Origin of the sequence: Terribacillus jepli, assembly GCF_047228925.1 — a bacterium.
GTDB lineage: Bacteria > Bacillota > Bacilli > Bacillales > Amphibacillaceae > Terribacillus.
This window is the reverse complement of the sequence record NZ_JBFEGH010000007.1, coordinates 57,672-115,069: the sequence shown is the minus strand read 5'-3', so window position 1 is coordinate 115,069 and position 57,398 is coordinate 57,672. Positions and strand designations below refer to the sequence as shown.

General features: G+C 43.2%; 62 protein-coding genes and 1 other annotated feature (2 of these 63 cut by a window edge). Of the genes, 41 read left to right on the top strand and 21 right to left on the bottom strand.

Features of this window, described 5'->3' with window-relative positions:
* The 3 genes from dnaI to thrS form a co-directional block, all read left to right on the top strand.
* Positions 1-179, top strand: partial view of a primosomal protein DnaI gene (gene dnaI / locus AB1K91_RS09895; protein ID WP_413089649.1) — the 3' end only. 757 nt of this gene lie to the left of the window's left edge; 179 of the gene's 936 nt are visible here — the last part of the coding sequence; its start codon lies beyond the left edge, outside the window; the stop codon is at positions 177-179.
* 109 nt (positions 180-288) lie between these two features.
* Positions 289-1,104, top strand: a complete 816-nt coding sequence (gene ytxC, locus AB1K91_RS09890; protein WP_413089751.1) for a sporulation protein YtxC — start codon at positions 289-291, stop codon at positions 1,102-1,104.
* Positions 1,105-1,426: 322 nt separating this feature from the next.
* Positions 1,427-3,373 carry a threonine--tRNA ligase gene (gene thrS, locus AB1K91_RS09885; protein WP_413089648.1) on the top strand — a complete coding sequence of 649 codons (1,947 nt, stop codon included), beginning with the start codon at positions 1,427-1,429 and terminating at the stop codon, positions 3,371-3,373.
* A 363-nt stretch (positions 3,374-3,736) separates the two neighbouring features.
* Here thrS and AB1K91_RS09880 read toward each other — a convergent pair whose 3' ends face one another.
* Entirely contained in the window at positions 3,737-4,228 is a 492-nt protein-coding gene (locus tag AB1K91_RS09880; RefSeq protein ID WP_413089647.1) for a DUF1648 domain-containing protein, read from the bottom strand.
* Between the two features lie 190 nt (positions 4,229-4,418).
* Positions 4,419-4,541: a sequence feature (ribosomal protein L20 leader region), on the top strand.
* Between the two features lie 97 nt (positions 4,542-4,638).
* Between AB1K91_RS09880 and infC the strand changes: the two genes are divergently transcribed.
* The 5 genes from infC (at position 4,639) to AB1K91_RS09855 (ending at position 6,728) form a co-directional block, all read left to right on the top strand.
* On the top strand, positions 4,639-5,145 hold the full coding sequence (gene infC / locus AB1K91_RS09875; RefSeq protein ID WP_413089749.1) for a translation initiation factor IF-3: 507 nt from the start codon (positions 4,639-4,641) through the stop codon (positions 5,143-5,145).
* Between the two features lie 26 nt (positions 5,146-5,171).
* Positions 5,172-5,366: a 50S ribosomal protein L35 gene (gene rpmI, locus AB1K91_RS09870; protein ID WP_093728217.1), complete on the top strand. Its 195-nt coding sequence runs from the start codon at positions 5,172-5,174 to the stop codon at positions 5,364-5,366.
* A 39-nt stretch (positions 5,367-5,405) separates the two neighbouring features.
* Positions 5,406-5,762: a 50S ribosomal protein L20 gene (rplT, locus tag AB1K91_RS09865; RefSeq protein WP_093728218.1), complete on the top strand. Its 357-nt coding sequence runs from the start codon at positions 5,406-5,408 to the stop codon at positions 5,760-5,762.
* Between the two features lie 53 nt (positions 5,763-5,815).
* Positions 5,816-6,076, top strand: a complete 261-nt coding sequence (locus tag AB1K91_RS09860) for a DUF1294 domain-containing protein (protein ID WP_413089646.1) — start codon at positions 5,816-5,818, stop codon at positions 6,074-6,076.
* A 79-nt stretch (positions 6,077-6,155) separates the two neighbouring features.
* Complete coding sequence (locus tag AB1K91_RS09855) at positions 6,156-6,728, top strand: TVP38/TMEM64 family protein (RefSeq protein WP_413089644.1); 573 nt, start codon at positions 6,156-6,158, stop codon at positions 6,726-6,728.
* A gap of 32 nt (positions 6,729-6,760) precedes the next feature.
* On the opposite strand, the gene AB1K91_RS09850 is transcribed toward AB1K91_RS09855, so the two are convergent.
* On the bottom strand, positions 6,761-7,135 hold the full coding sequence (locus AB1K91_RS09850) for a hypothetical protein (protein ID WP_413089643.1): 375 nt from the start codon (positions 7,133-7,135) through the stop codon (positions 6,761-6,763).
* Between the two features lie 113 nt (positions 7,136-7,248).
* On the opposite strand from AB1K91_RS09850, the gene AB1K91_RS09845 reads away from it, so the two are divergent.
* Together AB1K91_RS09845 and AB1K91_RS09840 are read left to right on the top strand one after the other, a co-directional pair.
* Positions 7,249-7,737, top strand: coding sequence for a dUTP diphosphatase (locus AB1K91_RS09845; protein ID WP_413089642.1), 489 nt, complete (start codon positions 7,249-7,251; stop codon positions 7,735-7,737).
* Between the two features lie 19 nt (positions 7,738-7,756).
* Positions 7,757-8,836, top strand: coding sequence for a M42 family metallopeptidase (locus tag AB1K91_RS09840; RefSeq protein ID WP_413089641.1), 1,080 nt, complete (start codon positions 7,757-7,759; stop codon positions 8,834-8,836).
* 32 nt (positions 8,837-8,868) lie between these two features.
* Here the strand turns inward: AB1K91_RS09840 and AB1K91_RS09835 are convergent, their stop codons facing one another.
* Together AB1K91_RS09835 and sspI are read right to left on the bottom strand one after the other, a co-directional pair.
* On the bottom strand, positions 8,869-9,486 hold the full coding sequence (locus tag AB1K91_RS09835; RefSeq protein WP_413089640.1) for a lytic transglycosylase domain-containing protein: 618 nt from the start codon (positions 9,484-9,486) through the stop codon (positions 8,869-8,871).
* 79 nt (positions 9,487-9,565) lie between these two features.
* Entirely contained in the window at positions 9,566-9,778 is a 213-nt protein-coding gene (gene sspI, locus AB1K91_RS09830; protein ID WP_413089639.1) for a small acid-soluble spore protein SspI, read from the bottom strand.
* A gap of 95 nt (positions 9,779-9,873) precedes the next feature.
* On the opposite strand from sspI, the gene AB1K91_RS09825 reads away from it, so the two are divergent.
* The 4 genes from AB1K91_RS09825 to AB1K91_RS09810 all read left to right on the top strand — a co-directional run bounded on the left by AB1K91_RS09825 (position 9,874) and on the right by AB1K91_RS09810 (position 14,942).
* A complete protein-coding gene (locus tag AB1K91_RS09825; RefSeq protein WP_413089638.1) occupies positions 9,874-10,614 on the top strand; it encodes a TrmH family RNA methyltransferase in 741 nt (246 codons plus the stop codon).
* Between the two features lie 339 nt (positions 10,615-10,953).
* Positions 10,954-11,988: a phenylalanine--tRNA ligase subunit alpha gene (pheS, locus tag AB1K91_RS09820; protein ID WP_413089637.1), complete on the top strand. Its 1,035-nt coding sequence runs from the start codon at positions 10,954-10,956 to the stop codon at positions 11,986-11,988.
* A 14-nt stretch (positions 11,989-12,002) separates the two neighbouring features.
* Positions 12,003-14,429, top strand: coding sequence for a phenylalanine--tRNA ligase subunit beta (pheT, locus tag AB1K91_RS09815; protein ID WP_413089636.1), 2,427 nt, complete (start codon positions 12,003-12,005; stop codon positions 14,427-14,429).
* Positions 14,430-14,492: 63 nt separating this feature from the next.
* Positions 14,493-14,942, top strand: a complete 450-nt coding sequence (locus AB1K91_RS09810) for an NUDIX hydrolase (RefSeq protein ID WP_413089634.1) — start codon at positions 14,493-14,495, stop codon at positions 14,940-14,942.
* Here the strand turns inward: AB1K91_RS09810 and AB1K91_RS09805 are convergent.
* On the bottom strand, positions 14,926-15,279 hold the full coding sequence (locus AB1K91_RS09805) for a YunG family protein (RefSeq protein ID WP_413089633.1): 354 nt from the start codon (positions 15,277-15,279) through the stop codon (positions 14,926-14,928). The two genes, AB1K91_RS09810 and AB1K91_RS09805, sit on opposite strands and share 17 nt — an antisense overlap.
* Positions 15,280-15,370: 91 nt before the next feature.
* Between AB1K91_RS09805 and AB1K91_RS09800 the strand changes: the two genes are divergently transcribed.
* Entirely contained in the window at positions 15,371-15,859 is a 489-nt protein-coding gene (locus AB1K91_RS09800; protein ID WP_413089632.1) for a GNAT family N-acetyltransferase, read from the top strand.
* Positions 15,860-15,909: 50 nt separating this feature from the next.
* Positions 15,910-16,212: an HNH nuclease-like protein HlpB gene (gene hlpB, locus AB1K91_RS09795; protein ID WP_413089631.1), complete on the top strand. Its 303-nt coding sequence runs from the start codon at positions 15,910-15,912 to the stop codon at positions 16,210-16,212.
* Here the strand turns inward: hlpB and rnhC are convergent.
* Positions 16,209-17,150 (bottom strand): ribonuclease HIII, encoded by a 942-nt coding sequence (gene rnhC / locus AB1K91_RS09790; RefSeq protein WP_413089630.1) that lies wholly within the window; start codon positions 17,148-17,150, stop codon positions 16,209-16,211. The two genes, hlpB and rnhC, sit on opposite strands and share 4 nt — an antisense overlap.
* A 117-nt stretch (positions 17,151-17,267) precedes the next feature.
* Between rnhC and zapA the strand changes: the two genes are divergently transcribed.
* The 7 genes from zapA to uvrC all read left to right on the top strand — a co-directional run bounded on the left by zapA (position 17,268) and on the right by uvrC (position 24,976).
* Positions 17,268-17,543 (top strand): cell division protein ZapA, encoded by a 276-nt coding sequence (gene zapA, locus AB1K91_RS09785; RefSeq protein ID WP_093728230.1) that lies wholly within the window; start codon positions 17,268-17,270, stop codon positions 17,541-17,543.
* A complete protein-coding gene (locus tag AB1K91_RS09780; protein ID WP_413089629.1) occupies positions 17,536-18,102 on the top strand; it encodes a CvpA family protein in 567 nt (188 codons plus the stop codon). The genes zapA and AB1K91_RS09780 overlap by 8 nt, the downstream gene beginning before the upstream one ends.
* 64 nt (positions 18,103-18,166) lie before the next feature.
* Entirely contained in the window at positions 18,167-19,882 is a 1,716-nt protein-coding gene (gene polX / locus AB1K91_RS09775; RefSeq protein ID WP_413089628.1) for a DNA polymerase/3'-5' exonuclease PolX, read from the top strand.
* A 24-nt stretch (positions 19,883-19,906) separates the two neighbouring features.
* A complete protein-coding gene (locus AB1K91_RS09770; RefSeq protein ID WP_413089626.1) occupies positions 19,907-22,249 on the top strand; it encodes an endonuclease MutS2 in 2,343 nt (780 codons plus the stop codon).
* Between the two features lie 20 nt (positions 22,250-22,269).
* Positions 22,270-22,674 (top strand): DUF350 domain-containing protein, encoded by a 405-nt coding sequence (locus tag AB1K91_RS09765; protein ID WP_413089625.1) that lies wholly within the window; start codon positions 22,270-22,272, stop codon positions 22,672-22,674.
* Between the two features lie 99 nt (positions 22,675-22,773).
* The gene (gene trxA, locus AB1K91_RS09760; protein WP_038562082.1) at positions 22,774-23,088 is read left to right on the top strand and encodes a thioredoxin; all 315 of its coding nucleotides are present in this window, start codon (positions 22,774-22,776) and stop codon (positions 23,086-23,088) included.
* Positions 23,089-23,167: 79 nt separating this feature from the next.
* Complete coding sequence (uvrC, locus tag AB1K91_RS09755) at positions 23,168-24,976, top strand: excinuclease ABC subunit UvrC (protein WP_413089622.1); 1,809 nt, start codon at positions 23,168-23,170, stop codon at positions 24,974-24,976.
* A 185-nt stretch (positions 24,977-25,161) separates the two neighbouring features.
* On the opposite strand, the gene AB1K91_RS09750 is transcribed toward uvrC, so the two are convergent.
* Positions 25,162-25,605 (bottom strand): YslB family protein, encoded by a 444-nt coding sequence (locus tag AB1K91_RS09750; RefSeq protein WP_093728237.1) that lies wholly within the window; start codon positions 25,603-25,605, stop codon positions 25,162-25,164.
* A gap of 318 nt (positions 25,606-25,923) precedes the next feature.
* Between AB1K91_RS09750 and AB1K91_RS09745 the strand changes: the two genes are divergently transcribed.
* From AB1K91_RS09745 to AB1K91_RS09730, 4 genes are all read left to right on the top strand, one after another.
* Positions 25,924-26,544 carry a succinate dehydrogenase cytochrome b558 subunit gene (locus tag AB1K91_RS09745; protein WP_413089620.1) on the top strand — a complete coding sequence of 207 codons (621 nt, stop codon included), beginning with the start codon at positions 25,924-25,926 and terminating at the stop codon, positions 26,542-26,544.
* Between the two features lie 32 nt (positions 26,545-26,576).
* A complete protein-coding gene (sdhA, locus tag AB1K91_RS09740; protein WP_413089618.1) occupies positions 26,577-28,346 on the top strand; it encodes a succinate dehydrogenase flavoprotein subunit in 1,770 nt (589 codons plus the stop codon).
* Entirely contained in the window at positions 28,346-29,122 is a 777-nt protein-coding gene (gene sdhB, locus AB1K91_RS09735) for a succinate dehydrogenase iron-sulfur subunit (protein WP_413089617.1), read from the top strand. Before sdhA ends, sdhB begins: the two co-directional genes overlap by 1 nt.
* Positions 29,123-29,243: 121 nt before the next feature.
* Entirely contained in the window at positions 29,244-29,495 is a 252-nt protein-coding gene (locus AB1K91_RS09730; protein ID WP_413089616.1) for a hypothetical protein, read from the top strand.
* A gap of 105 nt (positions 29,496-29,600) precedes the next feature.
* On the opposite strand, the gene AB1K91_RS09725 is transcribed toward AB1K91_RS09730, so the two are convergent.
* Positions 29,601-30,134, bottom strand: coding sequence for a TetR/AcrR family transcriptional regulator (locus tag AB1K91_RS09725; RefSeq protein WP_413089614.1), 534 nt, complete (start codon positions 30,132-30,134; stop codon positions 29,601-29,603).
* Positions 30,127-30,834 (bottom strand): MBL fold metallo-hydrolase, encoded by a 708-nt coding sequence (locus tag AB1K91_RS09720; protein WP_413089613.1) that lies wholly within the window; start codon positions 30,832-30,834, stop codon positions 30,127-30,129. Before AB1K91_RS09720 ends, AB1K91_RS09725 begins: the two co-directional genes overlap by 8 nt.
* Positions 30,835-30,987: 153 nt before the next feature.
* Between AB1K91_RS09720 and AB1K91_RS09715 the strand changes: the two genes are divergently transcribed.
* Entirely contained in the window at positions 30,988-31,689 is a 702-nt protein-coding gene (locus tag AB1K91_RS09715) for a Type 1 glutamine amidotransferase-like domain-containing protein (RefSeq protein WP_413089611.1), read from the top strand.
* Between the two features lie 276 nt (positions 31,690-31,965).
* On the opposite strand, the gene AB1K91_RS09710 is transcribed toward AB1K91_RS09715, so the two are convergent.
* The 8 genes from AB1K91_RS09710 to AB1K91_RS09675 all read right to left on the bottom strand — a co-directional run bounded on the left by AB1K91_RS09710 (position 31,966) and on the right by AB1K91_RS09675 (position 38,692).
* The gene (locus tag AB1K91_RS09710; protein WP_413089610.1) at positions 31,966-32,418 is read right to left on the bottom strand and encodes a DinB family protein; all 453 of its coding nucleotides are present in this window, start codon (positions 32,416-32,418) and stop codon (positions 31,966-31,968) included.
* Positions 32,419-32,822: 404 nt separating this feature from the next.
* A complete protein-coding gene (locus AB1K91_RS09705; RefSeq protein ID WP_413089609.1) occupies positions 32,823-33,569 on the bottom strand; it encodes a thermonuclease family protein in 747 nt (248 codons plus the stop codon).
* A 108-nt stretch (positions 33,570-33,677) separates the two neighbouring features.
* Complete coding sequence (locus AB1K91_RS09700; protein ID WP_413089608.1) at positions 33,678-35,156, bottom strand: aldehyde dehydrogenase family protein; 1,479 nt, start codon at positions 35,154-35,156, stop codon at positions 33,678-33,680.
* A gap of 179 nt (positions 35,157-35,335) precedes the next feature.
* Complete coding sequence (locus AB1K91_RS09695) at positions 35,336-36,199, bottom strand: STAS domain-containing protein (RefSeq protein ID WP_413089607.1); 864 nt, start codon at positions 36,197-36,199, stop codon at positions 35,336-35,338.
* Between the two features lie 324 nt (positions 36,200-36,523).
* Positions 36,524-37,132 carry an ABC-2 transporter permease gene (locus AB1K91_RS09690; RefSeq protein ID WP_413089606.1) on the bottom strand — a complete coding sequence of 203 codons (609 nt, stop codon included), beginning with the start codon at positions 37,130-37,132 and terminating at the stop codon, positions 36,524-36,526.
* Positions 37,125-37,991, bottom strand: a complete 867-nt coding sequence (locus AB1K91_RS09685; RefSeq protein WP_413089605.1) for an ABC transporter ATP-binding protein — start codon at positions 37,989-37,991, stop codon at positions 37,125-37,127. The genes AB1K91_RS09690 and AB1K91_RS09685 overlap by 8 nt, the downstream gene beginning before the upstream one ends.
* Positions 37,992-37,998: 7 nt before the next feature.
* Complete coding sequence (locus AB1K91_RS09680; RefSeq protein WP_413089604.1) at positions 37,999-38,370, bottom strand: GntR family transcriptional regulator; 372 nt, start codon at positions 38,368-38,370, stop codon at positions 37,999-38,001.
* A 16-nt stretch (positions 38,371-38,386) separates the two neighbouring features.
* Positions 38,387-38,692, bottom strand: a complete 306-nt coding sequence (locus AB1K91_RS09675; RefSeq protein WP_413089603.1) for a YfzA family protein — start codon at positions 38,690-38,692, stop codon at positions 38,387-38,389.
* Between the two features lie 354 nt (positions 38,693-39,046).
* Between AB1K91_RS09675 and AB1K91_RS09670 the strand changes: the two genes are divergently transcribed.
* Genes AB1K91_RS09670 through AB1K91_RS09655 form a run of 4 tightly spaced genes read left to right on the top strand, consistent with a single transcriptional unit; the run spans position 39,047 to position 41,792 of the window.
* Positions 39,047-39,949 carry a PhzF family phenazine biosynthesis protein gene (locus tag AB1K91_RS09670; RefSeq protein ID WP_413089747.1) on the top strand — a complete coding sequence of 301 codons (903 nt, stop codon included), beginning with the start codon at positions 39,047-39,049 and terminating at the stop codon, positions 39,947-39,949.
* 50 nt (positions 39,950-39,999) lie between these two features.
* A complete protein-coding gene (locus AB1K91_RS09665; RefSeq protein WP_413089602.1) occupies positions 40,000-40,365 on the top strand; it encodes an arylamine N-acetyltransferase in 366 nt (121 codons plus the stop codon).
* 20 nt (positions 40,366-40,385) lie between these two features.
* Positions 40,386-40,847 carry a hypothetical protein gene (locus tag AB1K91_RS09660; RefSeq protein WP_413089601.1) on the top strand — a complete coding sequence of 154 codons (462 nt, stop codon included), beginning with the start codon at positions 40,386-40,388 and terminating at the stop codon, positions 40,845-40,847.
* A gap of 42 nt (positions 40,848-40,889) precedes the next feature.
* Positions 40,890-41,792: an aminoglycoside phosphotransferase family protein gene (locus AB1K91_RS09655; RefSeq protein ID WP_413089600.1), complete on the top strand. Its 903-nt coding sequence runs from the start codon at positions 40,890-40,892 to the stop codon at positions 41,790-41,792.
* Positions 41,793-41,948: 156 nt separating this feature from the next.
* Here AB1K91_RS09655 and AB1K91_RS09650 read toward each other — a convergent pair whose 3' ends face one another.
* On the bottom strand, positions 41,949-42,929 hold the full coding sequence (locus AB1K91_RS09650; protein ID WP_413089599.1) for a LacI family DNA-binding transcriptional regulator: 981 nt from the start codon (positions 42,927-42,929) through the stop codon (positions 41,949-41,951).
* A gap of 601 nt (positions 42,930-43,530) precedes the next feature.
* Between AB1K91_RS09650 and AB1K91_RS09645 the strand changes: the two genes are divergently transcribed.
* The 6 genes from AB1K91_RS09645 to AB1K91_RS09620 all read left to right on the top strand — a co-directional run bounded on the left by AB1K91_RS09645 (position 43,531) and on the right by AB1K91_RS09620 (position 52,773).
* The gene (locus AB1K91_RS09645; protein WP_413089598.1) at positions 43,531-46,656 is read left to right on the top strand and encodes a GH32 C-terminal domain-containing protein; all 3,126 of its coding nucleotides are present in this window, start codon (positions 43,531-43,533) and stop codon (positions 46,654-46,656) included.
* A gap of 176 nt (positions 46,657-46,832) precedes the next feature.
* Positions 46,833-47,450, top strand: coding sequence for a YesL family protein (locus AB1K91_RS09640; RefSeq protein WP_413089597.1), 618 nt, complete (start codon positions 46,833-46,835; stop codon positions 47,448-47,450).
* Between the two features lie 458 nt (positions 47,451-47,908).
* Positions 47,909-48,793: an ABC transporter permease gene (locus AB1K91_RS09635; protein WP_413089745.1), complete on the top strand. Its 885-nt coding sequence runs from the start codon at positions 47,909-47,911 to the stop codon at positions 48,791-48,793.
* A 16-nt stretch (positions 48,794-48,809) separates the two neighbouring features.
* Entirely contained in the window at positions 48,810-49,697 is an 888-nt protein-coding gene (locus tag AB1K91_RS09630) for a carbohydrate ABC transporter permease (RefSeq protein ID WP_413089596.1), read from the top strand.
* 19 nt (positions 49,698-49,716) lie between these two features.
* Positions 49,717-51,321 (top strand): extracellular solute-binding protein, encoded by a 1,605-nt coding sequence (locus AB1K91_RS09625; RefSeq protein WP_413089595.1) that lies wholly within the window; start codon positions 49,717-49,719, stop codon positions 51,319-51,321.
* Complete coding sequence (locus tag AB1K91_RS09620; RefSeq protein WP_413089594.1) at positions 51,322-52,773, top strand: glycoside hydrolase family 32 protein; 1,452 nt, start codon at positions 51,322-51,324, stop codon at positions 52,771-52,773.
* Between the two features lie 477 nt (positions 52,774-53,250).
* Here the strand turns inward: AB1K91_RS09620 and AB1K91_RS09615 are convergent, their stop codons facing one another.
* Positions 53,251-54,501, bottom strand: coding sequence for an oligosaccharide MFS transporter (locus tag AB1K91_RS09615; RefSeq protein ID WP_413089593.1), 1,251 nt, complete (start codon positions 54,499-54,501; stop codon positions 53,251-53,253).
* Between the two features lie 559 nt (positions 54,502-55,060).
* Here AB1K91_RS09615 and AB1K91_RS09610 point away from each other — a divergent pair.
* Positions 55,061-55,192 carry a hypothetical protein gene (locus tag AB1K91_RS09610; RefSeq protein WP_413089592.1) on the top strand — a complete coding sequence of 44 codons (132 nt, stop codon included), beginning with the start codon at positions 55,061-55,063 and terminating at the stop codon, positions 55,190-55,192.
* 57 nt (positions 55,193-55,249) lie between these two features.
* Here the strand turns inward: AB1K91_RS09610 and AB1K91_RS09605 are convergent, their stop codons facing one another.
* Both AB1K91_RS09605 and AB1K91_RS09600 read right to left on the bottom strand, forming a co-directional pair.
* On the bottom strand, positions 55,250-55,783 hold the full coding sequence (locus tag AB1K91_RS09605; RefSeq protein WP_413089591.1) for a hypothetical protein: 534 nt from the start codon (positions 55,781-55,783) through the stop codon (positions 55,250-55,252).
* A 29-nt stretch (positions 55,784-55,812) separates the two neighbouring features.
* Positions 55,813-56,160 carry a DUF4064 domain-containing protein gene (locus AB1K91_RS09600; protein ID WP_093727627.1) on the bottom strand — a complete coding sequence of 116 codons (348 nt, stop codon included), beginning with the start codon at positions 56,158-56,160 and terminating at the stop codon, positions 55,813-55,815.
* Positions 56,161-56,856: 696 nt separating this feature from the next.
* Here AB1K91_RS09600 and AB1K91_RS09595 point away from each other — a divergent pair.
* Positions 56,857-57,081 (top strand): helix-turn-helix domain-containing protein, encoded by a 225-nt coding sequence (locus AB1K91_RS09595; RefSeq protein ID WP_038562019.1) that lies wholly within the window; start codon positions 56,857-56,859, stop codon positions 57,079-57,081.
* A gap of 289 nt (positions 57,082-57,370) precedes the next feature.
* Positions 57,371-57,398: the beginning of an SDR family NAD(P)-dependent oxidoreductase gene (locus tag AB1K91_RS09590; protein ID WP_413089590.1), read on the top strand. It continues 725 nt past the right edge of the window; only the first 28 of its 753 coding nucleotides appear in the window; the start codon lies at positions 57,371-57,373; the stop codon falls past the right edge of the window.

The following is a 57,398-nucleotide window of genomic DNA, read 5'->3' as shown; positions in this document are numbered from 1 at the left end:
TGATGGAGCGGCTGCCGGTCTTCTTCACATCCAATTATTCCATAGCGCAGCTGGAGCAGCAGATTGCCACGACCAATCGCGGTGATGTGGAACGTGTGAAAGCTGGCAGAATCATGGAAAGGATCAAACGAGTCGCAACCGAGGTGCCTTTATTCGGAAAAAATAGAAGAAACGATTGATTTTTTAGACAAGCCAAAACTGGCTTGTCTTTTTTTAGGCTCATATTTCCATTCTGCGCCCATATAATGTAACAGTTGATAGTGGCGAGGGTGGTTGATATTGCGTAAAGTGTTTATCAAATCAAAAAAAGAGATGGATACATTCTGTTCATGCCTGGCTATGCTGGATGGGACAAAACAAGTGTATGTGGATGAAGATGCCCGGTGGGGGTATGTGGCGACAGTTCATGATGGCTATCACAGGCGGATTGCGATGGCCTTGGTGGAAACATTCCTGCATCATCGAGAGACGGAATGGATCAAGCAAATTGCCAAGGATGTCTATTATTATAAGGATGAAGAAGCGATAAAACGTATAGCTGAATTGACACATACGATAATCGTGGGAGATATGTACGAAGAAGAGGCAAAAGAGCCAAGCATGTCCCGTCAGCAGATTACCCAGGCTTTTCAGGAAATCGCTGCCAAGCATATCAGGGTGTTTTTTGATGCAGTCATTCAATTTCGCAGCAATGGATACAGAGAGGCGTTGATCGAAATAGTCGGTGATGCGATAGAAGAGTACAAGCGGGAAGAAGAATATCAGATGTATGTGGAATCGCTGCGGGAGTATATCGGGAAAAAGCCAATTAATTCCTCCTTCGTTATACATGTCATACAAGGTCGTGATTTTACCTTTTATAAGGACGATGGTACTCATTTTTCCGATGAGGAAATCGCTGCGTTCGCAGAGGAAGAGCCGTTATTCCTTGCTGGGATCGGCAAACAAGAAAAAAACATAACACCGCTGATTGCCATGTCTCCGCAGAAGATCTATTTATATGGCGATCATCCTTCTGAACCAAAAACACTCACAATCATTAATATTTTTCAGGAAAGAGCCGCGTATCTTCCCTTGCATCAATTTCCTTTCTCCTTGTTTTAGCATGTCCTTGCATTTTCCCGCTTTAGCGCTTATACTTACTTTATATCAAGAAGCGACAATAAAGGACATGACAGCAATACCGTTTGCGCTCATAGAGAGGGAAGCCTGGGCTGAAAGCTTCCTGCACAAGCTTTGCTGTTACCGCCTTTTACAGCTCTGCCGGGGGACGAAAGGAAACCGGCGGCGTCTGATCTGCGTTACAGATCCTTGAGCCGGTGAACATTGCCGGGAATTAGGGTGGAACCACGAGACGAACGCTCGTCCCTTTGCACACGTATACTGTGCAAAGGGACGGGCTTTTTATATTTAGGAGGAAAGAACAATGGCAGAAGTATTAGAATTCATTTTCCCAGATGGAGCAAAAAAAGAGTTTCCTGCTGGCACAACTGGTGAAGATATCGCAGGCTCGATTTCATCAGGTTTGAAAAAGCAGGCAATCGCAGTCAATGTCGACGGCATTGCATTCGATTTGCGCACTCCATTGCCAAACGGCGGTGCAATCGAAATCATCACTCTCAAACAGGAACAAGGCGTGGAAATCATGCGTCACTCTGCTGCACATTTGCTTGCGCAAGCAGTGAAACGCATTTACGGAAACGTACAATTCGGTGTAGGGCCGGTAATCGAAAATGGCTTCTATTATGATATGGATCTGGAAGTTTCCATCACTCCGGAAGACCTTCCGAAAATCGAAAAAGAAATGCAGCGAATCGTTGATGCAAACCTTCCGATCGTCCGCAAGGTTGTCAGTCGTGAAGAAGCAAAAGCAATGTTCCGTGAAATCGGTGATGAATTGAAACTGGAATTAATCGATGCCATTCCAGAAGATCAAGATGTAACAATCTATGAGCAAGGCGAATTCTTCGACCTATGCCGCGGAATCCATGTTCCATCCACAGGCAAAATCAAAGTGTTCAAGCTGCTTAGCATTTCCGGCGCCTACTGGAGAGGCGACAGCAATAACAAAATGCTGCAGCGTATTTACGGTACTGCTTTTGAGAAGAAAAACGAGCTGGATCATCATTTGAAAATGCTGGAGGAAGCAAAAGAACGCGACCATCGCAAATTAGGTAAAGAACTTGAATTGTTCACTGTCAATCAAAAAGTCGGACAAGGTTTGCCGCTTTGGCTGCCAAAAGGTGCGACAATCCGCCGCACAATCGAGCGCTACATCGTCGATTTGGAAGAGAAACTTGGCTATGATCACGTCTATACACCAGTACTGGGCAGTGTAGATCTTTATAAAACAAGCGGACACTGGGATCATTACAAAGATGATATGTTCCCGCCAATGGAAATGGACAATGAAGACCTAGTGCTTCGTCCGATGAACTGCCCGCATCATATGATGGTGTACAAAAATGAACTGCACAGCTACCGCAGCCTGCCGATCCGTATTGCAGAACTTGGAACCATGCATCGTCATGAAATGTCCGGAGCCCTTGCCGGCTTGCAGCGCGTTCGTGCAATGACATTGAATGATGCACATATCTTCGCACGCCCGGATCAATTGAAAGATGAGTTCATCCGTGTCGTCAACCTTGTACAAGCTGTGTACAAAGACTTCGGTATCGAGGATTATCACTTCCGTCTTTCTTACCGCGATCCAGAAGATAAAGAAAAGTATGTAGACAATGATGCAATGTGGGATAAAGCACAAGCCATGCTGAAAGAAACAATGGAAGATCTAGAGCTTGATTATGTAGAAGCAGAAGGCGAAGCGGCATTCTATGGTCCGAAGCTGGACGTACAGGTGAAGACTGCCCTTGGTAAAGATGAGACATTGTCCACTGTGCAATTGGACTTCCACTTGCCGGAACGTTTCGACCTTACTTACATCGGTGAAGATGGTAAAGAACATCGTCCAGTCGTTATCCACCGCGGTGTCGTATCGACAATGGAACGTTTCGTTGCCTTCTTGATCGAAGAATACAAAGGTGCCTTCCCGACATGGCTTGCACCAGTACAGGCGAAAATCATCCCGGTTTCTCCTGAAGCGCATTTGGCATATGCACGTCAAGTGGAGGATGCCCTCCGTATGGAAGGAATCCGTGTGCAAGTGGATGAGCGTGAAGAAAAGATCGGCTACAAGATCCGCGAAGCACAAGTACAGAAGATTCCATTCCAAATCGTTGTCGGCGACCAGGAAGTAAGCGACCAAGCGGTAAACATCCGCCGTTACGGAGAAAAGCAGTCTGAAACAAAAGATCTCAAGGCTTTCGTTGCAGAAATTAAAGACGAAGTAGCTAATCGCGTATTACGTAAATAATAATAAAAATCCTTTCATCACTATTGTTGTGGTGAAAGGATTTTTTGTGTTTGATAAGGTGAATTGTAAGCTGAATATTTAACGGGGCTAAAGAGTTTCAGGCTTTATGGTTATTATTATAGGGATGCTATTATATTTGTTCAATGGTATTTGGATGAGGGTAAAAAGGATTGCTGCTTCTGCTTTTTTATTTTCTTTTTACTTGGAGTTTATCGGTTTGTACGAGCGATTAAATCAAATCAGAAGGGTAGTAGATTTGCATGCGCTTTTTTATGAATTAGGAATGAAACAATTTTAATAGTAAAGCAGTTATGATGGCAAAATGTGCTTTACCTTTCTAGTCAGCAGTTTGCTTCTATCTGATCACTTTATTTTACGCTGCTTCATCATACCTTCGACAATAGGATAAAAAACTGCAAGTAATATAATTATCATTGTCCACCCACTACCATCGTTAATCCAGCCTAAAGCTATCATACTGAATTCCACTTCAATGAAACAAAAGACCAGTACACAAATATTCTTCACCTTATTCAGCATCATCCGGCTTTGCTGATAAAATGCAGCCGCGTTTTCGTCATTCAGTCGTTTCGGGTAATTGTGGATATGAGGATATTTCCCCAATAGGTGTAAAAGGGTGAACATAATGATACTTAGAGCGGGGAGGAGAAGCAGGCTTTCTTTTGCCGCCCAGTCATCGACGTGTCCGGTCAGTCCCATGTGGAGAGGCACTTGTTCAGGCAGCTGCCGCCAGATTGTAATCAAGTAAAGGACTGTAAAAATATATCCGCCGATTCCGATGGCATCCCAGACTTTTTCGCCGCGGGTAATCGGTATGTTGAGCTGTTTTTGCATGTATTAATCACCTCTTTGTTTACTTACGAAGCAGTAGGGGAATAAGTTCCACGTATATTATTTTAAAACGGGAGGTTGTCAGCATCTGAAGAATGTGTTACATTAGTTGAGCAGGATTAATGGGCTTCAATATGATTGACAGCATACATCAGCTATGATAAGATTGTAAAAGTGAAATAAATATGTGATCTGAGACAAGCAGAAGTACCCACTTCTCACCTGATTGACGCCGCTTGGCAGTTGGCAGGTTTTGATAAACAGTGTTTTAGGACAAGTGTGGGTGCCGTATGCGTACCGGCATTTTTTTTATGCTTTTTTACAACTGTGTTTAACTGATAAGCGGCGGATATCTTGTCCCCGATCATAAGTTTCCCAAAATATCCTGGAGGTGGATGATTATTAGCAAAGAAATGAATGTCAATGAGAAAATTCGTGCACGTGAGGTTCGACTCATTGATTCAAACGGTGACCAGCTTGGCGTTAAATCCCGTCAGGAAGCATTAGAAATCGCTCAGACGAGAAATCTTGATTTGGTGCTTGTGGCTGCAAACGCAAAACCACCAGTGTGCCGGATTATGGACTATGGTAAATACCGCTTCGAACAACAGAAGAAAGAAAAAGAAGCGCGTAAGAACCAGAAAGTAATCAACGTGAAAGAAGTTCGCTTGAGCCCTGGTATCGAGGATCACGACTTCAATACAAAACTTCGCAATGCGCGTAAGTTTCTTGAAAAAGGCGATAAAGTAAAGGCTTCCGTTCGTTTCCGCGGACGTGCCATTACGCATAAAGAATTAGGCCAACAAGTTCTCGAGAAGCTGGCGGAAGAGTGCAAGGACGTCGCAACGGTCGAAATGAAAGCAAAAATGGAAGGCCGCAGCATGTTCATGATGCTAGCACCGACAGTAGAGAAGCAGTAAGCCGAAGGATATAAGGAGGAAATACGATGCCAAAAATGAAAACCCACAGCGGGTCTGCTAAACGTTTCAAAAAAACAGGTTCTGGAAAAGTAAGCCGTAACCACGGTTACACTAGCCACTTGGCTGCCAATAAATCCACTAAACAGAAACGCAAGCTTCGCAAAGATGCACTTGTTTCTGCTGGTGATCTTAAACGTATCAAACAAATGCTACCTAAATAATAAATTTCAAGACTTATTTGTCCTATAGGAGGGAATACTATGCCACGTGTAAAAGGTGGAACAGTAACGCGTCAGCGTCGTAAACGCGTTCTTAAGTTAGCTAAAGGTTATTACGGTGCGAAACATGCACTATTCAAAACTGCAAAACAACAAGTAATCAAATCCGGTCAGTATGCATACCGTGACCGCAGACAGAAAAAACGTGACTTCCGTAAACTATGGATCGCACGTATCAACGCTGCTGCACGTATGAACGATCTTTCTTACAGCCGTTTGATGCACGGTCTTAAACTTGCTGGTATCGAAGTGAACCGCAAAATGCTTTCTGAGCTTGCAATCTCTGATGAAAAAGCATTCGCACAACTTGCTTCCAAAGCAAAAGACGCATTGAAATAAGTTAAAAAGCCGCTATCCATGGATAGCGGCTTTTTATATAGAGAGGGATCTTTATGTGGCCATCAATTAGTCTGTATCTGCTGATTGTCAATATCCTGCTGTTCAGCTGGATGGGAATCGATAAACGAAGAGCAAGGATGCATGCTTGGCGTATCAGTGAACGAAGGCTCTGGATCACCGCTGTCATCGGCGGTGCACTTGGTGGCTGGGCCGGAATGCATATATTCCGACATAAAACGAAGCATACCGCGTTCGTTATCGGCTTTCCATGTCTTGTCGCCATGCATGTCCTCCTGATTCTCTACTTCTTGTAAAGATAAATGCCATGTGCTTGTCATAAAGGCTCGTCTCCTGTCATATATATTAGGGACATCTTAGAGGGAGTGAGCAGCTATGGATCAGGTTGGTTCGGTAATGTTGACGGTCGTCGCAACGGGCGGATTGTTTGCCCCGCTTTTGTTCATCTTCCTGTATCTGCTGCGACCTGCTTTATTTCTGCCCGTCGTTTTCTTGTGTATTTCGGGAGGTATACTGTTCGGTGCTGTAGCCGGTACTATTCTGTCTATCATTGGTATTACCGCATCCAGTCTGCTGTTTTATGCCATCGCTCAGCGGTTTCCGAGGTCGGCAAACCGGATTCTGATGCTGAAACAGAAGCTGATCGGCAAGCATACGAGTTTTACAACTTCTCAGGTCGCCTTGATGCGGCTGGTTCCTTTCATTCACTTCCACATCTTGAGCGTATGCTTGATGGAGACAAACCGCAACTGGAGGTCTTATGGGAAAGCTTCTTTTTTATCAAGCATCCCGCTTGCTGCGGCTTATTCTTTTGCGGGGACTTGGCTGCGATACCTGCCGCCAGCGGCAATCGGGGGAGTCATGATCATCCTTCTGATCTGTATTTATCTGATGCGCAAGAAGGAATTCACGATCAAATGGGAAGAGTTTTTCAAGGAAAGTGCATAAAACACTGGTGCTTGCACAAGCTCCAGTGTTTTTTAAATTTCTGTCAGGACGAGCTCTTTTATCGGTTGCTTCCATTCAATGGACGCATAAGGAAAATGGCTCAGGATACATTCTTCCATTATATATAGATCGTTTCGGGAAAAGCCGGATAGCTGATCTGGATGGACTGCGTTCATCACAACCTTGGTCACTTCGATGCTATCTTCCCTGGAATGCAAATATTTCTTTCCGATCATCCGATAGCCGCGGTAACTGAGCGTAAAATGATGATCGTATTGTTCACGGTATTCTACTTCTTCGGCATCCAGGCAGGACGGATCATTGACTGGGTCCTTCCTTGCTTTCATGATGGTGTAAAACAGAAGAATTGCCGCACCTGCAAGCAACAGGAGAAAAATAATCTTCATAGCGAGCAGGCCTCCTTTACTTTTTGTATAGATACGATTACGCTAAAGAAGAAGTTTCATCCGTTTTACTATACCCTCACTACATAAGAATAACGCAAGAAGGAGTCTTGACTATGGATTACGAATATCTTTTCAGAAAACAGCGCGAGCTGGATGCCTACATCGAAGATAAGCTGGAATCAGCGGATCGCGGGGATATATTCCGCAAAAAAATACTAGCCCTTCAGGTTGAAATCGGAGAATTGGCCAATGAAACCCGCTGTTTCAAATTTTGGAGCAAAAAAGGTCCAAGTGAGCTAAGTGTCATTTTGGAGGAATATGTGGATGGGCTGCATTTCATCCTGTCACTCGGACTGGATAAAGGTCTTGTTTATACGTCTGCACCACTATCTGATGAAAGAGTCGATCAGACAGATGCATTCCTGGATCTGTATCAAACAATTGGCGCTTTTTACGCCGAACCAGTACAAAAAACATACGAAGCGCTTTTCCAAAGCTTCCTCCTGCTTGGTCAGCTCCTCGGCTTTAGTGAAGCTTCGATATTAGAGGCTTATAAGAAGAAAAATGAAGTGAATCATACAAGACAGGATCAAGGCTATTGAACAAGAGGAGGTCGGTACAATGAATGATAAATTGAAGATGCTGAAAAGCTTGACAGATGCACCAGGAGTTCCGGGCGATGAAGCAGGTATCCGCAAGGTGATGCGGGCATACATCTCTCCATTTTCCGATGAGGTAACGACGGATAATCTGGGCAGTTTGATTGCGACACAAAAAGGCAGCAGAGCAGATGGGCCGAAAGTGATGGTTGCCGGTCATCTTGATGAGATCGGCTTCATGGTTACGCGTATCGATAACAATGGTTTTTTGTACTTCCAGACGCTTGGCGGATGGTGGAGTCAGGTGATGCTTGCACAGCGTGTGACCGTCCATACGAAAAATGGTGAGCTGGTCGGCATTATCGGTTCCAAGCCGCCACACTTATTGCCGCTTGAAAAACGGAAAAAACCTGCTTCTGTTGAGGAGATGTTCATCGATATCGGAGCCAGCAGCAAGGAAGAAGCAGAAGCGTTCGGTGTTCGCCCTGGGGATTCGGTTGTGCCTTATTTCGAATTCACGAAGATGAAGAACGAGAAATTGCTTTTGGCAAAAGCTTGGGATAATCGCATTGGTTGTGCAGTGGCGATTGATATCCTGAAGAACCTGCATAACAAGGACAAGGAGGCGACGGTTTACGGTGTCGCTACCGTCCAGGAGGAAGTCAGACGACGCGGCGCTACAACGTCAGCCAATAAGATTGGTCCAGATATTGCATTTGCTGTTGATACAGGCATTGCCGGGGATACTCCTGGCATCAGTGACAGGGAAGCGACCGGCAAGCTTGGCGGCGGACCGCAGATCGTATTGTACGATGCTGCCCATATTGCCCATAAGGGTTTGCGTGATTTGGTCATCCAGACAGCAGAAGAACTGGAAATCCCATATCAATACGACACCATCAAAGGCGGAGCGACAGATGCAGGCAGCATCCATCTGACAGGTGTTGGAGTCCCGAGTATAACGATCGGTATCCCGACTCGCTATATTCACACTCATGCGGCTATGCTGCATGAAGATGATTATGATAACACCGTGAAACTATTGACCGCTGTCATCCGCAAACTGGATAAAGATACAGTCGAAGAAATCACTTATAACTAAGGAAAAAACCAGCTTCCGAATGGAAGCTGGTTTTATGCTAGGTAACTGCCCATGATTTTGCTGACATATTTCGTCGTTTCGGTAAATGGCGGGATGCCATTATATTTATCGACGTTGCCTGGTCCTGCATTATATGCAGCCAAAGCAAGGCTTGTATTGCCATCATAGCGGTCAAGCATCTGTTTCAGGTATTTTGTACCCGCCATCACGTTCTGTTCCGGATCGAAGCTGTTCGTCACACCGAGTCCAGCTGCTGTGGCGGGCATCAGCTGCATCAAGCCCTGTGCACCTGCACCGCTTTTAGCCAGTGGATTGAAATTCGATTCCGCTTGGATGACAGAGCGGATGAGCTTTTCATCGACTCCGTATCTTTCGGCTGCCTCGGATATGATTGCATCAATCTTCTTATTGCCGGAACTCTCGGCAGCATTCTCCGTAACGGATGGCGCAGCTGGTACGCTTTGTGTTTGCGTCATTGTGCTCATTGTTACATAGGGGTTCAATCGAACCGGAGAACTAGTATTCATCGACTGCATGAGCAGGTCGCTGAAGGATTGGCTTGAATTTACGGATGATGATAGGGCTGCTCTTTGTTGGTAGGTAGCGAGCATTGTTGGACTAAGTGTGGAAAGCAGATAAGACGTATCCAAAAAACATATCTCCTGTCACATATTGTTAATCCAATTGTAGCTCAAACGTACCTGGGAGACAAGACCTATTTCATGCATTTTACGCCTGGGCTTGGACACCCTTGGCTAGTGCATCGACCATTTCCTGCTTTTCCTGGTCACTGGCGTTTTTCCAAATCAGCTCGAATAGTACGCCTAGACCGGGAAGAAGAACTTCTCTTCCGTCAATGGAATCCGCAATCGTAGCTTCCAGCTGTTCTTCATTATTGTCCTTGATATTGGCATAGATGGCACTGCGAATATTTATATCCATGCATGAGCACCTCCTCCACTTTTTTATAGTTTGACCGCTGCTTGTAAAACTATGTATGATAGAGGATATGTCAAGATAGAGGAAGTGAACGTGCGTTGATCACATCAACTCAAAATGCCCAGGTAAAACAATGGCAGAAATTAAAACGAAAAAAAGAACGGACAAAAACGAATACCTTCATCATAGAAGGCTTCCATCTTGTAGAGGAAGCAATCAAATCTGGCTGGACGATCGACCAGTTCATTTTGCGGGAAGAGACGGAGCTGCCGGAATGGGCGCAGGATCTGGAACCGATCCGCGTATCGGACCATGTTTTCAAATCCATCACGGAGACAGAGACACCGCAAGGAATTGCAGCTGTCCTACAGATGCAGGATAAGAAATTAAAACGGCATAATCGTATTTTGCTGCTTGATGCAGTTCAGGATCCTGGTAATTTAGGGACGATCATCCGCACTGCGGATGCAGCAGGTTATGATGCTGTCTATGTAGGGGAAGGCTCCGCTGATCGGTATAATGACAAGGTGATCCGTGCCACACAAGGGTCGATCTTCCATTTGCCTGTATTGACTGCCGATTTGGCCTTATTATTACCTGAGCTCCAAGAAAACGGCTATACAGTGTGGGCTGCTGCTTTGGAAGGAGCAGTCGATTACCGCGATTTGACAGCTCCGGACAAAACAGCCTTGCTTGTCGGGAATGAAGGTGCTGGCATCGACAAACGATTGATTGCCCAAAGCGATATGGCAGTGAAGATTCCGATTTTCGGGAAGGCGGAATCCCTGAATGTGAGTATTGCGACTGGCATCCTGCTGTATCATACGGTTAATAGGTAAAAGAAGGTTGCAAGATGTCCCGGGATTTTCTATAATGAAACAAGATTCATATTGAGATGCGTGGAAAGAGTCAGTAATCCCTGCGGATCGCAAGCAACAGGAAGGCATGCCACAGACTGAGAGCATGCCGCTAGCGGCAGCGGATGAACCTTCACTCTGGAGCAGGCACCGGGACCTTGTCTTATGGCAAGTAAAGGTGTTTCCGGATTGCTAGATCCGTTATCAAGCTTCAAGTTGGGTATACATGTATACCAACAAGGGTGGTACCGCGAATGAAAGCTCGTCCCTTTTTAGAGGGAGGGGCTTTTTTTATGCTCAAAAATCATAGGAGGCAAAAGCATGAGAGAAAAACTCGAAGCATTGCAGGCAGAAGCCATCGAAAAAGTACAGCAAGCAGATAATCTGCAGAGTTTGCAGGATGTGCGTGTCGCGTACTTAGGAAAGAAAGGTCCGATCACTGAAGTACTTCGCGGAATGGGGAAACTTTCTCCGGAAGAACGTCCGGTAATCGGTGAATTGGCAAATAAAGTCCGTGAAGCAATTGCAACAGCATTGGATAACAAGAAGAATCTATTGGAAGAAGCAGCACTGAATGAACAGCTGCAAAAAGAGGCAATCGACGTGACTTTGCCAGGGCGGCCTGTCAAAACTGGCGGACCGCATCTATTGACCAGCATCATTGAAGAAGTAGAAGATCTTTTCCTTGGCATGGGATTTGAAATCAAGGAAGGACCGGAAGTGGAAACGGATTACTTCAACTTTGAAGCGTTGAACTTGCCGCAGGATCATCCGGCGCGTGATATGCAGGATAGCTTCTATATTACCGATCACTTGCTCCTGCGCACACAGACTTCCCCTGTACAAGCTCGTACGATGCGTGAATACGATGGCAACAAAGCAATCAAAATGATTTGCCCAGGCATCGTGTACCGCCGTGATACAGACGATGCGACACATTCCCATCAGTTCACGCAAATCGAAGGTCTGCTGGTCGATAAGCATGTCCGCATGAGTGACCTGAAAGGTGTCTTGCTGGAATTCTCCCGCAAACTGTTTGGATCTGACCGGGAAATCCGCCTGCGTCCAAGCTTCTTCCCGTTCACCGAGCCATCAGTTGAGGTCGACGTGACATGTAAGGTTTGTGACGGAAAAGGATGTAATGTATGTAAGCATACTGGCTGGATCGAAATCCTTGGTGCCGGCATGGTGCATTCCAACGTCCTTCGTATGAGCGGCTATGATCCGAAAGAATACTCCGGCTTTGCATTCGGTATGGGTGTTGAGCGTATCGCGATGCTAAAGTACGGTGTCGATGATATCCGTCACTTCTATACGAATGATGTACGATTCCTATCGCAATACCATAAGGCATAACGGGAGGTAAAAATATGTATGTATCTTTGAATTGGTTAAAGCAATATGTAGACATAGATAATATTTCACCGGAGGATCTGGCTGAAAAAATCACGCGCTCCGGTATCGAAGTGGAAAGTATCGAGCGCGTGGCACCGGAAAGCACGAATGTGGTTGTCGGGTATGTGGAGAGCTGTGAACAGCATCCGAATGCAGACAAATTGAATCTTTGCCAAATCAATGTTGGCACAGGAACTTATCAAATCATTTGCGGTGCGCCGAATATCGCCCAAGGGCAAAAGATCGCAGCCGCACTGCCCGGAGCACGTCTTCCAGGCGGCGTAAAAATCAAGAAAGCAAAACTGCGCGGAGTGGAATCGCACGGTATGGTTTGCTCACTGCAGGAGCTTGGCATCGATGAAAAATTCGTACCGAAGGAATTCGCAGAAGGAATCTTCGTCTTCCCAGAGGAGACGGAAGTGGGTACACCAGTAGCAGAATTGCTGAACTTGGATGATGTCATCTTGGAACTTGGTTTGACACCGAATCGCGCGGATGCAATGAGCATGCTAGGTGTTGCCTATGAAGTGGCAGCTATCCTTGACAAGGAAGTCAAACAGCCCGAAGAAAGTTATCAGACAAGCGACAGCCAAGCTGCTGATCTTGTACAAGTGAAAGTGGAAGACAGGGAACTGAACCCGTATTACGGTGCGTTCGTCATCGAAGACGTTACCATTGCCCCATCACCGCTTTGGATGCGCAATTACTTGATGGCAGCAGGCATCCGCCCGATCAATAACGTAGTCGACATTACGAACTATGTACTGCTTGTTTACGGACAGCCATTGCATGCATTCGACTATGACAAAGTAGCAACAAAGGAAATTGTCGTACGGACTGCTAAAGACGGCGAAACAATCCGGACATTGGATGATCAAGAGCGGACACTGAAAGGCGATGAGATTGTCATCACAAACGGTACTGAGCCAATCGCACTTGCAGGTGTCATGGGTGGAGCCAATTCCGAGGTTTCCGATGATACGAAGACGGTATTGCTGGAAGCAGCATACTTCGATGCCCGTGCTATCCGCCGTTCCAGCAAGCATCATAACTTGCGCAGTGAAGCAAGCGCACGTTATGAAAAAGGTATCGATCCAAATCGCGTGAAACGAGCTGGATCCTATGCAGCACGTCTTCTTAATGAGTATGCCGGCGGTAAGATTGCACAAGGAGTTGTGGAATTCGACGAACTTGATCGTAAGGAAAAGAAAGTCAAGATCGATACTGCCAGTGTCAATAACCGTCTGGGCACAACAATCTCCGATGATGACATTGCGTCCATCCTGACCAGACTGCAATTCGGCTTTGAACAGGATAACAGCGAGTTCATTGTCTCTGTACCAACTAGACGCGGTGACATCAGCTTGTTCGAAGACATGCTGGAGGAAATCGCACGTATTTACGGTTACGATAATATCCCATACACATTGCCAGAAGGAGAAGCCTTCGCTGGTAAACTGACGACGAAGCAATACTTGAAACGCCAGCTGAAGCAGTACTTGCAAGGTGCCGGTTTGATGGAAACAATCACTTACTCATTGACAAGCAAAGCGCGTACAGAAATGCTTGTGAGTCCTGATGTGAAGGAGCAAGAAGCGCATGCAGTCGCTTTGAAGATGCCGATGAGTGAAGAACATAGTCATTTGCGCCTCAGCATCATTCCAGAGCTTGTGGATACGCTGTCCTACAACGTTGCGCGTAAGCAAGAGAACTTGGGCTACTTCGAATTCGGCCGTGTTTTCCTTTCCAAAGAAGAAGAGATAACCGAGCAGCCGAACGAAACAGCGCGTCTTGCTGGTGCATTGACTGGTACTTGGATGGAGCAGCCATGGCAGCAAGAGAAAAAGCCTGTCGACTTCTATGTGGCTAAAGGAATCGTAGAGGGAATCTTTGCCCAGCTTGATCTTGAACCTGTATTCCAGCAGGCACAAGTCGATGGCTACCATCCAGGCCGTACGGCAACAGTTTCCCTTGATGGCACAGTTGTCGGCGTAGTAGGTCAGCTGCATCCGACAGTTCAAAAAGCATTTGATCTGAAAGAAACATATGCATTCGATTTGGACATCGCCTATTTGATCGATCAATACGAGGAAGTACCAAGCTTCCGCACGATTCCGCGTCATCCTTCCGTTACAAGGGATATTGCACTTGTAGTGGATGAAGCAGCACACGCAGGTGACATTCAGCGTACAATTCGTGAAGCTGGCGGAAATCTAGTCCAGCAGGTACAGATTTTCGATGTCTATCAAGGAGAGCACATGGAAGCAGGCAAGAAATCGATTGCCTTCACCGTGCTTTACCAGGATCCGACTCGTACGCTGACAGACGAAGAAGTGGAAGCATCTTATAACAGCATCATTGAGGCTGTGCAAGAAAAGCATGGTGCAGAATTAAGAAGTTAAAGAGGAAAAAGGATAGCTGGATCTAGAAGATTCCAGCTATCCTTTTTCATAGGAGGAATGTATATGGATTATATTACATACTTGCGCAATATGGTCGGGCGTAAAAAAGTGATTATGGTGGTAGCGGCAGCATTCGTTCTGAATGAAGCGGGAGAACTATTGCTGCAAAAAAGAAGGGATACCGATGAGTGGGGGCTGCCAGGGGGCTTTATGGAAATGGGAGAAGGTACGGCAGATACAGCCCGGCGGGAAGTCTATGAAGAAACGGGTCTCCATCTTGGTAATCTTGACCTGTTCCATATATATTCCGGGCCTGAATACGATAAGACGTTTGCCAATGGTGATCAAGCGGCGCTTGTGCAAGTGCTGTATAGCTGCAGGGAGTTCACTGGAGAACTGATCAAGTCCAATGCGGAATCAGCCGATAATGCATTTTTCTCCCGGCAAGCTTTACCTAAAGAGCTGTTTAAGGAGCATATCCCCTTCATCCGTGATTTTATGACAGTAAAATAGACGAATCCAATGATAGAAGCACTCGCATCCGGAGCTCTTCATATTGCTTCGCACTCGTATCAGTTAAGGCTTCTTTTCGGCTGGAAGGAAGATCTTCATAAAGGAGTGCTTCTTTAAATTGCGATGCGGTGAAATCGAGTCTTTCTCCTTCTATGATGTTATAAAAATGCCATCCTTCCGGTGCGGCAGTTTTGACAATTTCACCATCGAACAAATCCTGTATCACGAGGGCAGTGACACTGCATTGGCCTTTAGCCGGGTTAGAATGTGTCCATTTGGAGCTTGTTTTTATCGACCAAGCATGAAATAAGATAGATTCTATATGAGCTTTGTCCACCCATCCGTCCCCTTTCTTTATTTACTTATTTTTATGATTATTCTCTATATGATAACCTGTAACCGAAAGAAAACACAATGGGGGAAAAAGAATGGAAATTAAGAAAGCCGAAACAGCTCATGCAGCAGCGATAGCACGTATTTGTGCCAAAGGGTGGAGGCAGACAGTGGAAGGAAAGCTTAGTGAAGAAGCGCAGAATAGAACTGTGGGGCACTGGTATAATCTTGAGCGTGTTAAGGAAGACATAGATACCGGAGGGTATGGTTATGTTGCAATGGCTGGGGAAACTGTAGTCGGTGTTATCGGTGGCGGAGTGACAGCGCCTGAAACTGGTGCGGTTTTTGTGCTGTATGTAGAGGAAAAATCACGTTACCAAGGTACAGGAACACTGCTGCTCGAGGCATTGACGCAAGATCAAAAGAAACAAGGCGCACGGACGCAGTGGGTATCTGTTCAAGAAGGAAACCAACTGGCAATACCTTTTTATGAAGCAAGGGGTTTTATCTTCCTAGAACAGAAAACAAATGAAATGGATACTGGGGAAACACAAGTGTCGCTGCGCTATTATCGGGAATTATAACGTTAAAAGGCAGCATTCCTGTCTATACTGGTGAAAAGCGGGAGGAATAGATGGACAGACAGCAAACAAGCAGATGCGAGCTCTGCGGAAGGGGCGAGGTCACCTTGACAGAGCATCATCTGATCCCGAAGGAAATGGGCGGCACATTTCTGGATACAGCTATTGATATGTTTTCCATGTCTAAGCAAATCCACGCTTTGTATACGAATGAAGAGCTTGCATCTCGACTTGGGTCGATCGAAAAGCTTCGGACGGATGAAAAATCCAAATACATCAAATGGATCCGCAAGCAACCTGCTGGCAGGCTTGTGCGGATCAGGAAATCCAACAGTCGCCGCGGATATGGGCGTTAGACGTATTTCTGGGCTTTGGCGCTATTGGCGAAATGCATCTTCGTGAACACTGGCAATGCTTGGCGCCCATGTGTCCGGATCAGGCGTCCTGCTGCTTGATCGACTGCTGCACCGGCGCCTTTCGGTATCGTGAAACCTGCTTGTTTGGACAGTTTATCCATTTCTTTCAAAAAGCTTGCCCGGGAGATGATCGACCCAGCAGCTACTGCAAGCGAATGACTTTCCGCTTTTGTCATGAAGCTCACGCGCGGTTGCAGTTTTTCGCCTTCAGACGCAAGGTGTTTGATATAGGTTGCCGGCAGCTGGAACTGGTCAATCAGTATTCCTTCCGGCTGTGTCGGCGCAATTTTTGCAAGCAGCTTCTGGATGGCGTGATGGTGAAGCATCGTTTTCATTTTTCCCTGCGACCAGCCGCGCTGCTGGAGCTGATTGTATTTTTCGTTGCGCATCACAAGCAGAGAATAAGGAAGCTCCACATGCATCAGATCCTTGGCAATGCGCTGGATCGCATCATCTTTTAAAAGCTTGGAGTCTTTAACGCCCAGCTCTTTCAAAAGAGCGAACTGGCTTTGGTCTACATACACACTCGCTACCGTGATCGGACCGAAGAAGTCACCGGTGCCTGCTTCATCCGAGCCGATATGGGAAGCGGTGAATAATGAAGGAGAAGGTGCATAACTGTGGTCATTGACGCTCGGTTTCGAGCTTGTGTTTTTTTCTGAGGCTGCTGATGCACTTCCCCATTTATCTGCCTCCTTTTCGGGCGCTTTCCCTTGGAAAAGGACCTTTCCGGATTTATATGCAGTGATGGCGCAGCTTGGTGTCTTCGCAGAAAAGACTGCTCCCGGCGGCGCTGCCTTTTCTGTGCTGCTGTATGTTTTTTTCATCTGCTGGATCGTATCCAGCGGCAATTGCAATACGATTTGTCCCACGTTCATCTCTCCAATCTGACAATTAGTATAGCATGCCATCCGTCTATACAGAATAGTTTCCTAAATCGACACCTTCATGTTACTATTAAGACTAGTATTATAAGAGAAGTGAGGGGGGAGAACGTGTCCCAATCTGATAAAACACGTGTAACGGTGGAGATACATAACCGCTCCTATACAATTGTCGGACAGGAGCCAGCCCATCGCGTGCGGATGGTGGCGAGCCTTGTCGATCAGAAGATGTCGGAGATCCATGAAGCGAATCCGAATCTTGATACTGCGAAACTGGCCGTTTTGACGGCTGTCAATACAACAAATGATTATTTGAAACTGAAAGAAGAGTATGCACAATTGCTAGGCTCTATCACAAGGAAAGAGGCAAGAAAGGATAATGATTGATTTACTTATCATCGCCATGCTCCTGTTCGGCGTACTCGTCGGCTTGAAGCGCGGTTTCATCATGCAGCTGTTTCACTTAGCAAGTTTTATCGTGTCATTCATTGTCGCAGCTATTTATTATGACCAGCTTGCACCCAAGCTTGAACTATGGATACCTTATCCGGATGTATCATCCGACAGCGCTTGGTCTGACATATTCGGCGCCGTACCGCTGGATCAGGTTTTCTACAATGCAATCGCGTTCGCTATTCTTTTCTTTGCGACGAAAATCATATTGCACATCATCGGATCGATGCTGGATTTCATAGCGGATTTGCCGATCCTGCGATCTGTCAATAAGCTCCTCGGCGGTGCACTCGGATTCATTGAAATCTATCTGCTCGCATTCGTGATCCTATATCTATCGGTATTGCTGCCGATCACGCCGGTGCAGGAAGCGCTGGACAGGTCGATACTGGCGGCATGGATTGTGGAGCATACACCATATATTTCAGGTGAGATCAAGGAACTGTGGCTGAACCATGTTGCAAATAAATTACCCACTGAACTGATGGGATGAAATGTTAACCCTTGCGGCATCGTGCGCAAGGGTTTTCTACCTTGTTTTTGGAAGGATGAGGATAATGGCAATCAATAAAAAAGATGTCGTAAAATTGCTTGAGACAATTGCAATTTATCTTGAGCTAAAAGGGGAAAATACATTCAAGGTGTCGGCTTACCGGAAGGCTGCGGCTGCTTTGGAAGCCAATGACCAATCAATTGATGAGATAGAGGATTTCACATCGTTGAACGGAATAGGTAAGGGCACTGCAGCGGTCATCGAAGAATATATTCAAAATGAAGAATCCGATACATTGCGTCAACTGCAGGAAGATGTACCGGAAGGATTGGTACCGCTGCTTGATTTGCCTGGTCTTGGTGGGAAAAAGCTTGCCAAGTTGTATCAGGAGCTCGGTGTGGTGGATGCGACTACCTTGAAAGAAGCAGTTGAATCAGGGAAAGTCGCATCGTTAAGCGGATTCGGAAAGAAATCGGCTGAAAAGATCCTCGATGGCCTGTCCAATGTCGGATCCAGACCAGAACGTATCCCGATTGCGATGATGCTGCCGCTTGCAGAAAGAATTGAGACTTTCCTGGATACATTGGAGGGTATCGAACAGTTTGCACGGGCAGGCAGTCTGCGCCGGATGCAGGAAACGGTAAAGGATTTGGACTTTATCATTGCAACCAATGATCCACAAAGCGTACAGGAGCAGCTGCTAACAATCGATAACTTGAAAGAAGTGATAGCCAAAGGCGACACAAAAGTATCCGTCACATTGGAAGAAGGTTATGATATCAACGTAGATTTCCGATTGATCGAACCAGCGGCCTTCGCAACGACGCTGCACCATTTCACCGGTTCTGCAGACCACAATGTTGCCTTGCGTCAGCTGGCGAAAAAACGCGGCGAGCGTATCAGCGAATATGGTGTGGAGAATGTGGAAACAGGGGAATTGATAACTTTTGAATCCGAAAAGGAATTTTTCAGACACTTCGGCTTGTCTTTCATTCCGCCGGAAGTAAGGGAAGCACAGGGTGAACTGGATGGCTTCAAGCAGGAAATGCCCCTTGTTCAGCTGTCGGATATCCAAGGCGATTTGCATATGCACTCAACTTGGAGTGACGGTGCCCAATCAATCGAACAGATGGCCAAACAAGCGATGGAGCTCGGTTATTCCTATATTGCCATCACGGACCACTCCAAATATCTGAAAGTGGCCAATGGATTGGATGAAAAGCGGCTGCGGAAACAACGGGAAGAAATTGAACGGGTGAATGCACTATATCCTGATTTTCATATATTCGCAGGTGTCGAGATGGATATCCTGCCGGATGCTCGTTTGGATTTTGATGATGACTTCCTCCAAGAGATGGATTATGTCATCGGAGCGATCCATTCCAGTTTCTCGCAATCATCAGATCAAATCAAAGCGCGTTTGACAGCAGCACTCGAGCACCCGAATGTCAATGTCATCGCCCATCCGACCGGCCGTTTGATCGGCAGAAGGGCCGGCTATGCAGCCGATCCGGAATGGCTCATTGAAAAGGCAGCTGAGACAGGGACAGTCATCGAACTGAATGCCAATCCGAACCGTCTGGATTTATCGTGGACTTATTTGAAAAAGGCCCAGGAGCTTGGCGTAAAGATTGCTGTCAATACCGATGCCCATAGCTATGCTACCCTGTCATTCATGGAAGTAGGTGTCGCGATGGCACGTAAAGGCTGGCTGAAACCGGAGACTGTCATCAATACTTGGTCTACGAGTCAGTTGATGGAGCTTTTTCAGCGCAAATAACAGCTAAAAAAGTGGGGGGAAATCATGAATAAACGAATATTCCGTGTGTTGGAATTCGATAAAATCATACAAAAGCTGAGTGAACAGGCGGCATCGTCACTCGGTAAAAAAAGAGCCATGCGAATACAGCCGGCAACGGAGCTCGAAACAGTGGAACAGCTGCAGGCGGAAACTGACGAAGCTGCCTCCATTGTCCGGCTTCGCGGCGGTATACCGCTTGGAGGCATTTATGATATCCATGCAAGTGTCAAGCGGGCCGTCATCGGTGGTATCTTGAATGCCAATGAATGTCTGGATATTGCAAGTACGATTTATGGCGGGAAGAACCTGAAGCATTTCATTGAAGAACTGGAAGAACCGGAGCTGCCAATCATCCGCAGTCTCGTGGACCAGCTTGTTTCGCTGAGTGATTTGGAGCGTCATATCAAGAATGCAATCGATGATCATGGACGGGTCATGGATGGTGCGTCTGAACGCCTCCGCGGCATCCGTTCCCGTATCCGTACCAACGAAAGCCGGGTACGAGAAAAACTGGAGTCATATACTCGTTCCAAAAGCAAGATGCTGTCAGATTCCATCATTACCATACGCAATGACCGCTATGTGCTTCCGGTCAAACAGGAATACCGAGGGGCAATCGGCGGTATCGTCCATGATCAGTCTTCTTCGGGGCAAACCTTGTTCATGGAGCCTCAGGCTGTCGTTGATTTGAACAACCAGCTGCAGGAAGCAAGAGCGCAGGAAAAGGCGGAAATCGAACGGATCCTGAAGGAAATCAGTATGCGAGTTGCGGAAGATGAAGCAATCCTGCTGGCTAATATCGAGATTCTTGGACAGATTGATTTCATCTCGGCACGTGCGAAACTAGGTGCAGCTATGCGCTGTTCGATGCCAAAAATGAACGACAAAGGCATCATTCATTTGAAGCAGGCTAGACATCCGCTTATTGATCCGGAACAGGTAGTGGCGAATGATATCGACCTTGGGGAGGATTATTCGACAATCGTCATCACAGGTCCTAATACAGGTGGTAAAACCGTTACGATCAAAACAATCGGTCTGTTTACACTGATGGCCCAATCTGGTCTTCAAGTTCCAGCGCTGGATGGCGGGGAAATGGCCGTTTTCACGGAAGTATTCGCCGATATCGGCGATGAACAGTCCATCGAGCAGAGTTTGAGTACCTTTAGCTCGCATATGGTCAACATTGTCGATATCCTCCAGCAAGTCGATCATCAATCGCTCGTGCTATTTGATGAACTTGGAGCTGGGACGGATCCGCAGGAAGGTGCAGCACTCGCGATGAGCATCCTTGATGAAACGATCAAGCGCGGAGCGACTATCGTTGCAACGACCCATTATCCAGAGCTGAAAGCATACGGCTATAACAGAGATCGTGTCGTCAACGCAAGTGTAGAGTTTAATGTGGAAACACTAAAGCCGACCTATCGCTTGCTGATCGGTGTTCCAGGCCGCAGTAATGCATTCGAGATTTCCCGTCGACTTGGCTTGAAGGAATCGATCATCGATAGTGCCAAGGAATTGATCGGGACCGATTCGAAGAGTGTCGAAAATATGATTGCTAGCTTGGAAACGTCCCGCAGACAGGCAGAGCATGATTATGACACGGCCCGCACGCAGCTGGAAGAAGCAGAGGCTTTGAAACGCGACTTGGAGAAGCAGTGGCAGGAATTCGATGCCAAACGTGAGCGCTTGTACCAGAAAGCGGAAGAAAAAGCAGCCAAAGCTGTCGAACGAGCAAGGGAAGAAGCAGAAGAAATCGTTGCTTCCCTCCGTACGATGAAAAATCAAGCGAGCGTCAAAGAGCATGAAATCATCGAAGCACGCAAACGGTTGGAAGATGCTTCACCGGAGCTTGCCAAAAAAGGGGCAAAAGCAGCTCCGCAAACGAAGGAATCCAAACAGCTCATGCCTGGCGATGAAGTCCTCCTGCTGACATTGGGACAAAAAGGAACCGTTGTCGAGAAAGTCAGCGACAAAGAATATTTGCTCCAAATTGGAATAATGAAAATAAAAGCGAAACGAAAAGACATCGAATTCGTAAAGAGAAAGGACGTATTAAAAGAAAAGCCGGTTGCAACGGTCAAAGGTTCCGCCTATCATGTAAGCACAGAGCTGGATTTACGTGGGGAACGCTATGAAGATGCACTGCGCCGCGTCGAGAAATATGTGGATGATGCGCTGCTGGCAGGATATCCGCAAGTATCGATCATCCATGGTAAAGGAACGGGTGCATTACGGACAGGGGTGCAGGAATTCGCCAAGCGTCACCGTTCTGTGAAGAACTATCGATCCGGCGGCATGAATGAAGGTGGAACAGGTGTAACCGTGCTTGAATTTCAGTAATGAGCGGGGGAATTCGGGTAATGGAGTCTTTTTGGGAAAATACGATTGTCTTGACAGCTGCGCGTTACAGCGTAGCGGTGCTGAGCATCATCGTGTTCATGGCTATTTTTGAGCTGGTGACTTCCTATAAGAACTGGGAAGAAATCCGTCGTGGCAATCTGTCCGTTGCGATGGCAACAGGCGGTAAAATGTTCGGTGTTGCAAATGTACTGCGCTTCTCTTATGAACATAATGATGGCATCCTACAGAGTATCATGTGGAGCTCGATCGGTTTTGTGATGCTTTTGATCGGTTACTTCATCTTTGAGTTCCTGACACCGACTTACAAAATCGATACAGAGATCGCCAATGATAATAGGGCCGTCGGATTTATTTCGCTTGTTATTTCAGTAGGATTATCTTATGTTATAGGAGCAAGTATTTAGTGCGATGTTTAGGAATGGACGCTTCTAAGCAAACTAGTAGCGTTCCGGACTGCAGCAGTGCTATACTCGATGAAAGCTTTTATTTAGGAGGAATGTAATATGGCAATTGTAAATGCTACGGATTCAAACTTTAATACAGAAACTAGCCAAGGACTAGTCCTTGCTGACTTTTGGGCAACTTGGTGCGGACCTTGTAAAATGATCGCACCTGTATTGGAAGAAATCGACGGCGAAATGAGCGATAAAGTTAAAATCGTAAAACTTGACGTTGATGAAAACCAAGCAACTGCCGGTAAATTCGGCGTAATGAGCATCCCGACATTGCTTCTATTCAAAGATGGCGAAGTTGTCGATCAAGTGATCGGTTACCAGCCGAAAGAAGCACTTGTGGAGCTTGTTAACAAACACGCGTAAGCGATAGAATTGAGATCCCTTGTTACATTTTTGTAGCAAGGGTTCCTTTATGTAAAGCACTGTAAAAAGGGGAAAGCGAATGAACAAGACGATCACTGATAAACTCGCTGTTCTGCCGCCGCAGCCTGGCTGTTATTTGATGAAGGATAAAAATGGGACGGTCATTTATGTAGGAAAGTCCAAGCTCCTGCGCAACCGGGTCAGGTCCTATTTCACCGGGGCGCATGACCGCAAGACCCAACGGCTCGTCGCGGAGATCGTGGATTTCGAATACATTGTCACCTCCTCCGAAATCGAAGCACTCATCCTTGAAATGAATCTAATCAAAAAATATGATCCGAAATACAACATCCTCCTGAAGGATGATAAAACATATCCCTATTTAAAAATCACAGCAGAAGAACAGCCGCGCTTGCTGGTGACACGAAAAGTGAAAAAAGATAAAGGCAAATACTTCGGACCGTATCCGAACGTCATCGCGGCACGGGAAACGAAGAAACTGCTGGACAGACTGTATCCGCTGCGTAAATGCAATACGATGCCGGATCGGGTCTGCTTGTATTACCACATGCACCAATGCCTAGGACCTTGTGTGTATCCTGTTTCGCAGGAAACAAACCGAAACATCGTGCAGAATATTACAACCTTCCTAAACGGCGGACACCACCAGATCAAGAAAGATCTGCAGCAGAAGATGCAGGAAGCAGCCGAAGAGCTCGATTTCGAACGGGCCAAGGAACTACGCGATCAAATCCAGCATATCGAATCTGTCATGGAGCAGCAGAAGATGACATTGACGGATCAGACAGATCGTGATGTATTCGGATTTGCCTACGACAAAGGCTGGATGTGTGTGCAAGTATTTTTCATTCGCCAAGGAAAACTCATCGAACGTGATGTGAGTATGTTCCCATTCTTCGATGAACCGGAAGAAACATTCCTCACATTTGTCGGGAGCTTTTACCTGCATCAAAACCATTTGCTGCCAAAGCAAGTACTGGTGCCGATTGGTACAAATGTCGAAGGTTTGCAGCAGCTTTTGGAAACGGATGTATCGATTCCATATCGCGGCCGGAAGAAAGAGCTGGTGGAGCTTGCCGGAAAGAATGCAAAAATCGCAATAAAAGAGAAATTCTCACTTATAGAGCGAGATGAAGATCGCACGATCAAAGCGGTCGAATCGCTTGGAGAAAAGCTCAATATTGCAACACCACACCGCATCGAAGCTTTTGATAACTCCAACATCCAAGGTACCGATCCGGTTTCGGCGATGATCGTCTTCACTGACGGCCGTCCGGACAAGAAAGAGTATCGCAAGTACAAGATACGTGATGTAAAAGGGCCTGATGACTATGATACAATGCGAGAAGTCATTCGCAGACGTTATAAGCGGGTGCTGCAGGATAATCTGCCGCTGCCTGATTTGATTGTCATCGATGGTGGGAAAGGGCAGATGAGTGCTGCCATTGAAGTGCTGGAAGACGAATTGGGACTGGATGTACCGGTTTGCGGTCTAGCCAAAGACGACAAGCACAGAACCAGCGAATTGCTGTATGGCACACCGCCGGAAATAGTCGATTTCGATCGAAACGCCCAGGATTTTTACCTGGTGCAGCGTATACAGGATGAAGTCCACCGCTTTGCAATCAGCTTCCACCGACAGCTGCGCGGAAAAAGCGCAATCAAATCAAAATTGGATGATATCCCAGGTGTGGGAGAGAAACGCAGACGATTGCTCATGCGTCACTTCAAATCCGTGACAGCAATCCAGGAGGCTTCTGTGGAGGAGATTGCCAAATTGGGAATCCCGGCACCGACTGCACAAGTCATTTTGAATCATTTGAATAATCCTGCCGAAACTGAAGGCGACCAGGAAGAACAGGACTAGACCTTGGAAACAGGGTCTAGTTTCTTTTGAATAAGAAGGATTTGAACGAGGATTACAAATATCTGAAATATGCCTCATACATATCATCAGCTTCTCCTGGCAAGGATTTCACTTGTATGAGAGGCCGCACTTGGAGTAACTTAACAGCAACAAAAAAGGCACCCGCTAAAGTAGGTGCCTCATTGTTAATCTTCCTTTGCGAAATAAATATTGAATTGAACATATTCCTTCTTCGGCACATTCTCATCGACACATTCGCAAGCAAGTTCCTTGATCTGTTCGATGCTTGCAGCGAGGAAACCTGCCTCCATGCGGTATTCCTGACCGAGCCCGACTTTCCATCTATGTACGACTGGTGCTCCAGAGAGTTCAAATGTCATTTCATGCCGTTTCTGTTTGACAAGGTTCAGGTTCCCCCATCCCATTTGGATGAAAAAGTCCTCGATATGTTCCATCGAAGACGGGTTTACTTGCCGTGCCAGTTTCTTGCCCATGACATAAAGGATGGAGGATGCATCCTCACCTAATAAGTCTGGTATACTGACAAAACGCAATATATCATGGCCGGCTCCATGGGTGATGAGCTGTTCCATATAATCCTTGTCGAATTGTTGCAATTTCTTTTGCATGCATGTCTTCCTTTCCCGCCTTGTTGCAATTACAAAGTATCTTTATTCACTTTAACACGAAAACCAGGTAAACTGCCAATGTCTTTTGGCTGAATTGACAATGTTTACGAAACTGACAAGATTCGTCGTGAATCGTGCGGGTTATAATAAATAAAAAAATAGATTAGTAAATTTTTTAAAGCGTTTTCTTGACGCCTAAATTTGATAGTTATACAATAATATTGTTAATAACGGATTTAGTTTTCAACGATTTTATTTTTAATCGGTTATGAAAACGCAATCATTCTGTTAATTCAGAGAGCTACTGAGGGGGTACGTATGAACGAGAATCGAGAGTTTTTCTACCGCAGGCTTCATTCGTTGTTGGGAGTGCTTCCAATCGGAATCTTCCTTATCCAGCATTTGGTGATCAACCACTTCGCTGCATACGGAAGCGGCAGCTTCAATACGGCTGCCAGTTTCATGCATAACCTGCCATTCCGGTTCGTGCTTGAATGGGTAGTCATCTACATACCGATCCTGTATCATGCCATTCTCGGTGTGTACATCGTACTGACAGGCAAGAACAATACAAGGAGATACGGATATTTCCGGAACTTGATGTTCCTGTTGCAGCGGATCACCGGTATCGTGACACTGATATTCATTGCGTGGCATGTCTATCAAACTCGCGTTGCCACAATCTTCACGCAGGAAACAATTGATTTTAATTTCATGGAAGCGATTCTAACGCAGCCATTCTTTTTCTGGTTCTACTTGATCGGCGTTATTTCCACGACGTTCCATTTCGCGAACGGCTTATGGAGCTTCCTGGTTACATGGGGCATCACTGTGTCACCTCGTTCCCAGCGAATTGCGACATATGCGACGCTGCTTGTGTTCCTAGGTGTAACGTATTTGGGGATACGATCCTTGCTGGCATTCGGCATGGGCGTATAAGATAGCCGCTTTAAGAGAGGGGACTTAAAGATATGAGTAAACGAAATATAGTTGTTGTCGGCGGGGGTCTTGCAGGTTTGATGGCGACGATCAAAGCAGCAGAAGCCGGTGTTCATGTAGATTTGTTATCCATTGTTCCGGTCAAGCGCTCACACTCCGTCTGTGCCCAGGGGGGCATCAATGGAGCCGTGAATACAAAGGGGGAAGGAGATTCCACCTGGGAGCATTTCGATGATACGGTTTATGGCGGGGACTTCCTTGCCAACCAGGGGCCTGTCAAAGGGATGTGTGATGCAGCACCAAGCATCATTCACATGCTCGACCGGATGGGCGTCATGTTCAACCGGACACCGGAAGGGCTGCTTGATTTCCGCCGTTTCGGAGGTACGCAATACCACCGGACAGCTTATGCTGGTGCGACGACTGGTCAGCAGCTCTTGTATGCGCTTGATGAGCAGGTACGGCGTTATGAGACAGCCGGACTTGTGACGAAATACGAAGGCTGGGAATTCGTACACGCCATCATCGATGAAGAAGGTATCGGACGGGGTATCCTGACGCAGAACATCCAATCCCATGAATTGCGCGCCATCAGGGCAGATGCCGTCATCATGGCGACAGGTGGTCCTGGTATCATCTTCGGTAAATCGACAAATTCGATCATCAACACAGGTTCTGCTGCCGGTGCTTTATACGAGCAAGGTGCAATTTATGCGAATGGAGAGTTCATCCAGATTCACCCTACAGCCATCCCTGGCGACGACAAGCTCCGCTTGATGAGCGAATCCGCCCGCGGAGAAGGCGGACGCGTTTGGACGTATAAGGATGGGGAGCCTTGGTACTTCCTGGAAGAGAAATACCCAGCATACGGTAACCTTGTACCCCGTGATATTGCGACACGGGAAATCTTCGACGTCTGTGTCAATCAAAAGCTTGGAATCAATGGGGAGAACATGGTTTATCTTGACCTGTCTCATAAGGATCCAAAAGAGCTTGATGTCAAACTGGGCGGTATCATCGAGATTTACGAAAAGTTCGCAGGGGACGATCCGCGCAAGGTCCCGATGAAAATCTTCCCGGCAGTCCATTACAGCATGGGCGGCCTTTGGATCAGCGATGATCAGATGACGAATATCCCGGGCATCTTTGCTGCCGGGGAATGTGATTACTCCCAGCACGGTGCCAATCGCCTTGGAGCGAACTCCCTTCTGTCAGCGATCTATGGCGGAATGGTGGCAGGGCCGAATGCAATCAAATATATCGACGGACTCGATAAGCATGCAGATGATCTTTCCAGCAAGCTATTCGATGATGCACTTGCCAAAGAGCAGGCTGCTTTCGATAAGATGACGAAGATGGACGGCAAGGAAAATGCGTACAAGCTGCACCGTGAGCTAGGCGAGTGGATGACGGATAATGTGACGGTTGTTCGCGAAAACAGCAGATTGCTGAAAACGGATGATAAGCTGCAAGAGCTTCAAGAACGCTGGAATAATATCAACATCCACGACACATCGCTTTGGAGCAACCAAGGCGTCATGTTCACACGCCAGCTGAAGAATATGCTGCATTTGGCCCGCGTGATGACAATCGGAGCTTATCAGCGTAATGAAAGCCGCGGCGCGCATTATAAACCAGAATTCCCAGAACGGAATGACGAGGAATTCTTGAAAACGACGATGGCTAGATATGATGAATCCTCCAACTCACCAGATATCTATTATGAAGAAGTCGACACTTCCTATATCAAGCCGAGAAAACGTGACTACAGCCAGGCGAAAGCGAAGGAGGCAAAAGCATAATGGAAGCGACGAAAACGAAACAAGAGACGATTACACTGATTGTGACACGTCAGGATGATCCGAGCAGCGCTCCTTATGAAGAAACGTTTAAGGTACCATACCGGGAGAACATGAACGTCATCTCTGCCTTGATGGAGATACGGAGAAACCCGGTGAATGCAGAAGGTAAGGAAACGACACCCATCTATTGGGATATGAACTGTCTGGAAGAAGTTTGCGGGGCGTGTTCCATGGTCATCAACGGTACACCAAGACAGTCCTGTGCAGCACTGATCGATAAATTGGAACAGCCGATCCGGCTTGAGCCAATGTCCACGTTCCCGATCATCCGTGACTTGGCAGTCGACCGTTCCCAGATGTTCGACAGTCTCAAAAAAGTGAAGGCTTGGGTGCCGATTGACGGTACGTATGATCTCGGACCTGGTCCACGTATGCCGGAGAAGAAGCGACAATGGGCTTATGAGCTTTCCAAGTGCATGACTTGCGGTGTATGTCTGGAAGCATGCCCGAACGTGAATGACAAATCCGATTTCATCGGACCGGCACCAATCTCCCAAGTACGCTTGTTCAACGCCCATCCGACAGGCTCAATGAACAAAGCAGAACGTCTGGAAGCATTAATGGGAGAGGGCGGCATCGGCAGCTGCGGTAACTCACAAAACTGTGTACAGGTTTGCCCGAAAGGTATTCCATTGACAACGTCCATCGCCGAGATGAACCGCGCAACGAATATCCAATCGTTCAAGAACTTCTTTGGAAGTGATTCGAATTATTAAGGAAGTCAATTTAGAAGTAAAAAACGGAACTCTCATGCAGAGTTCCGTTTTTTACTTGGAGCTGGTTTATTTTTACCGTTATAGTATAGATAATAATGTATTAATAAAAGGAGGTATTGCGATGCAGAAAAAGCTATTCTGGTTTCCGTTGCTCGCTTCTTTATTGCCGATGGTGCTTTTGTATACCATCGGCAACATATTCAATATTTCTTTGCTGAGCTGGACTTTCTATGAAGAAAATCCATCGGAAGGCGTCGCGTTTGAGGCAGGAGGTTCTCTTATTCCAGTATTTATTGGTATTATAGCAGGGTTTGTCACAGAGCGCTTATTAAAGAACAAACAGAAGAACGGTACTGCGGGCTTATCGAACTAGCATTTTTCATAGATAAGGTTATATTTCTCCATTCTCTTTTGTAACGCCGATGACGAATGTCCCGTCAACTTATACCTCCACCAATACAATTGCTCATCAAACAAGTTATGATGATTTCAAACCACGTTCAAATATACCGACCACTTCTTCAAGGGATGCTTCCAAGTCAACGTCAAGCTTAAATCCTGCATGATTATTTAAATCAACAAAGCCATGCAGCATGCTTCTGAACCCGCGAATTGCATGGATCATTTTTTCATTCTCTAGCTTGTGAGATTGAAGGGCATCCGCGACGAGTTGGAGGAGGGCATTTGCATATTCCCCGTTACCGCCTGGTAGAGAAGAGGCGTATAACCCAGGGTTGGAACTTGCGAAGTTCACATATGCCTTGGCAAATGAAAGCATTGGCTGTGACGTCTGTTCCGTTACCTTCAAAGCCTCGTACAGCTGCTTTTGGGCAGCTTCGGCCATTGCTTGTTTGATTTCCTCCAAGTTTTTGAAATGGTTATACAAAGAAGGCGGCTTGATTGTAAGGGAACGGGCAATATTTGCCATCGTGACAGCTTCGTAGCCGTGTTGATCTGCTAAAGAAAGTGCGGTATCGATAATATCATTTTTTGTGAGATGCATTCTAGGCATGTCGCTTTACTCCCTTTTCAGCACGTAAAATTGCTTGGTTCATTTTCGCTGCCGGCGTGTTCAGTAAATCGCCATGTCCAATCGCAAGGATATTAGGCTCTAATTCAGCTAGCTTTTTGGCGGACTGGATGGCGCATTCCTTATTCCATGTTGCCCAGCCAGGAAACGGGAATTGCCATCTTACATCCCCGGATACCGCTATCCCGCCACGAAGCTGAAAGGCATCCCCGGCAATAAGAGCACCGTTCCGATGATCAAAAAATGCCAGCATACCTGGTGAGTGCCCAGGTGATGAAATCACTTCAAGTGTACCGACTCGATCTCCTTCCCTCAAAAATTCATCTGGTTTCGTCTTGATATCTTTTGGATAACCGCCCTTGATAGGAAGGCCATCTGCTGTTTTCATTTTTTGTTGAAGTATATCCCACTCCATCTCTGATAGCATGACCTTTGCATCAGGTAATGCTGCTTTCAAGTTGTCCAGAGCTCCGATATGGTCTGAATGTGCGTGTGTCAGCACGATTCTCGTAATTGGTTTGCCGATTGTACGCGCAGCAGAGAGAATAGCTGAGGCTCGGGAAGGGAGCGCTGCGTCCACCAGTGTCAATTCGTTTTCTTCTTCAATTAAATAACAATTCACCGGAAACAAACGTGGCATGAATGTGAGCTGGTACAGACTTTTTTGATTTCGAATTCGCATATAATCCACTCCTAACTAATGACGTTAGTTAAACTATAAACTAATGGTGTTAGTTTAGCAAGGTTTTATTTTCCGGATTATGGGATATATGATGGATGAAGGTAAACTGCTTTGCCTTGCTGCTGGTTGAGTTTATTGCATATGGAGGAGTCAATGATGAAAAGACAGATTATCGCACTTGGAGGCGGGGGATTTTCAATGGAACCGGACAACTTGGCGCTTGATCGATATATTCTTTCGCAAAGTGACAAACAAGAACCCCGCATTTGTTTTATTCCAACAGCAAGCGGTGATAAGCCAGATTATATCCGGCGTTTTTATGAAGCGTTCAATCGGCTTTCGTGCAAACCCAGTCACCTGTCTTTGTTTGAACCGACATTCCAGGATTTGCATGCTTTTGTGATGAAACAGGATATTCTTTATGTCGGAGGAGGCAGCACGCGGAATTTGCTGGCATTGTGGCAGGAATGGAAGCTGGATACGATCATAGCTGAAGCCTATCAAAATGGCATTATCCTAACAGGACTAAGCGCAGGAGCTAACTGCTGGTTTGAAGAAGGGCTTACAGATCCATTGAACGGATCCTTGTATGCGATAGAGGGGCTTGGTATTTTATCAGGCAGTATATGTCCACATTTCAATGGTGAGATAAAGCGGAGGCCGGCTTACTTGTCGGCCATCGAGCAAGGGAGGATAATGGAAGGGTACGGGGTCGATGATAGTGCCGCTTTACACTTTGTGGATGAACAATTGATACATGCTGTCTGTTCGCGTAAGGGAGCGGCTGCATATAAAATAAACAGGCAAGGAGCCGGCACCGTCGAGGAGCGCATTTCAGCTGCTTATTTGAATTGAATTTTGACGTTTACATTTCAACAATTAACCAGTGGATATGCGGAGAGGTTTCAGCTACCGGCTGCTTTTCAATCAAATCGGCTTCTGCCTTCGTATCAAACAATTTACACATCGTGCAGTTAGCTTCTGCCAGGCAGCACACTTTCTATTTCTTTGCACATGATCACATACGCCATAACAATCACTAATTCACTATTTTCTAAGATGTGTTAAGTTGTATGGCGTTTTTTGTAAAAACTAATAAGAAACCTTGCAGCCTTAACTGCAAGGTTTCTTTTAGCGGAAGAAAGGCAGGTCTGTTGCTCCGACTAGGCGGGCGTAAAGGAACAACTGTCCTTTATGATGCAATTCATGATCATACATGGCTTGAAGATAAAGTTCTTTTTTACCTTGCATACCAGGTATTTTTGCTTCATTTTGTAATGCTAGTTCTTCATCTGTGATTGTATCAAAAGCTTGGATTGTCTGATCCGTGAAGTGCTGAACCACTTTCTTCAGGTCGTCCATTGTATGTACTTCAGGGAGATCCGGAGCCGACATTGTTTCCGTTTTTACCATATTCACAAACATGTGATTCGATCCGGCTATGTGAAGCACTAGGCCGCGCAGTGTCATCGCATCTTCCCATGGTTTGAAATCTAGATGTCCATCTTCGATATGGTCCAGTAAGTTGATCAATACGTTGCGGTGGTGCAGCCAGTTTTCTTTCCAATATGCTGTTTTGCTCATATATACTCTCCTTGTAGATTATTCGTGTTCCACTATAAATGAAAGAAACAAGTATGTCATCTGTGGAAGACTGAATGGATCGGATAAGGTGCAGCTGGATCATCCGATTTATGTTCATAATAACAATGTGAATTCTGGAATCCATACTGTTCTGTATATGGCATTTCCAAGCTCTCAAAAGGCTTGTCCTCCAATGGTTCCAGTTTCCTTATAAGGATATCATAGCCTTGCCTGTCCGACGGGAAAACAGCAGCATGACCACAACCAGTTGCCCGGGCAGTTTCCAGCGCACGGATTAATTCACGAAGCCCTTAGTCATTACCGATGATATATGCCGGATCATGATGTCGATGCTGAGCATAAACTTGTACATGTTTCGTTCCTTCCATGCAAAAGCTCTTTTCTTATTCACATGCGTAGTCATCCTTATCCCGGTCAAACTTGCGTTGGTAAGCTGGGTGAGAGCTTGGTACACCGTCAGGATATGTTTTTCTCAATTCGGTGCAATTGGCAAAGTTCGTAGATTCATTTGTTTGGCTCTCAGTCGGTGTGTCGTCGGACCTTTCTTGGCTGGTGGCACAGCCGTTAAAGCCGCGTTCTGTTGCATATCCATCTTGCTGCCACACTGCAATACCTGCATTTTTAGCTGATGCTTCTGCTTTTTCGAAAGTATCCAGATATCTTGTATTCGGCGGATACACATAAGCTACCCGAGCCAGCCCTTCCTCGAGCAATGTCTGCTGGACGCTTACGCCATCTGCGTAAACATAAGCAAGCAGCCGTCCGTACTTGTCCATTCTCTCCCCGACATCGAACTCCAGCTCCAGCTTATCTGCATCGGTCACCAATTCTTCATTTCGTTTGGAAGCATCTTTTCCATATGGCTGGACACATTTGTTGGGTGCTTTCGTCTCAGGAGTATCGACAAGTAAATAGCGAACTGTTTCTTCTTGACCATTGTAGTTTACTTTAATCGTGTCCCCATCAACGATCCGGATTAGGGAAACTTCTACTTTGTCGGTGGTACCGGATGTAGTCGTTGGCTGTTTATTCGCATCTGACTGCTCATTTGCAGTACTGACTGTCCCGCATGCACTGATCAAAAACAGGAAAATAACCAGCCACACCGTATTATGTATCGTGTTCTTCATGTTGTGAAAAGCTCCTTCTAGCTGTAACTATCCTTATCATACGAAGGAAAATTGCAGCTTACAAGAGCAAAAAGCAGTGCATCTGGCATTTGATGCACTGTTTTTATTTCATTCAGGTATATATGGCAGATCCAGTGTCTTCGGTATATTGATGACATGGGTTTCTGCATATGCGAGAAGACCTTCTTTTCCATATTCACGGCCGATTCCGGATTGCTTCACGCCACCGAAAGGGAAACGGACATCCAACCCTTGGATGGCAGCTGTATTGATCATTGTCGTACCTGCTTGGATATGTTTAGCTACTTCCATGGCATGCTCCTCCTTGCCCCATACCGAGCTTGTCAGTCCATAAATGCTGTTATTGGCAAGCCGGATAGCATGTTTGTCGTCTTTGAAGGGAAGAATCGGTACTGTCGGGCCGAACTGTTCCTGTTCCACGATCGGATCATCATAATCTGCACCGAGCACGAGGGTAGGCTGCATAAAGTAACCCTGCTGATATAATTCTTCATCCAATACTTTTCCAAGCTTGATGACTTCAGCACCTTTTTGTTTGCTATCATCAATCAAACTCTGGACAAATTCCATTTGCTTTTTGTTATTGAGAGGACCCACCGTGACATTTTTATCGAATGGATCTCCGACACGGATCCATTTATCGGCAGCTTCACGGTATTTTTCAATAAACTTATCGAAAATCGATTCATGTACGTAGACCCGCTTGGCAATCATACAAATCTGGCCGGCTGTCAGGAAATTCGAAATGACAATCCGGCGCATCGCCTTGTCATCATTCACATCAAAATCATCAAGCACGACGGCTGCATCATTACCCCCAAGCTCCAGTGTCATATGCTTGATCGTATCTGCTGCCGCTTTCATGATATGCTTAGCCGTTTCCGTCCCACCGGTAAAAGCAATCTTCGCAACTTTCGGGTTAGAGGTCAGCTCTACACCAACCTCGGCTTCGCCATGCACCAAATTCAATACACCAGGCGGAAATTCATCGGCAATCAGCTCGGTTACCTGGCTGACGGCAAGCGGTGCAAGCGGACTTGGTTTCAGTACCATCGTATTGCCGGCAAGCAGTGCTGGAGCAATTTTGATAGTAGAGAGGGAAATAGGGTAGTTCCAAGGGGAAATGGCAGTGACGACACCAACTGCATCCCGGGCGATGATCGTTTTGCCGCCGTTATGCTCCTGCACCTCATTTTGCAAAACATCGGCAATATTATCGCAAGCAAATTCCATCCACATCATAGATACAGCAATTTCCCCTTCGGCATCATATAGAGCTTTCCCATGTTCGCGGGCGAGTAGTGCCGCTATTTCCGGAGTTTTATCTTTTATTTTATGGATAGCACGCCTCATGCGGGCGATTCGGTCATCAAATGAGGTCTCCCGCCACATGGTGAAAGCTGCTTCTGCTGCGTCGATCGCTTGGATTGTTTCTGCCCTCGTATTCAGCGGGGCATATCCGACGGTTTCATCCGGGTTTGCAGGATTCTCACGTGGTGCTTGTTTCTCTGCTTTGTGTTTTTTACCATTGATGATGGCATCGATAACGATTGGTTCGATTGGCATGAAGCATCACTCCGTTCAGATTTTATCTTTTTTAATCTACCCAAAACAGAGTGAATAGTATCCTATTTGGAAAAATAAATGGGATGGAAAAACAGATTTTTTGTTAGAAGAGGCGGAGTACGGTACATCCGCACAAGCCCATTTAGTGAAAGGAATTAAAAGAGCTGATCGAAGAACGATCAGCTCTTTTTGCTAGTCTTATCCAATTCGCCATATCCTAAATGATCCAGCGCATTCTTTAAGGTTGATAAAGTGAAGAGTGCTTTAAAATCCAAGCCGAGCGACACCATCGTCTGGGCAATCTCTGGCCGGATTCCAGTGATGATCGTTTCGATACCGCTGATTTTAAGTGATTGAACAATTTGGTATATTTGATCCGCCACCATCGTATCAATCATCACGACACCGGAAACATCCAACACAAGATGATTCAGCTCCAAAGCATTTCCTTGCGATAATGCAGTCTCCATGATCAGCTTGGCACGATGCGTATCGATATCGCCAACAATAGGTATCACGGCCAGTCCTTCAAAAATTGGAACGACCGGCACGGAGAGCTCTTCCAGTGCGCTGTATGCGATATTCATCATCTTCCTGTTATGATTCTCAAACTGCTTGCCAATCTCGAAACTGACTAACTCCAGCATCGGATCGATGATCTTCGACACATCCAGCATCGTTATAGGAGCAAAATGACGTGCCTCCAGCTCCTCCGTGAAGATGTCCCATATGACACTCCGGAAACTGGATACATACTGTAATGTGGCTGTCAAAGAAGTATTCATTTCGGTAGCAGTCTTTCCAGCCCTTGCCCCCCAGCAAAGAAAATTCTGCTTTACTTCTTCTTCATTATCTTCTGCGAAAAGAATGGCACCGATATTGAACACAAGCTCCGCATTGAATTCGGATAACTGTTCTTTCGGAAGAGATAAAATAAGAAGTTCCTGGTTCAATTTCGAACCGAGGGTTAGAAGGACAGAATCGGCTATAATGTCCTTATTCTTCTGTATCTTCTCCCCTATATATCTCAATTCGTCTTTCATTTTGATGTCCCCTTTTAATATGCTACCTTCATGATAATCCATGAGAAATCGGAATGGAAGCTAAATGCGGTATAGCAAATACTGCTTTTCTAAATTATCTTAGGAATTAGCATGTGCATTTACCGTTTACTGTTACAAGTCTGGACAATGGAAGGGTGATTTGTCAAAGTAAACGAGTTATTTGGCGAGGGGTTGTTAAATTTTATTTTTATGGATGATCCACACCAACTGGAAAAAAGTAATTAATAAAAAGGAAATAAACGCATCCAAGTAATGGCTTGAATACGTTTATATTTTTAAAGAGTAGGTTTACATGAATACAAATTAAAAAGCTTTCCTTCGATAAATGAAGGTAGAAATACACCAAGAAGTTCCGTAGATAGCTAAGCCAAGTAGTAAAGCGCCTGAATACAAGATGGGCACAGATAGATTTAGAATGAAATCTGTGAATGATGTAAATTTTTCACTTAAATAAGATACCATCGGGGGAACTATGCCAGATAATATCAAGAAGCTGATTAATGCAACTGGAAAATTATAACCTGGTTTTATGATATAAGACATAGGTAAGTAAAAAGATAATAGTAATAAGGCTAAACTGCTGCTTATTGCAATGTCTGTGATTGAAAAAGGTTTGTTGAAAACATACAATAAGATACTCGTCACTCCAGTTGCTAAAATTATAAAAACGATTGACCCTAGGTAGCGGGAAGCAATAATTTCCGTGCGTGTATATGGCAGCGAATTTAATAGTATGTTAGTTTCTGCTTTTTCGTCATTAGCAAGCGTATTAATTGGAATTATAACGCTTGCTAGCAGAAAGATGAAAGCTGGGTGCTGTCTGTCCAATAAGACAAAGAATAATACGATAAATATTAACAACAACAGTTGCCATTTTTGCAAAATAAAGTCACGTCTTATTAAATTAAACACGCTGCTTACCGCCTTTCATATGAAACATAATATCTTCAAGTGTGGCCTGCTCAATAACAACGCTGCTTCCAAAAGTATTTTCCACAGCAGTAACATTTTCCGTTAAAGCTTCAAAACCTGTTGATAGACGGTTTATATGCACGAAAGCCTTCGCTGTATCTCTATCCAGAAGCTCTGTTCTTCCTTTAACGAGCGCATAATTTTCCGTTATGTCATGAATGGAATTATTTAAAACTAACTCCCCGCGATTAATGAACGCTATATAATCTGCGATGCGATTTAAATCTGTTGTGATATGGGTGGAAAAGAAGATGGTGCGGCTGCCGTCCAGCATTATTTCCTGCAGGAGTCCGAGCAGCTCCCGTCTGAAAATAGGATCCAAACCAGCAGTCGGCTCATCCATGATGATCAGCTCTGCATGATGGGATAAAGCGATCGCCAAGGAAGCCTTCATTTGCATGCCTTTTGAGAAATTTTTAATCGATTTATTAAGCGGAAGCTCAAACTGATCCACATATTGAGAGAATAGTTCATTATTCCAATGTTTGTATGCTGGTGCGACAATACGTTTTATATCCTTTAAATTAAGGCCTTCATAGAACACATTGCCATCGTAAACAAACCCAATTCGCTCCTTGATTGCTTTCTCATGCGTCTTGTAGTCCATGTCAAAAACTTTCACTTCACCAGCATCCGGCTGTAACAGATTCATCATCATTTTTATCGTCGTCGACTTACCAGCTCCGTTTGCACCGATAAAGCCATGTACAAAGCCACGCTTTACTTTCAAATCGATATTTTTAACAGAGAAATCTTTGAATTCCTTCGTCACATTGTTCAATTCGACTACGTATTCCATTTTTGCTTCACTCCTCATATAAAATCCTCAATAATTGCTGCAACTCATCAAGGGACAAGCCGATTTCACGGCTGTTTGTAATGACGGCATTTAGCTGCTCTTCGATCACTTTCAGTTTTTTCTCTTTGATGAACTCTAGATCTTGTTCAGCAACAAATGAGCCTTTGCCGACAATGGAGTAAATAAACCCTGCCTTTTCCAATTCTTCATAAGCCCGTTTCGTTGTGATAACGCTGATTTGTAAATCCTGTGCCAGTTTGCGCATGGAAGGAATAGCAGCTCCTTCCGGTAATTCACCCGAAAGAATGGACGATTTAATTTGATTTGTAATCTGTTCATAAATCGGCTCCTTCGAATTGTTGGAAATAATGATTTGCATGCAGATCCCTCATATTCTATTTTTTGGAGAAAATTATAGCGATAATATCGGCAATACCCATAACGAGTAATGCAAAGATGTGAACAACCATGACCAAATTAAAGTATGGATACGAATATGGCGTGAACCATTCGGTAAATAGTTTCATATCCAAAATACTTCTGAACATCCTGTGAATGAAATCATCACTATCGTTTAATTTCGGTACCCAGGACGTACCATCGACCAGCATAAAAATCGCTTGTACGAGAAGAAAAATACCTAGAGAAATGATCCAGCTCCTTTTCAGATTAAAAGGTTGAGCTTTATCTGAACTATTCATTAAACAATTCTCCTTTTATATTATTTTCAACACTAAACATTGTATATGTACTATGTATACAATATATACAAAAGAGAGGAGGCGCGCAACCATTTTTGTTAAAATAAGGGGATTGAATATAGGCTTGTGCATTCCTTGGGAAGTAGAGAAAGGCAAAAAATCATAGTAGGCTTCTCTACATGTGGGTTAATGCGCGAAATAAACTTTTATTTAAGCGTTATTTAAGGTAGAATTTTATATATTCAGATAACTGTATCTGTGTGAAAAGTAAGAGAAGAATGGATTTTAATTGTTACAGAATAAGAGAATCAAATCCTGATGAAGGATGGATAATCTTAGTTAGGGGGAACAGCTATTAAATCACTGACGGTTTATCATTATGATGCATTCAGTAAAGAACCTGATAAGGGAAATCCAGCTGGAGTCGTATTAAATGGAGCTGCATTGACAGATGCCGAAATGCAAGAGGTCGCTTCAAAAGTCGGTTTTAATGAGACTGCTTTTCCTATTGAATCGAATGTAGCTGATCTTAGAATACGATTTTTCACGCCGGGTCATGAAATGAATTTATGCGGTCATGCAACAATGGCAACTATTTACGCTTTGAAGGATAAAGGGTTACTGGAAGATAAATCATCGTTCACCATTGAAACAAACGCTGGTATTCTGCCGATTACAATAAACTCATCTACTGACGGTGAAATATCCATGACCATGAAACAGGCTTCTCCGAAATTCAAGCGATTTTTGGGGTCAAAGGAAAATTTAGCAAATGCGATAGGATTAAACGAAACCGATCTCCACACTGATTTACCCATCCTTTATGGAAGTACTGGTACTTGGACTTTGCTGATCCCAATAAAACACCTTAAAGCCTTTCAAAAAATGAGACCGAATAATAAACTCTTTCCTGAAATTTTGATAGACATGCCTGCTTCTTCTGTACATCCATTCTGTCTGGAAACCTATGATTCCAATGCCGATATGCACGCCAGACACTTCTCCTCACCCAATTCAGGGACCATTGAAGATGCAGTGACCGGTACCGCATCAGGGGTAATGGGAGCTTATTATGCCACATACATAAAAAATGATTTTATAGAACCTCTTAACCTAATAGTTGAGCAAGGTCATGAAATAGAAAAAGATGGTCGGGTTGCAGTGCAGGTTTCAAAAGGGAATGATTCGTTGGATATTGAGATCACTGGAAACGCGGTTTATATCAAAGAAATGGAGGTATTGCTAGAATCTCGATAGTTTGTAAAAAGTGGGATTTTATATATCCTCGCGAATTGAAAGGAAACTATATGCTCTCAATTAAAGAAGTGAACTTATATCTAAGGCGGCTGCACATAAATAGAGTAGAAGCTCCTACTTTTGATTATTTGAGGTTATTGCATCAGGCACACGTTACATATATTTCTTGGCAAACGCTGGATATCTTCATGGGGCAAGCTGCTGCGATTGATAAAAGCAGCTGCGCTGATCTTATAATAAATGGCCGTTCGGGTTATTGTTTTCATTTGAATCATGCATTTCACTGGCTGTTACGTTCATTAGGTTACGTGGTGACCATGCATAAAGCAGGCATACATCCAAAAAGCAAGGAACCAAACATAAACGGCTTTCACATGGGGTTAATTGTACATTTTGCAGATGGAAAAAATATATAGTTGATGTAGGTCTTGGGGATATGCCATTTGAGCCGATACTTATTCAGGATGGCCCCGTGAAGCAAGATTTCACTTCCTATCGTGTCCTGCAGTCGGAAGTAAGAGAGAGCGCTATTAAGTTGCAAAATGACAAGCAAGCGAGTTATTTGGGAGTTGATTATGATCTCAACGAGGTAAGCAACATAAATGCTTTCTGTAAGAAACATGAATTTTATTCCGAGTCCGACTCATCACCTTGGAGAAGCTTATTGATCTTTAAGAATCGAACACAAAACCGAGTAAATGAACTAAAGGGATGTATGTACACAAGCTTTGGTGATGCAGGAGTTGAACGCTATGAAATCACAACAAAAGAACAGTGGCTAAACCTTATCCATGACATTTTTTATGAGCATTTCATTGCTTATGCGGAAGAGGAAGTTGATTACATGTGGTCAAAAGTCCAAAAGGAGCATTTTAACTGGATGAGAAACATCAACTGAATGGGCTGTTTTACTACTAAGTGAGGTAATGAAGGGAGAGCAATGGATAAACATATAAAGGAGTCTATCTCATACGTAAGAAACGCTAACGAGATTGTGGAATTAAAAAAAGGATATTCTGATGATCAAAAGTACGTAATCGATCAGCAATATCTTTTAAGATTATTTCCGATAGAAGAAGCAGTTAAACGGCAGGAAGAGTTCTTAACGCTGGACAGGCTTCATGAGTTTTCGAAATATGTCCCAAAAGCATTGGAATTTGGATACATAGATGACCTCCAGAGGGCTTTTATGGTCTTATCATTTCTTCCTGGGGTTGATGCTGAGACAGGATTAAGCAAACTTACAAAAGAAGAACAATATGCTGCAGGACTCTTAGCTGGAAGTGAATTAAAAAAGCTTCATACATTATCGGCTCCATCACACCAACCAGCTTGGGAGCATGTTAAGCTTGAAAAGATTAAAAAGTACTTGCTGGAGTTTGAGGAAATAGATCTGAACGAAAATATAAAGGATATCCTTCAGATGTATATCCAAACCAATCTTCACCTAATGAAAGACAGGACGAACAAATTCCAACATGATGATTTTCATCCCTCCAATCTTTTGATACATAATAATAGCTTCTCAGGGATAATTGATTTTCAGAGGATGGACTGGGGAGACCCGATACATGATCTGCAAAAGCTCGGATTCTTTTCGAAGCAAGTAAGTGTAGAATTCACAAATGGCATATTGGATGGTTATCATGATGGACAACTTATAGATGATGCATTTTGGGAACTATATTCTTTTTATAGTGCTGTCCACATCGTAACAGCACTGGTATGGGGTAAGAAAAGGAGTCAAAGTCAATTTGATTTGCTTCTTAATTATTCACTTGACGTCTTAAAAGATCACGAAAACTTTACCAGCATCATACCCAAATGGTATAGCAGAACGTGATTATAAGTTAAGATGAGCTGCAATCCAGCGGCTCATCTTACAAATTAGACGAAAGCGAGTCGGAGCACTTTCTTCATGCTGTTATGTTTTTGTTTTTATGTTCGTAATAAGAGTTTTTATTTTCGAACAAAATGGTTCTGTGTTATCGTAATTTTTTTATGTTGTGGACCCCTCTAATAGACTAATCGGAAGCTTTGTTTCATGCGGAAAATCTGTGAATTCTCCCTCGATCTCCCTTAGCAAAATATTAATTGCCTCCTTAGCAATCAATTCAATAGGCTGTCTTATTGTCGTAAGTTCCGGCAAAACTGTCCGTACCGTTTCTGTACCATCATACCCTACAATTTTAACATCTTCAGGGATCTTCTTGCCATGACGCTTGGCAGCGGTTATGTAGGAAGCTGCAAATATATCATTTGTTGCAAATATCCCATCTGCTTCTGGATGTTCACTAAATATGTTTTCTATGATTTCTTGCTGTTTCTGTACATTAAATACTTCTGGTATTTCATAGATTATCGGTACTTTATCTTCTCTTACTAGTGTATCTATATATGCTTCTCTTCTTTTGTACGATTTTTCTAGCTCTTTCACGCCGTCAATCAGAACTATTTGTTTACAACCTTTTCTGATTAATAGTTCTGTTGCTAGCTTGCCTCCTTCGTAATTATCTGAACTTACAACAGGGATTGTTTCGGATAAGTAGCGGTCTATTGATACAACAGCTAGATTTTGTTTCTGATAATTCAATATGCCTAGGTTATGGGTGCCTACAATAATCCCATCAACTTGATTGCGCATCAGCATATCTAAGTACTTTTTTTCTTTATCTTTTTGATTAAGACTATTACAAAGCAGCACTTTATAACCTAAAGAAGCGCAGATGTTCTCCAAATGAAATGTAAGCTCACCGAAGAATGGATTGGTTGTTGTTGGCATAATGATACCTATCAAGTTGGAACGTTTCGTAAACAGTGAACGGGCAACATCATTTGGAAAGTAATTCAGTTTGGTCATTGCATCGTGCACTTTATCTCTCGTCTGATTGCTTATGTACCCACGATCATTTAATACACGAGAAACTGTTGTAGGCGATACACCGGCTAATCTAGCAACATCCTCAATTTTGGGCTTCAATTTTCCTCATCCTCTTTCTCCATGCTAAGTAAAAATTATTCAGCTACGCTAAAAGGCCTTCGCAAAGGCTCAATCGTATCTCGAGATTGAATAAGATTCACCGATTGATAATCTTCAGCCAGGTTGAAATCCTTATGGACTGAGTTACAGAAATCAGTATGTCCATGCCAATCAGTATGGATTTCAGCATTTTACTTGGATATTTTTCTCACTATGTTCATGTTATCACTATTAGTCAGCTTTTTGTATCTTCTTCATCTTTAACAAATCAGCCACTCTTGTTCTTTTTACCATAAGTCATTGATACGTTTTAAGTTCCATACCAAAAAAAGGCAAACACCTAGTTTAGCTACAAGAAATTCGTAGTTAAAGACTTTCACGTCAAGCATATGTCAACCGGTTGATGTATGGAAGCGCTTACTGTAATATGGAAGTGATAAATCACTGGCAACAGAACAAGTAGCAATTACCAAAAAAAGGTGGGGAGGTTTCAGAGATTAACGCCAAAACAAACTTAACTAATTGGGAAGTCCGTGGTGCAGGTACATTTGAAGAGACGAAGCAGGGATTAAAGCTTACTTCTGAAACAAACGAGAATGTAATGGCGATATCAAGTGTTCATTCGGAAGACTTTATATATGAAGCGGATATAAAGATATTGGAAAAATCAGCAGATGCTACCTTGGTATTTCGATCCGGTGAAAATGTTTGGGATTCCTATATGGTTCAGATAGTACCAGATCCAGGTCTGGTCCGGCTACGCGATGCTCGTGATGAAAATAGATTGAAAGAAGAAGTCGAAGTAAATATCAAAGAAGACAGTATTTATCATGTAAAGGTAAAAGTAGTAGCAGAAAATATTAAAGTATATTGGGAGAAACAGTATACCCCACTAATAGATTCTACGATTTCGCTTTATGATAGAGGGCAATTAGGATTACATGTATGGAATGGTTCTGCACTTTTTCATAACGTGAAAGTGAGCGAGTTCAAAACAAATTTAGGTTCAACCATAGTTGAAGAAGGTAACTGGGAACCAAGCATAGAAGGATTGAAAGGAATTGCTTTAGAGAATGAAATAGCTACGCGTTACTATGAGATCCAGTCGAGTGATTTCGTATTGGAAGGTAATATCTCCTTTGATGAAGAACAAGCGGAGGCGGGTTTTACGTTTCGCATGACTGAAAATGGAACAAGTGGTTATCACGCCTTGTTTAAAAAAAATAATGATGAAATGACAGTAGAATTAAAAAAAGCAGATGGTACAGTTCTTGGAAGATCATCACGAGGTTTCGAATCACTGATTGGTACAAAACACCACTTGGAATTAATAGTAATCCGAGAGGAAATTACAATGTTTATCGATGGCTACCTCACCCCAGCGATTGAAGTTATAGATAGTAGTTACACGGGTGGTGTAACAGGAGTGACGGTATTAAGTGGTAAAGCGTATTTTCAAGATATCTATTTAGTGCCCACAAATAGATACTATAAAGAAAATTATAGACCGAAATATCATTATTCCCCGGCTAGGGGATCTGCGAGCGATCCAAACGGGCTTGTATATTTCGAGGGGGAGTACCATCTCTTTCACCAAGATGGTGGGAAGTGGGCGCATGCAGTTAGTGAAGACCTAATTAATTGGAAACACCTTCCTATAGCTTTGTCGTGGAATGATGCTGGGCATATATGGTCAGGATCTGCGGTGGTAGATTTGCATAATGTATCTGGGTTATTTTCAGAATCCGAGGGTAAAGGATTGATTGCATACTATACTAGTTTCAACCCAGATGCTCAGAACGGAAATCAACGAATCGGTCTTGCATTTAGTACGGATAAAGGACGGACATGGGAGTATTCAACCGAGCATCCAATCGTGATTGAAAACCCTGGAAAGAATGTGGATGATCCAGGTTCTTGGGATTTTCGCGATCCAAAAGTAGTACGGGATGAAGCAAATGATCGATGGGTTATGGTTGTTTCAGGAGGAGACCATGTTCGATTCTTCACTTCCAAAGATCTTAAACGCTGGGAGCATAAGGATAACTTTGGATATGGTAATTATATTCGTGGAGGAGTATGGGAGTGTCCGGATCTTTTTAAACTTGAAGTTGAAGGTACAGCCGAGAAAAAATGGGTTCTTATGATCAGCACAGGAGCAAATCTGAATACGGAAGGATCTGATGCAGAATATTTCATTGGGCATCTGACACCCGATGGAAAATTCATCAATGACAACCCAATTGGAAAGGTATTAAAGACAGATAACGGGAAGGAATTTTATGCGTCTATGTCTTTTGCGAATATGCCGGATAATCGCCGGGTGACAATTGCATGGATGACAAATTGGGACTATCCCTTTGAATTTCCAACAGAAGGATGGAAGGGTCAACTTACTATACCGAGGGAGCTACGTCTGATTCAAACCGATGAAGGAATCAGACTTGCTCAATCGCCAATCAAAGAATTACAAACAATTCGCAGGACTGTTTTTCACGTAGAAAATAAAGAAATTTATGCCAACAATGCATCTGACTTATTAGAAAAAATAAAAGAAACTTCTTTTGAAATTGAAGCGGAGATGGAGATACCATCTAATAGCGACGTCACAGAATTTGGTTTTCGAGTTCGGGAGGGAACAAACGATAAAACTACTGTCGGATACAATACAGCAACAGAGCAATTATTTGTTGATCGTTCTGAGTCAGGGCGGACGGATTTTTCGAATCAATTTTCAACGTTTCACGCGGCAGAATTACAACCGGAAAATCAACGAATTAAACTAAATATATTTGTGGATAGTTCTGTTGAGGTTTTTGCGAATGATGGGAAATGTGTATTTTCCGATGTGATTTTTCCTAATGCAACGAGTATGAGAATGAGCTTCTATACAGAAGGTGGTCCTATCCGAATTATTTCTTTAACTGTCCACACATTAGATGATATTTGGAATAGGGACACTGATGAAGGGGCTAGTATTGTGTTCAATTCTAGCAAGGAAGAGATGAATATTGGAGATACAATTACCATTGAAGCGGTACGCAAAGGGACAGGCGTTCAACCACTTAAATGGTCATCATCTGATCCCAATGTTTTAAGTATAGAAAGTTCCAACAATTGCAATGCCGTACTGAAAGGTACTGGTGCTGGGGAAGCGTTGCTCACTGTTTCAACACCAAATAACAAATTGTCTGAAAGCGTGGTAGTTCGTGTATATGGAGAGAATTTTGTCACAAATCTTAGTGGTTGGAAATCAGATACTGCTGCCGCTAAGTGGATTGCTACTGAAGAAGGAATTCGCGGATCGCATACCAGTGATGCTAATTATGTGGCAAAGGAAACTGGTGGAAACTTTATCTATGAGGTAGACATGACACTTGATGAGGGTGGTGCTGGAGCTATCCTTTTCCGAACAAGTGAAGATGGTAAAAGTGGATATTACTTCAACTTGGATCCAAATATGAAAGCTTATCGTCTCTTTTATAAATTAAATGGCCGCTTTGAAGATAGCATGGTAATTGATAACACACCAGTATTTATTATGCCGAGAGAGACCTATCGAGTGAAAATAATGGCTAATGGCGCACATATTCAAATTGAAGTAGACGGGGAGAAAGTAATTGATACTAAAGATAGAACCTTTGCAGAAGGACATTTTGGGTTGAATGTATTTGGAGGCAAAGCTACTTATCAAAATGTGAAAATCTATAACGTCTCCAATGAGTAATATCCGAGTAAACCTCCGACGTTCGACACATCTTGTGTTGAACGTCGAATTCAACTGATATTCACGTAATAGTAACATACGTTTTGCCCTGACCAAACGATGCCGCTTTGAACTTCTGTTTCGTTCAATAAGCATAAATGAAAGAGATTTTGTCATCTAGGCGAAGGAGTAGAATAATGATGGATATGTCACGATGGTATTTAAGACTGGGTACCTGGTTGTTTAATCTATTTTTGTTAAATCTTTTATGGATTTTTTTTACGTTCGCTGGATTCATTGTGCTGGGAATATTTCCGGCTACTGCAGCTTTATTTGCTGTTCATCGCCGTTCTATCATGGAAGATAATGATATTCCCGTGCTTAAACTCTTTTTAATAAACTATAGAAAAGAATTTTTCAAGGCAAATCTTTTGGGATATTTGTTGGTGTTTATTGGAGCTGTACTGTACATAGATTTTCGAGTTGTTCAACTAATTTCCGACATACAGTTACAGAGTATTTTGGTTAACATAACAGTCGTTATCATGGTTGTCTATGGTATTACACTTTTGTATGTTTTTCCGTTGTTCGTACATTTTGATCAAAAACTTTTCCAATACCCGAAAAATGCAATAATATTAGCAGTTGGTCGACCGATGCGAACTTTGATAATGCTTCTGGGTTTATTGTTGGTTATCTATTTTTGTTTTTATATAACTGCGCTCGTCCCAGTAATTGGAATCAGTTTGTCTAGTTATATTATTATGTGGATAGCTTTGAAATCTCTGCCAAAGAAAACAGATTCGATGGACTGAAAGGAATTAACATCTAAAGTATGCTATATTTGCATTTTCGCCAGCAATATAATAGATGAACACGGAAGTATACTGTTACTGCTTTTATTTCATGTAGAGTGATTCATAAGAAAAGAATCCATTTTGATTAATTTTTTCAAAATGGATTTTTTTAGTTGTGTTTTGATGTTTGAGATTAAACTTAACGCTGCAATTTTCCCATGTTATTAGGCTATTTTGGCAAGTTCGCTAAAGCATCAATAAGTCATTTCTCATCCTCTATAATTTTCGGTCAACCGGTTGACATATGTAAGCGCTTACTGTACATTATTGGTAATAAGCAGTAACGAACCTGGATTATACGGCAAGGAGGGAGCTTTTTGGAGAATAAAGATATACCGTCAAAAAATGTAGCTATTTCCAGTCACAAAGTAAAACACAATAAGAAGCCACAACACAAACATCGCCTTAAAAAAAATATGGGCAACAATTATATCCTTTATATTTTCTTGCTGCCTGCAATTATCCTGACTATTGTATTTCATTACGTGCCTATGTATGGAACAATCATTGCTTTTAAAGATTTCAGCCCGATCAAAGGAATTTGGGGAAGTGAATGGGTAGGATTCGAGCATTTTGTGAATTTTTTACAGTCACCTAATTTTCTGCAAATCCTAATAAATACAATCAAACTAAGTTCTTTTGATCTCTTAATTGGTTTTCCTATACCAATCATACTGGCGTTGATGTTAAATCAGCTAAGACGGGCTAAGGCCAAGAAAAATATTCAATTAATTCTGTACGCACCACACTTTATATCGGTAGTGGTAATTTCCGGAATGCTGTTTATATTTCTTTCTCCTACAGGTCCAGTGAATAGTCTCATGACAATCTTCACAGATGAGCCCTATTCATTTATGTCTGATCCAGATGCATTTCGATCTATTTATATCTGGTCCGGTGTATGGCAAGGTGCTGGCTTTGCTTCCATCATATATGTTGCAGCATTGTCAAACGTTGATCCTCAACTTCATGACGCTGCTACGATGGATGGTGCTTCATTGTTGCAACGAATCAGACATATTGACCTTCCTACACTGAAGCCTGTGATGGCTGTGCTGTTTATATTGGCTGCAGGAGGAATAATGGCCATTGGCTTTGAAAAAGCATATTTATTGCAAACAAGCATGAATTTACCTGCATCTGAGATCATATCAACTTATGTTTATAAACGGGGGCTGCAAGCTGGAGACTATTCGTTTGCAACAGCTGTTGGTTTGTTTAATGCAGTTATTAATGTGATATTGCTGTTTACTGTGAACTATGTGGTGAAGAAGCTTAATGATGGGGAAGGTCTTGTATAGAGAGGGAGGGGAAAAAATGAACAGTTTAATGAATAATTCACGGAAAGACCGGATGCTTTTGTTCATCAACAAAGTTCTCTTGATTTTTATTATTTTAATTACGCTGGTACCACTTTTATATGTATTATTGGGGTCTTTTCTACAACCGGATATTTTGTTAACACAAGGGTTTTCGCTAAATCCAGATCATTGGACGGTAGATGGTTACACCCGAATCTTTGCTGATGGATCGATAATGAGAGGCTTCTTTAATTCGATACTATATGCAACCTGTTTTACAATTTTATCCGTTTCTATAGCAATTCTTGCTGGTTATTCGTTATCTGTCGACAATCTAGCTTTAAAAAAGCCCATCATGTTTTTCTTCTTGTTCACCATGTTTTTTAGCGGAGGTCTGATTCCGACGTACTTGGTTGTTCGAAGTCTCGGACTTTTAGATACTATGTGGGCAGTTATTTTACCTGGTGCCCTCTCTGTGTGGAACATTATCTTGGCAAGGACCTATTTTAAAGGGCTTCCAAAGGAACTGAAAGAAGCAGCTAAAATTGATGGTGCATCTGATTTTATGATTTTCTTAAAAATCATAGTTCCACTATCAAAACCAATCATATTCGTGCTGGCACTGTATGCGTTTATTGGACAGTGGAATGCATACTTTGAGGCAATGATATATTTGGAAGATCAAAGCAAATATCCACTGCAGCTTATTCTACGCTCTATATTAATTCAAAGTGAGGTGAACCCAGGAATGATATCTGATCAACTTGCTATGGCTGAAATGCAACGGGTATCAGAGATGATTAAATACTCATCCATTGTCCTGGCGAGTCTACCTTTACTGGTCATGTATCCATTTTTCCAGAAGTATTTTGAAAAGGGTGTCATGGTAGGATCCTTAAAATAAATGAGAAAAGGGGAAACAAATGAAAAGCTTTAAGAAAGTATTGTATGGAGTGGTGTTAGGGGCGGTTTTGCTTTCGGGTTGCTCAGGTGAACAGAGTGCTGCAGAGGATTACGGACTATCGGATATACGTTTCCCGGTAGAAGAGGATGTCACACTTAAGTTTATGATAGGAAGCTCACCAATGGCTCCGGAAGATCCAAACGATAAGTTGATTTCTCAGCGCTTGGAGAAAGAAACAGGAGTGCATATCGAATGGGACAGTTATTCAGGTGAAGTGTTTACGGAGAAAAGAAATTTAGCAATGTCAAGTGGTGACCTACCTGATGCGATAATGAATTCAGGCTATAGTGACTATGAATTATTAAACCTAGCAGATGATGGCGCCATAATTCCGGTTGAAGATTTAATTGAGGAATATATGCCGAATTTACAAAAGGTGTTTGAACAGGCTCCTGAATATAAAGAAATGGTGACAGCTCCCGATGGACATATTTATTCCTTTCCGTGGATAGAAGAATTAGGTACCGGAAAAGAAAAAATCCAAGCAGTGGATGGAACCGGTTGGATTAACGTGAAATGGTTGGAAGATTTGGGGTTGGAAATGCCCCAAACAACGGAAGAATTAAGGGAAGTGCTCATCGCGTTCCGTGATCAAGATCCTGCTGGTGGAGGTAAAACCATTCCGATGTCTTTCATACTAAACGGGGGACAAGAAGATCCTTCTTTCCTATTCGGATCATTTGGCGTGGGAGATAATTGGGATCATACAGTAGTGACAAATGATAGAGAAGTCGTGTTCACACCAACGACTGATGGATATAAAGAAACTATGAAGTATTTACATGATCTTTATAAGGAAAATTTAATCGATGTGGAAGCGTTTGAACAGGATTGGAACAATTATGTTGCCAAAGGCGGAGAAGAGCGCTTCGGCGTATATTTTACATGGGATAAAAATAATATTTCAGGTGAAAATTATGAGATGCTTCCTGCCTTGGAAGGGCCGCAAGGACATAAAAATGTTGCTATGAGTAATGCGATTGGTTTTGACAGATCGCGGATGGTTATAACTAGTGCTAATCAGAATCTAGAATTAACAGCTAAATGGATCGATCAAATGTATGATCCCCTCCAATCTGTTCAAAACAATTGGGGCACTTATGGAGATAAAGAAAAGCAGAATATCTTTGCGTACGATGAAAGCGAAAATATGTTAAAGCATTTGGAATTGGAAGGGACAGCGCCTGTGGAATTGCGGGAACAGACATCATTAGGCGGTCCGTTGGCAATTCTGGACAGTTATTATGGTGAGGTCACAACAATGCCAGATGATGCAGCCTGGAGAATGGAGTTAATGCATGATGTATTGGTACCTGACATGAACGCAGATTACACGTATCCAAATGTATTTCACACGCTGGATAATCTCGAAAAAATTTCTAAAATTGAGGCGGACTTGATTCCTTATGTAGAGAGGAAACGTTCTGAATGGATTGTCAATGGGAATGTGGAAAATGAATGGAATGATCATTTGGATGAAATGAATCGCCTAGGATTAGAGGAATGGCTGGAAATAAAACAATTCGGATTTGACGAATACATGAAAGCACAGGAGGAGAATTAATTGTCTGCTCATAATCTCTTAACATACAGACCAAACTTACATTTCGCGCCAAAAGAAAACTGGATGAATGATCCAAATGGAATGGTTTATTTTAAAGGTGAATATCATCTGTTTTTTCAACATAATCCAAACGACAGCATACATGGCCCCATGCATTGGGGCCATGCTGTAAGTAAAGATATGATTTCTTGGGAACAACTGGATATAGCCTTATATCCCGATGACCTTGGAACGATATTTTCGGGAAGTGCAGTAGTGGATTGGCACAATACTTCGGGGTTCTTTCCAAATGAACCAGGATTGGTTGCTATATTTACCCATCATTTGCACGAAGAAGGTAAAACGCCTGTTCAAAGACAAAGCCTCGCATTTAGTAGTGATCAAGGAAGGTCATGGATAAAGTATAAGCAAAACCCAGTCCTTGTTCACGAAACAAAAGTAGATTTCAGAGATCCAAAGGTTATGTGGCATAATGATACAAATAAATGGGTGATGGCGGTGGCAACTGGCCAGACTATCTCGTTTTATTCATCCCTCAATTTAAGAGAATGGAAATATGAAAGTGAATTCGGGGAAAGGATGGGTTCTCATGACGGCGTATGGGAGTGTCCTGATTTGTTTGAGCTGCCCATTATCGGCAAGAACGAATCGAAATGGGTACTGTTGGTGAGTATTGGTGATAATCCAAAATTGGAGAGCGGGTCACGCACGCAATATTTCGTCGGATCATTTGATGGACACCGGTTCACTCCTCATCATAAAGACATTAAGTGGTTGGACGCAGGAAAAGATAATTATGCCGGGGTCAGTTTTTCTGATATCCCCGAGATGGACGGGAGAAGAATTTACCTAGGATGGATGAGTAACTGGCGCTACGCAAATAAAGTTCCTACCTATGGTTGGAGAAGCCAAATGACGCTGCCGCGAGAGCTTCAATTACAGCAAAAACAGGATAGTTACGCAGTTATTCAAACTCCTGTAAAAGAGTTAGAGTCATATTTTTCAAAATCTGACTCTCTGAGCAATGTGGTTGTGTCAGATGATTCACCATTCCAACTAGAGTTGAATGCGCCTTACTTTATGTTTGACTTTGTTATAGAAAATGTAGACGCTGCTTCTTATAATATTACGTTACACCACACAAGTGACCAGATTACAACTTTACACATCGATACGAAAAAGAACCTATTGTTGCTTGACAGGAGTCAATCAGGAAAAGTGGACTTTTCTAGTAACTTCACTCATGTCCAAACCATTGAACTCGATTGTACAGCAAAACTAAAACTTTGTGCAGTTGCCGATTCTTCTTCCATCGAAGTATTTGTCAATGACGGAGAATACGCTTTAACCAGTCTAATCTATCCAGATAAGATATGCTCAAAGCTTTCTGTATCAAGTGAGCAAGGAACGATTAACATTGTTAAAGGAATAATTTCAGTACCGAGTGAATAATCTTCAGTAGAAGTAGTACAAAGTTATATATCTAGTTTACGGAACCGCACCGCTCAGACGGGTAGGGGATTTCAATGTCATTTTACAACAGAACATGGTCTTATCGATATTTGGTAGGTTGTTATGTTGTTGAGGAAGAATAAATAAGGCAGCTCACTGAAGATAGTAGAGAACCAGGGTTTCTCTACTATCTTTTTTATTCTCGTTATTTTGATGTGGGTGAAGTATATTATTATGTGTTTCTCCTCTTAACCGGCAAGAGTGAAACCCGGTGGAGATGTTTTGTAAGCTGCAACTTCGCTTTATTGTTTTTGGGAATTTTAGTGTTTTGTTTGGAAGTAATTTGAATTAGGTATTAAATGTCATAATTACTTCTCTGTCTGCTAGCTTCCGTATGGAGATTTGCGAAGTCATACGCTAAAACCTCCTTCTGCTAAACCCATATGCAAAATGACCTCATTCGTGCGCGATAACTGTTCACAGTGTGTTTGAGTGGTCATCTTCAAATAAAATTACCTTGTTTCGTTTTGGTTTATTATTGCTTAACAAGAACATCGACAGAATGGTAAATGTAAACACGATGAAGCCTAACACAAAAAATGTAGTTTCAAAACTAGTCGAATCAAGCATACGTCCAATAACATTCGAAAATACGATGACACCGATTTCGCCTGATATTTTAAAGCCAATCAGATAAATCGTCGCTGACATTCGCTGGTCAAAGTTAAGTGAGATATATTTAAATACAGCAATAAGCATAATTGGGAGTTCGAAAGCGTGTAATAGTTTGATTAGTGAAATGCCAATCGGACCGTCTATAAGTGCTGAACAAATGATGCGAGAGCCCATGATAAAACCTGCTAGTATCAATGCTTGCTTTGTGCCAACTTTATTGACAATAAACGGGGCCGCAAATAACATCGCAGATTCCATAATAACTTGGAACGAATTCAAATAGCCATAGACCTGTTGCCCGGATGCTGCATCATGAAACAGTTCCGTAAAATAGACTGGAAAGAGCTGAACGTCATAGACCGTGTAGATGCAAGTAGTCCCAAATAAGTAGAGAATAAGAAACCAAATTTTCTTTTGTTTGAAAACGGATAAAATATCTGCAATGGAAAGGTTCGTCGTTTTCTTTTCCTCTTCTTTTCCCACTTCCACTTTAAAGAAATAGTTTAATATAAAAAATCCAACACCGCCCACAGAAGCCATCCAGAAGTTAAGGTGCGGGTTAATGCTTAGAAGCAGACCGGCAGTGAATGTTGCTGTTGCATAGCCGAGGGAGCCCCACATTCTTGATTTTCCAAACTCAAACTTATACTTCCGGCTGATTTTCTCTGTAAAGGATTCCAGAAAAGCCACGCCAGCCGTAAAACCTGCTCCAAAATAAAGTCCGCCTAGAATGGCCCCTGCATAGAAAGAGGAAAGCAACAATGGTTCATAAAGATAGATTATAAATGGTCCCGTCCCCATTAAGATAACGCTCTGAAACCAGAGGAGGTGTTTTTTCGTGCCGATCTTATCCTGAACCACCCCATAAAACAACATAAAAACCAAGGATGAAAAGGAATTTACAGAAAAGATAGTCCCCGTTTCTGCTCCAGTTAAACCAAGCGTTTGATTCAGCCAAATCGAATAAAACGACCACCATACAGACCAAGTGATAAAAAATAGAAATAGAAAACCAGAAGAAAACCAATAGTTCTTGTTTGCAAAAGTATTCAATCCAAACCCCTCCCAACTATTTGAAAGCATTTTCTGAAACCGCCTTCATAATAGCTTGATTGGTGTGAATATGTCAACCGGTTGTCATAAAGGGGATCGGTTTTTGAGGGAGCAAAGTCATTTTTAAATTACTTATTACCTTTTCGCTTGATTAAGGTAAAAGAAAACATAATATGTTTTAAAGGGAATTCCAAGAGAGGGATGAGTAATGAAACGTTACGTCATATCGCAGCCATTTACTTGTTTATGATTCATAGTCCAGGGTAACATTATGGCACTTTCTCGTCCGAATAGTCGTAGTAATCCTTCATTTCATCAACATCGGCTTCAGCTTCATAACTGATGATACGAGAATAACAATCCCCCGCAGGCTTGGGGAAAAGTAACGCGGTAGCGATACTAAAAATCTCTCGTAATTCAGAGGAGTTTTCAGCTTTAGTTTTCTGTCCTGAAAGGCCGAAACTACACCCTAAAGAGTGATCTTTTTGAATCCAGATGGTGCATTAGGATATGTGCAGCAGATAGTGACCAATAGAGTCTTTTTGGGGTGCGCTGAAAAGTGAAATGTATTTATTTGAAGGGATTTTTTGCATTTGACGAGCTGGACGAAGCTATCGACGAGTATATTCATTTAAGATTACAAGAAAAAAGAAAAGGCTTTAGCCCACTTGAAAGGGCTAAAGCCTTCTAACATCTTTTATCAATTTCACTGTCTACTTGACAGAGAGTACTTCAAGTAGGATCTCTCTTACTCTACAGTAACAGTAAATTCAACAGGTTCTGTTGTCATATAGTCTGCAGATGTTACATCTCCAAGCACTAACTTGATTTCTTTAACAGAAGCTGGGTCAATTGATTTTCCTTCTGGTGCTAAGAATTCCAACACAGCCTCCTGTTTAACGCCGCCTTGAATATCACCACTGATGTTGCCGTCTGTCATAAACATATTGGCATCAACTTGCATATCACCAATAACGGCAGAACCCATATCTGGATAAAAACTAACTGCGTCAGAATTAGTGTTTTCTACATTGATACCAACTTGAATTTTATCTTCAAGAATTTTGATATCACCTAGGCCAACCTTTAATCCGGCAGCAGTCATAGATTGATCAGAGGCATCGATTTTCTTAGAAGTATCCTCGGATTCAGTTGCTTTTTCTTTTTCAGACGATTCAGCTTTAGAGGTGTCAGATCCTGTAGATACATCCTCAGTAGAACCACAAGCTGCAAGAGCAAACATCAGTACTAAAAGTAGACTAAGACCTAATAACTTGTTCAATATAGAAACCCCTTTTGTATGTAGATAATTTATGCGGCTTTATTTACGTTTTTGTTCTTTCTGAATACGCCCATGAAACCTGCAATAGCGATTAACACGGCAGAAATTAGATAGAAGAAAGAGATGCTGATAAGTCCTCCGACTGCCGAAATTAAAAGTAAAATACCGCCAAATTTTGGTTTGGATTTAACAACGATTGAACCAATGATAGCGAGAGTTGAGAATAAAAAGGCAAACCATCCCAATCCTGTAAGTGAGCTTGTACCGGTTTCGCTAATAGCAGCATCGACGCTACCGATAAATAAAGCAAAAACTGCCCCGAAGAAACCTAGTATACCTCCGATAAGGCCTAATACGAATTCTGTAGTTCTGCTCATAAAATTACTCCTTTCTTGAATTGTACGTAAGTCAATATAACTAACCGAGTGCTAATAATACGGTGATATATATGCGGATAGTTGGTTAACTAAAAAAAGTGATAGTTATATATACTTACCAAATTGCATTATATACCATTAATAGATAAAATGCACTATGTATATCATATATTTGTACATTTAATCTGGAATATATAGGAGCGGCATGTGTTTAAATCAAGGTTGAAAATGACTTTTATAGCAGACATTTTAGAAATAAGTATTGGAGGAACGGTAAGGCTCTTGAGAAAGTAAAAATAGATATCATGTGAGATGAACAGAATTACAATTAGCAATATGATTAGTGCAATGGATTACAGCTTGTATAGGATGAAGAAAGGGCAGATCTAGTAAAAAAGGGGGGATTTCAGTGGTTCAGTCTGTCGAAGTTGTTTTAGATGATGGAGGAGGAGTACTATGGCACCTAATGAGTACATCCATTCCAAGGTGGTACTTGTTAATGCCTTATTAGCGACATGTTCACAAACATCAAAGTACTCATAATATCCATAACATCCCCATTCCATAACTCCTCCGTCAACAATCGTTAACAATTCGCGAAATACATTCACCCTCCAGCATCACTTTACATAAGCTACATGGACTAAATAAATACCTGACGCAGCAACCCTGAAGAGAGCAAGGAGGGGTTAACTTTTGAAGGATAATGACTACAGGCCAAAACAATTACTCACCAAACGAGAAAAAGAAGTCTTTGAACTACTGGTTCAGGATAAGACAACCAAGGAAATCGCCCAAGAGCTGTTTATTTCAGAAAAAACAGTGCGGAACCACATTTCGAATACGATGCAGAAACTGGGAGTAAAGGGACGGTCTCAGGCTGTAGTGGAGCTCCTTCGCATGGGGGAACTGAAGCTCTGACAGGCATGAGCTCTGCCTGTCGAATGACATAGCTGTTTGTAAGCGAATAGAGAGTACTGGCTTGCTGTGACGGCTATTTAAAACCGACTGTTGTGGTCGGTTTTTTGTTTGATTTTAAAATGCTTTTGAAAAAGTGTCGTGGAACTCAGTAAATTCGAGCATACCGGCTGGCGAACCAAATTTAATACTCATCTAAATTTAGTTGGAGCTATTTAGTTTACAAGTAAACCTTTTTGGTCTAAACTGTTTACTTGTAAACTATTTTTAACAAGGTGGCGAATAATAAAATATGAAGTTACAGGATAAAGTAGTAATCA

What these genes read in the sequence shown, in the direction of transcription:
- AB1K91_RS09625 (WP_413089595.1), top strand. Translation starts at nt 49,717, where the DNA reads ATGAAAAGCTTTAAGAAAGTATTGTATGGAGTGGTGTTAGGGGCGGTT.
- AB1K91_RS09810 (WP_413089634.1), top strand. Translation starts at nt 14,493, where the DNA reads ATGGATTATATTACATACTTGCGCAATATGGTCGGGCGTAAAAAAGTG.
- sdhA (WP_413089618.1), top strand. Translation starts at nt 26,577, where the DNA reads ATGAGTAAACGAAATATAGTTGTTGTCGGCGGGGGTCTTGCAGGTTTG.
- AB1K91_RS09725 (WP_413089614.1), bottom strand. Translation starts at nt 30,134, where the DNA reads ATGCCTAGAATGCATCTCACAAAAAATGATATTATCGATACCGCACTT.
- trxA (WP_038562082.1), top strand. Translation starts at nt 22,774, where the DNA reads ATGGCAATTGTAAATGCTACGGATTCAAACTTTAATACAGAAACTAGC.
- AB1K91_RS09645 (WP_413089598.1), top strand. Translation starts at nt 43,531, where the DNA reads ATGGCGATATCAAGTGTTCATTCGGAAGACTTTATATATGAAGCGGAT.
- AB1K91_RS09840 (WP_413089641.1), top strand. Translation starts at nt 7,757, where the DNA reads ATGAATGATAAATTGAAGATGCTGAAAAGCTTGACAGATGCACCAGGA.
- AB1K91_RS09685 (WP_413089605.1), bottom strand. Translation starts at nt 37,991, where the DNA reads ATGGAATACGTAGTCGAATTGAACAATGTGACGAAGGAATTCAAAGAT.
- hlpB (WP_413089631.1), top strand. Translation starts at nt 15,910, where the DNA reads ATGGACAGACAGCAAACAAGCAGATGCGAGCTCTGCGGAAGGGGCGAG.
- AB1K91_RS09675 (WP_413089603.1), bottom strand. Translation starts at nt 38,692, where the DNA reads ATGAATAGTTCAGATAAAGCTCAACCTTTTAATCTGAAAAGGAGCTGG.
- polX (WP_413089628.1), top strand. Translation starts at nt 18,167, where the DNA reads ATGGCAATCAATAAAAAAGATGTCGTAAAATTGCTTGAGACAATTGCA.
- sdhB (WP_413089617.1), top strand. Translation starts at nt 28,346, where the DNA reads ATGGAAGCGACGAAAACGAAACAAGAGACGATTACACTGATTGTGACA.
- AB1K91_RS09845 (WP_413089642.1), top strand. Translation starts at nt 7,249, where the DNA reads ATGGATTACGAATATCTTTTCAGAAAACAGCGCGAGCTGGATGCCTAC.
- AB1K91_RS09750 (WP_093728237.1), bottom strand. Translation starts at nt 25,605, where the DNA reads ATGCAAAAGAAATTGCAACAATTCGACAAGGATTATATGGAACAGCTC.
- AB1K91_RS09715 (WP_413089611.1), top strand. Translation starts at nt 30,988, where the DNA reads ATGATGAAAAGACAGATTATCGCACTTGGAGGCGGGGGATTTTCAATG.
- AB1K91_RS09665 (WP_413089602.1), top strand. Translation starts at nt 40,000, where the DNA reads ATGCTCTCAATTAAAGAAGTGAACTTATATCTAAGGCGGCTGCACATA.
- AB1K91_RS09705 (WP_413089609.1), bottom strand. Translation starts at nt 33,569, where the DNA reads ATGAAGAACACGATACATAATACGGTGTGGCTGGTTATTTTCCTGTTT.
- AB1K91_RS09745 (WP_413089620.1), top strand. Translation starts at nt 25,924, where the DNA reads ATGAACGAGAATCGAGAGTTTTTCTACCGCAGGCTTCATTCGTTGTTG.
- AB1K91_RS09710 (WP_413089610.1), bottom strand. Translation starts at nt 32,418, where the DNA reads ATGAGCAAAACAGCATATTGGAAAGAAAACTGGCTGCACCACCGCAAC.
- AB1K91_RS09660 (WP_413089601.1), top strand. Translation starts at nt 40,386, where the DNA reads ATGCCATTTGAGCCGATACTTATTCAGGATGGCCCCGTGAAGCAAGAT.
- AB1K91_RS09640 (WP_413089597.1), top strand. Translation starts at nt 46,833, where the DNA reads ATGATGGATATGTCACGATGGTATTTAAGACTGGGTACCTGGTTGTTT.
- AB1K91_RS09630 (WP_413089596.1), top strand. Translation starts at nt 48,810, where the DNA reads ATGAACAGTTTAATGAATAATTCACGGAAAGACCGGATGCTTTTGTTC.
- rpmI (WP_093728217.1), top strand. Translation starts at nt 5,172, where the DNA reads ATGCCAAAAATGAAAACCCACAGCGGGTCTGCTAAACGTTTCAAAAAA.
- AB1K91_RS09655 (WP_413089600.1), top strand. Translation starts at nt 40,890, where the DNA reads ATGGATAAACATATAAAGGAGTCTATCTCATACGTAAGAAACGCTAAC.
- AB1K91_RS09635 (WP_413089745.1), top strand. Translation starts at nt 47,909, where the DNA reads ATGGGCAACAATTATATCCTTTATATTTTCTTGCTGCCTGCAATTATC.
- AB1K91_RS09695 (WP_413089607.1), bottom strand. Translation starts at nt 36,199, where the DNA reads ATGAAAGACGAATTGAGATATATAGGGGAGAAGATACAGAAGAATAAG.
- AB1K91_RS09800 (WP_413089632.1), top strand. Translation starts at nt 15,371, where the DNA reads ATGGAAATTAAGAAAGCCGAAACAGCTCATGCAGCAGCGATAGCACGT.
- AB1K91_RS09855 (WP_413089644.1), top strand. Translation starts at nt 6,156, where the DNA reads ATGGATCAGGTTGGTTCGGTAATGTTGACGGTCGTCGCAACGGGCGGA.
- AB1K91_RS09720 (WP_413089613.1), bottom strand. Translation starts at nt 30,834, where the DNA reads ATGCGAATTCGAAATCAAAAAAGTCTGTACCAGCTCACATTCATGCCA.
- AB1K91_RS09860 (WP_413089646.1), top strand. Translation starts at nt 5,816, where the DNA reads ATGTGGCCATCAATTAGTCTGTATCTGCTGATTGTCAATATCCTGCTG.
- AB1K91_RS09600 (WP_093727627.1), bottom strand. Translation starts at nt 56,160, where the DNA reads ATGAGCAGAACTACAGAATTCGTATTAGGCCTTATCGGAGGTATACTA.
- AB1K91_RS09700 (WP_413089608.1), bottom strand. Translation starts at nt 35,156, where the DNA reads ATGCCAATCGAACCAATCGTTATCGATGCCATCATCAATGGTAAAAAA.
- rnhC (WP_413089630.1), bottom strand. Translation starts at nt 17,150, where the DNA reads ATGAACGTGGGACAAATCGTATTGCAATTGCCGCTGGATACGATCCAG.
- AB1K91_RS09765 (WP_413089625.1), top strand. Translation starts at nt 22,270, where the DNA reads ATGGAGTCTTTTTGGGAAAATACGATTGTCTTGACAGCTGCGCGTTAC.
- AB1K91_RS09770 (WP_413089626.1), top strand. Translation starts at nt 19,907, where the DNA reads ATGAATAAACGAATATTCCGTGTGTTGGAATTCGATAAAATCATACAA.
- pheT (WP_413089636.1), top strand. Translation starts at nt 12,003, where the DNA reads ATGTATGTATCTTTGAATTGGTTAAAGCAATATGTAGACATAGATAAT.
- AB1K91_RS09880 (WP_413089647.1), bottom strand. Translation starts at nt 4,228, where the DNA reads ATGCAAAAACAGCTCAACATACCGATTACCCGCGGCGAAAAAGTCTGG.
- pheS (WP_413089637.1), top strand. Translation starts at nt 10,954, where the DNA reads ATGAGAGAAAAACTCGAAGCATTGCAGGCAGAAGCCATCGAAAAAGTA.
- thrS (WP_413089648.1), top strand. Translation starts at nt 1,427, where the DNA reads ATGGCAGAAGTATTAGAATTCATTTTCCCAGATGGAGCAAAAAAAGAG.
- infC (WP_413089749.1), top strand. Translation starts at nt 4,639, where the DNA reads ATGAATGTCAATGAGAAAATTCGTGCACGTGAGGTTCGACTCATTGAT.
- AB1K91_RS09850 (WP_413089643.1), bottom strand. Translation starts at nt 7,135, where the DNA reads ATGAAGATTATTTTTCTCCTGTTGCTTGCAGGTGCGGCAATTCTTCTG.
- sspI (WP_413089639.1), bottom strand. Translation starts at nt 9,778, where the DNA reads ATGGATATAAATATTCGCAGTGCCATCTATGCCAATATCAAGGACAAT.
- uvrC (WP_413089622.1), top strand. Translation starts at nt 23,168, where the DNA reads ATGAACAAGACGATCACTGATAAACTCGCTGTTCTGCCGCCGCAGCCT.
- AB1K91_RS09780 (WP_413089629.1), top strand. Translation starts at nt 17,536, where the DNA reads ATGATTGATTTACTTATCATCGCCATGCTCCTGTTCGGCGTACTCGTC.
- AB1K91_RS09680 (WP_413089604.1), bottom strand. Translation starts at nt 38,370, where the DNA reads ATGCAAATCATTATTTCCAACAATTCGAAGGAGCCGATTTATGAACAG.
- rplT (WP_093728218.1), top strand. Translation starts at nt 5,406, where the DNA reads ATGCCACGTGTAAAAGGTGGAACAGTAACGCGTCAGCGTCGTAAACGC.
- AB1K91_RS09730 (WP_413089616.1), top strand. Translation starts at nt 29,244, where the DNA reads ATGCAGAAAAAGCTATTCTGGTTTCCGTTGCTCGCTTCTTTATTGCCG.